Source organism: Rhizobium cerradonense, from assembly GCF_030182455.1.
Classification (GTDB): Bacteria; Pseudomonadota; Alphaproteobacteria; order Rhizobiales; family Rhizobiaceae; genus Rhizobium.
The window spans coordinates 1-54,482 of sequence record NZ_JAQJCK010000001.1 but is presented as its reverse complement, the minus strand read 5'-3'; the positions used below and the strand labels follow the sequence as shown (position 1 = coordinate 54,482).

Sequence of the window (54,482 nt, the reverse complement as noted above, 5' to 3'; positions counted from 1 at the left end):
AACGCCAATACCCTCCAGCCCCTCCTCCCGCAGGCGCTTGGCGGCAAGTGTCACGATGCGCTCATGCGTCTTCTGCTTCTCCAACTGAGAATGACCCATCGAAAAATCTCCTCGATCTACCTTGACGAATGTAGATTATGATCATAATCCTTATAGAGAACGATCATAATCCAGATCGTGATCAAAGCCAATAGGAGCTACGAACATGCGTCTCAAGAACAAGGTTGCCATCATCACAGGTGGGAACAGCGGCATCGGGCTGGCCACCGCCCGCCTCTTCCTCGCCGAAGGCGCCAAGGTCGCCATCACCGGCCGCAATCCACAGACCCTTGCCGCCGCCGTTGAAGAGCTTGGCGGCGATGTGCTGGCACTGCAGGTCGATGTCACCGACGTTGCAGCCACCGAGAAAGCTTTCGCCGACGCGGCTCAGAAGCTCGGCAATTTCGACATCGTCTTCGCCAATGCGGGGATTGCCGGCGAAACCGCCGTTGGAAGGACCACGCTTGAGCAGTTCGAGACGGTGGTGCGCACCAACTTCACCGCCGTCTTCTTTACGGTGCAGGCTGCGTTGCCGCATCTGAACGACGGCGCCTCGGTGATCCTGAACGGTTCCGTGCACGCTGTTCTCGGCATCCCCGGCTACTCCGCCTATGCCGGCACCAAGGGTGCCGTCCGCGCCATGACCCGCAACCTGGCATCCGAACTCGCCCCGCGCGGCATCCGCGTCAACCAGGTCACGCCCGGCGCCACCAAGACGCCGATCTGGAACACACGGGCGATGACGGAAGATGCCAAGGATGCCCTCGAAGCCCGTTTCGGTAGCCTGAGCCCGCTTGGCCGCATGAGCGAAGCCGACGAGATCGCCAACGCTGCCCTCTATTTCGCATCGGACGATTCCCGGAACGTCACGGCGATCGAAATCACCGTCGACGGCGGCGCGACCAGCGCTCCCTCGGGTGCCAAGCTTTTCCGCACGGCGTAAACGGATCGGAGAAAGCAAGGCCTATATTCGGCCACTGGTAATTGCTGTCGCAGAAAATCGGTCGCGGAACTCAAAGTTATGCGACCGACTTTTTTGACAAAAGCCCTTCCGTGCTTCGAGCGTGCGACAGGCACTTCCTCCAACTGAGCCTCGCCCAAGCCTTTGGAACCCCCAACCGGGCGGACTTCAATTTTTATTCGAAGACGGCGCCGTTTTGCTTGAAGTCGCTTTGCCTTTCGGGAGGGAGCGCGGGTTCTCCAAAAGGCGCAAAAGCACATTCGGTCTTCTTGCCCGCTGGACAAGATCGATATCACTCACAAGCTTTGCGCCGCCCTCGCGCCGCTCCAACGTGATCTTGCGGCTATGGAAGACTTCCAGCTCGGCGCGGTGCGCCACGCTGATGATGGTGACCTTCGGCAATTCCTTGATCACCGTCTCCATCATCTTGTCCTGACTCTTCTCATCGAGTGCTGACGTTGCTTCATCCAGCACGATGATATCGGGATTGTGCAGCAGGAGACGCGCAAAGGCGAGCCGCTGCTTTTCGCCGCCCGACAACGTCTGGTCCCATGGCGCTTCTTCCTCGATCTTCTCGTTCAGATAATCGAGTCCCACCTTGTCGAGGGCCGCCTTGATCTCATCCAGCGTCCAGCTATCGGCGGCGCTGGGATAGGCAACGGCGCGGCGAAGTGTCCCGGAAGGGATGTAAGGCCGCTGCGGCAACATGAACAGCCGCCTGTCGGCGTGGAAATCGACGCTGCCGTCACCCCACGGCCAGAGACCTGCGATGGCCCGCACCAGCGTGCTCTTGCCTGAGCCGGATTCTCCGGCCACCAGCACCCGCTCGCCCGGTTCGATCACGACCTGTGTTTCCTTGACCACGGCGGTGCCGTCGTCAAGCGACACGGAGAGATCGTTCAGGCTGACCATCGCATCGCCCTCAGTTTCGCCGTGCTTGATGCGTCCCAAAGCGTCGCTCTGCTCCGCGCGCTCGAGCCCGTCAAGCGACACCATCAGCGAAGCGACGCGCCGTGCGCAGGCGTTCCAATCGGCGAGACGGGGGTAGTTGTCGACCAGCCATCCGAACGCGCTCTGAACAATGGCGAAGGCAGAGGCAGCCTGCATGACCTGCCCAAGGGTCATGCTGCCTTCAAGAAACTTTGGAGCGCAAAGCAAAATCGGCACGACGGGCGCAAACAGGCTCGACCCCTGCGACACAAGCGTCGTACGCATGTGCTGGCGGGCAAGGAGCGCCCATTGCCCGAGCACATTGGCGAAGGTCTTGTCGAGGTCGCTACGCTCCTCCTCCTCACCGCCGAGTAATGCGATGCTCTCGCCGTTTTCCCGCACATGTGTCAGCGTGTAGCGAAATTCGGCTTCCGCCTGATTTTTGACCTCGGAAACGTGGACGAAATGGCGGCCGATGATCGCCATAGAGCTGGACGTGATCGCGGCGTAGAGGACCGCGGTGACGACGAGAAAGCCGGGAATAGTGACCGTCGTAGCGGCGATCGTCAGGGTCAGGGCACCGCCGATCGTCCAAAGCACCACAATGAAGGTCGAGGCCGACAGAAATGCGGAAATGACGCCGGCAATGAAATCGACGGGGGATTCGGTAGCAATCCGCAAGTCCTCCGAAATGCGCGCTTCGGGGTTCTTGTGGTCGCCGCCGATGAGGTTCAGCTGATAGTAGCGGCCGTTTGCGAGCCAGCGCGCGATGACTGCGGTCGTCAGCCAGGAACGCCAGCGGCGCTGAATCGCCATCCGAAGGAAGACTTGCGTAACGACGAGGGTCATGCTTCCCAACGCGAGTGGCAGGAATACGGCGCTCAAAAAATAGACGGTGCTGGCATTGCGTTGCTCTATGGCGTCGAAAATTGCGCGATTCCAGATATTAATTCCATACTGGAAGCCGACATTCATGCCGATCAGGGCCAATAGCACGATCGTGCACGGCCAAGAGAGCCGGTCGCCGCCGCGACCCCAGTAGCCACGCGCGCTGATCCAGAAGCGCCTCAGCAAATACCGCTTGCGCGCCTGCTCGGCCTCCTCAGGCGTGAGCTCTGGATCTGGTTCGATCACATCTGGCGGCGGCGCGACCTCGACGGTCGATCCCTCCCCTTGGCGCGACTTCTCGGCACCGTGCGGTTGAGTGCCGTCGACCGATTTCGGATTGATTTTAGCGTCGGTCATAGCGCAACAACGGCTTAAAAATCGAAAGGTTTCATGGTGCCGGTGTCGAAGACGAATGGCGGTCGCGGGGGGGCTTGTCGAGAAAATCAGTCCGTCGCCACTCGAACGCTTGAGAATGCCGTCAGTCGAATGGAAAAACCGCCCGCAGTGTCTGTGCTGCAAGCGGTTCGACATCAATATCTGCTTTAGTTCCGCATTTCCGATAGGCTAGGCCATCCGGCCTATGTCGTTCGAGCCAGTTCCTGAACTCAGACCTGACGAACCTTTTCGCCGTCGCCGAACAGAGAGGGGCCGTTTTGGTCGATGATCTGCTGCGCCTTGCGGAAGGTCGATTCAAGCGCATCGTCCGACGAGGTGAAAACATCGGCGCGGATGAAATTGCGCACCAGCACCTCGCCGTTCACTTCCTTCTCAATCCGGCCCATCAGGCGGAACTGATTGCCTTCGCGCTGCGGCGTCGCATAGATCGTGCAGCCGTTGTGCTCCTGCGGCTCCGCGGTGACGGAGGGACCGCCGGTCTTTTCGGCGTTCGTCGTCGAAGCGCCGCCGGTGAAGATCGAGAAAATATTCGACAAGATCGAAGCCATGAATCGCCTTTAGCATGAAGGACGTGGGGTGGCAAAGTTAAATAATCAGGTTCGCCAGAATGTCGTTCTCGGTGATGTCCTGATAGCCCATGCCGGCACGCTCGAAATTCTCGACCAGTTGCTTGAAATTGTCGGGATGCTTGGTCTCGATGCCGATCAGGATGGAGCCGAAATTGCGGGCGCTCTTCTTCAGATATTCGAAGCGGGCGATATCGTCGTCCGGACCGAGCAAATTGAGGAAATCGCGCAGCGCGCCGGGGCGCTGAGCCAGCCGCAAGATGAAGTATTTCTTCAGCCCGGCATGGCGCATGGCGCGCTCCTTGACATCGGGCAGGCGCTCGAAATCGAAATTGCCGCCGGAGACGACCGCAACGATCGTCTTGCCGCGGATGCTCTCACGGTCCATTTGCTCAAGCGCGGTGATCGCCAGCGCGCCAGCCGGCTCCAGCACGACGCCTTCGACATTCAGCATATCGGTGATCGTCACGCAGATGGCATTTTCCGCAATCAGCATGACCTGCTCCGGCGCAAAACTTCTCAGGGCCGCGAAATTGAGATCACCGATGCGACCGACCGCTGCGCCGTCGACGAAATTGTCGACCTTCGCCAGCGTCACCACCTGCCCCGCCTCCATGCTGCGCCTGAGGCTCGGTGCTCCCGCCGGCTCGGCAAAGACGAATGCGTCCTTGGCGAGGCGATCGGCAAAAAAGCCGGTGATACCAGCCGCCAATCCACCGCCGCCGACGGGCAGCACGATGCGGTCGGGCAAGACGCCCTCCGGCAATTGCTCGGCGATTTCGGCACCAACCGTCGCCTGCCCCTCGATGATATCGGCATGATCGAACGGCGGCACCATGACGCCGTCAATTTGCTGCACATGCTCGCGCGCCGCCTGGTAGCACTGGTCGAAGAAATCGCCGAACAGCTTGATGGTGATGAATTCACCGCCGAACATACGGGTCTTGTCGATCTTCTGCTGCGGCGTCGTCACCGGCATGTAGACCACGCCCGGCACTCCGAAATGGCGGCAAACGAAGGCAAAACCCTGCGCATGATTGCCGGCCGAAGCGCAGACGAATGTCTTGCCGGTACCACCTTCGGCAATCACCTTACGGAAGAAATTGAAGGCGCCGCGGATCTTGTAGGAGCGCACCGGCGTCAGATCCTCGCGCTTTAGCCAGATCTCCGCACCGTAGCGAGCGGAAAGATGCTCGTTCAGTTGCAGCGGCGTTGCGGAAAAAAGGCCACGCATGGCCTCGGTGGCGTCGAGAACATCCTGCTTGTCCACGGTCTTGGTCCGTTCCTGTTCAATCCACCTTCGCTATGACACAGGAAAGATGAGTAAAGAAAGCCTCTTTGTTGCCCTTTCCGACCTGCCCAAGCGACATTGCGACACCACAAATCGACGGCTACGACCATCCAACGCGCAACTGCTACATTTCGCGCCACCGTGTTACATCCGGTCGCAACGCAAAATCTTCGAATTGACAGGAAGCAAAGGCCCGCCTCCAATGCAAGCCAGCCATCATGATGATGGTCAGAGGCCCGCTCCAATCCGGTTTCCCCGGTGCCGGCGGGCTTCGCTTGTGGGACCAGCCTTCGTTCGCACAAATCGACATGCGCTCATGGGCCTTCTCAGAGGGCGCCGAGCCGAGTCAGGGCCATGCGAACCTAGAGATATGGAAGGTTGGGTGGCTCTTTCCTTCGGCTTGCGTCATGCACTTCAAGCTCAGCGTCTTGATCAAAGAGTATTTTTGCAAGCAGTTTGGTGATTGCGTCTGCATCACCGCCAGATTTAAGTAGTTCATCCCGAAGCTTATTCGCCTTTCGGATGTTGTCTAGCTTTGCTGAAATCTCAGTTTGTCTGGCTTTACCGGCTTCTGCGGCGCGCTTTGCGAATTCCGGCCGGAAATACAACGTGCGATCAAGCACTTTCCTTGCAACATCTACTGGGATGCTCTTAAGGAAAGCCCAAAAACCGTAAGGATTGGAGTACGTTATCTGATCAATGACGACTGAAGTCCCGATATCGTCCATATATGAAATTTGAAGGTTATGGCTCGCCTCGCAGGCGTAATAAAAAAGCTCTAACGCCAGAATATTCAGCTCAATATCTTGAGGGAGCAACGCCCCCGCCGCTGATTTCTTAGTATCCATGCTAATGTGTACAACGGCCATCACTTTCCCCGCAGAGGTAGTTTAGGTGTATTCTTTAGCAACTTACCCCCGCCCGGTCAAAAATCCTCTGTGGTTGGAAAAGAAGGTTTGCCTTCTTCTCCAACCTTGGATCTACCGAATACTGATCCACGTCTGGGACTGCTGAGGTCCGGTGAATACTCCGCGAACCTCACGTTGTTCCTCATCAGTCTTTTCGGTCCTCCCAAGCCAAAACAGGTCGTGTCAGTCCGTTGAAAACATTCCCTTGACTGAATCGCTCAAGTGCTTGAAGGGGAAGAGCACGCGGACGTGGCGAAATTGGTAGACGCAAGGGACTTAAAATCCCTCGGCCTTAGGCTATACGGGTTCGACCCCCGTCGTCCGCACCAAAGGCCAAATTCCAATAGGCCCCGACGAAAAAAGGCGCAGCTCTCGCCGCGCCTCGTTTCCATGCAATGTCGAAAATCAAATCAGGCGACGAGTTTGGCCGCGATCTTGGCGACGTGGGCGCCCTGGTACTTTGCGGCTTCCAGTTCGATTTCCGAAGGCTGGCGGGAGCCGTCGCCATTGGTGATCGTGGAAGCGCCGTAGGGCGAGCCGCCCTTGACTTCTTCCGTGCCCATCTGGCCCTGAAAAGCATAGGGAAGGCCGACGACGGCCATGCCGTGGTGCAGCAGGGTCGGGATGAAGCCGAGGATGGTGGATTCCTGGCCGCCGTGCTGGGTCGCCGAAGAGGTGAACACCGAGCCGACCTTTCCGACGAGCTTGCCGCCGAACCACAGGCTGCCGGTCTGGTCCCAGAAATTGCGCATTTGCGACGTCACCGTGCCGAAGCGGGTGCCGGAGCCGACGATGATGGCGTCGTAGTTGGCCAGTTCTTCCGGCGATGCGATGGGAGCTTCCTGATTGAGCTTGAAGTAGGAAGCCCTGGCCACCTCTTCCGGCACCAGTTCCGGTACGCGCTTGACGGTTACGTCGGCGCCGGCGGACTTTGCGCCTTCGGCGACGGCATAGGCCATCTTCTCGATGTGACCATAGGAGGAATAATAGAGAACCAGAACCTTAGCCATGAACGTCTCCTAGTTGTTGGACGCGTTGATTTTCGGGCTGATTTCTATCAGCGCTAAAACGAAGGCGCAGCCCCAGCAACTGGAACGCACTGTTCACCCGATGAAGACGAAATTTCACTTGCGGTTGCTTTTTCGACCGTCGCCAAGCAAACGAAAACGTCAGTTTGCATTCGCCGCAAACGGCGCTACCTATTTCAAACGTTTTTTCGAACGCGTTACTGCGCAATTCCACGGATATTTCCATGACCAATGAAACCATTGTCACCGCCGCCATGCTGGCTATCGGCGACGAACTGCTCTCGGGCCGGACGAAAGACAAGAATATCGGCCATCTCGCCGATGTCATGCTGCTGTCCGGCATCGATCTGAAGGAAGTCCGTATTGTCGCCGACGACGAAGACGCCATCGTCTCCGCACTGAACGCGTTGCGCGGGCAATATGATTACGTCTTCACCTCCGGCGGGATCGGCCCGACGCATGACGACATCACCGCCGATGCCATTGCAAAGGCTTTCGGCGTGGCCTGCGAACATGAGGCCGAAGCGATGCGGCTGATGGCGGAGATGTATGCGCGGCGCGAGATGGAATTCACCGAGGCCCGCCAGCGGATGGCGCGCATGCCGGTCGGCTCCAAACATATTGCCAATCCGGTTTCGACCGCGCCGGGCTTCAACATCGGCAATGTCTACGTCATGGCCGGCGTGCCGCAGGTCTTTCAGGCGATGCTCGACAACGTCGTCCCGACGCTGCGCACCGGCACCCGCATGCTTTCGACGGCGATTTCTTGCCCTTACGGCGAAGGCGAGATCGGCACGCCGCTCGGCGCCATCCAGAAAGCTCATCCTGATACCAGCATCGGATCCTACCCGCGCTATGTCGGCCAATCCTTCTCGACTGAGATCGTCGTGCGGGGCCGCTCGGCCGAATTGGTTGAAACTGTCGCGGCCGAGGTGCGCGCCATGATCGAAATGATCAGACAGGCAAAAGCAAAGGAAAATCAGTCTGCTGAGGCATGACATTCAGCAAATGCTTTTAACCCGTTGGGGAACCGCGGTCATATCAGCGCATTATTATCGGACGGAACACTGATATAATGGAGCGATAAGGACCTTTCCTCATGGGAGATCACGTCATGCCCTATAAAACCATCCTGGTCATACTCGATACCCCCGACAATACGCGGGTGGCGGTCGATTTCGCCGCCGCGTTCGCTCAGGAGCATGGCGCGCATATCGTGGGTCTGCATGCGGAAATCGTCTCGGCCGTGCCGCTGGTGGCGCCGATGGAGATCCCCGATCCGGTCGCCGTGCAGGCTCTGCAGGACATGGCGCACAGCCAAGCCGTGGAGATCGAGCGGCTGTTCCGCGCGAAAATGGAGCGCGAAGGACTTGCCTATGAATGGCGCAACTTTGCAAGCACCGTCGGCTATGGTTCGGAGCCGCTGATGGAAAGTGCGCGTAGCGCCGATCTGCTGATCGCCGTGCAGCCCGATCCGGCCAAATCTTCGGACTCGCATGTCGATGTCGAAAGCTTCCTGTTCGAAAGCGGCCGTCCCGTGCTGCTCATTCCCTACATCTTTACCGAGCCGAAGCCGATCCATCGCGTGCTGATTGCCTGGAACGGATCGAAGGAAGCCGCCCGTGCGACCTTCGACGCCCTGCCGTTCCTGCGGACTGCCGATTCCGTCGAGGTTTTTTCCGTCGACACCTCTGACAGCTCGACGCATTCGCCGAAGGAGACCGGCGTGGAGATTACGGCCACGCTTGTCCGCCATGGCATTCGCGCCAGATTGGAAACAGCGACTTGCGGCGGCAAGACGCCATCGCAGGTCATCGAAAATCGCCTCGCCGACGATAGCATCGATCTGCTCGTCATGGGTGCCTATACACATTCCTGGCTCTGGCAGTTGATTTTCGGCGGCACGACGCGGACGCTGCTGCAATCGATGACGGCGATGACGCTGCTTGCGCGCTGATGCCCATAAGCCTGCCGGATGTGCGGTGCAGCGGCGCTCTTGCCTTTTGAGCGCAAATCCAGCAGAAAGCAGCGACCGATGAGAGAATTCCCGCCAGGGAACCCATTCGCGCGGTCCACGGAGCGTGATCCCTAAAGTCCAAAATGGTTTGGGTGGGATCATCTTCGATCGGAGAGCCAGCGAATCGCGTTTCAGGATTTGGTCCTTGGTCCGCGCCCGTCGCGGGGTCTGCTCAGGGTCGCCGGCAGCGCCGGTGCGTTGTTATCCTCTGCCTCCCGGAGCCTTAGAGCCATGTCCCTGCCCGATAAAGCCTTTCCCGTATCCTGGGATCAGTTCCATCGCGATGCCCGCGCCCTTGCCTGGCGACTTGCCGGACTCAATCGCGAGTTCAAGGCGATCGTCTGCATCACCCGCGGCGGCCTCGTTCCCGCTGCCATCATCTCGCGCGAACTGAATATCCGCCTGATCGAGACCGTCTGTATCGCCTCCTACCATGATTATTCCAGCCAGGGCGAAATGAACCTGCTCAAGGGTATCGCGCCGGAACTCACCACCAATGGCGGCGAAGGCGTGCTGGTGATCGACGACCTGACCGACACCGGCAAAACGGCTGTGGAAGTGCGCACCATGCTGCCAAATGCGCATTTCGCCTGTGTCTATGCCAAGCCGAAGGGCGTGCCGACCATCGACACCTTCATCACCGAAGTTAGCCAGGACACCTGGATCTATTTCCCCTGGGATATGGGTTTCACCTATCAGGAGCCGATCGCCAAGGGTCATCGCGGCTGACCGTTACGAGACTCACCCGAATCAGTTGTGATTCTGTGCGGTGTGCCAAAATCGGACATAGGCATCAGCAATAGATGTGGGCGCGTTAGCGCCCACTATATTTAGTGGTTATCGAGATACCAGGATTACGTGGGATTCAAGGGCTTCGGCGCGAATCATAAGGGGTTGCTGCATGCTTTTGCCCCTCTGCCAATGGTTTCAAGGCCACGGTCACAATATTGTCGCTTTTAATTCCGCCGTCGGTGGTATTCGGCTCATAAGCGGTCGCGCGGAGAACGAACAATTTCCGCCAAGCGCTTGAATCTTTGGGACTCCTGGCGTTTCCCCAATTTCCACAGGCAAGCCCACAAGATATTGTGGTTAAAAATCCGTCGCAAACCACCCCTTGACGGAATCGGGTCTTTCAAAGTTAATGAATGACGTTGCGGCGGCGACTGGACCGGACGGAATAACGGGGGCTGGTCCTTAACTCGAAATCGGATTTGGATTCACGGCGATCATCATGATCGATGGCGCCAGGGAGGCCTTTTGTGCCGAGATCGGTGCTGCCAAAAAAAGACATGCGGGGACTGGCGGCAATAAGCTGTTAATACTATATTTAGTGTTTGCAGCCACCATCACCACAAGATACGGGAAAGACATCTCCGGATGACACCTCCTGTCAGGAAGCGGATTGAACACTGGCTGCGCGCTGAAACCGCGAAGCCGGATCAGGAATTTTGCGCCTTCGTTTCGAGGACGGGCGCCAACGAATTGAGGTAAGGGATCATGCGCATCGAACGTCGATTTACGAAGGCCGGCCAGTCACCTTATGCGGAGATCGAATTCCGCAAGGCGACGAGCGAGATCAAGAACCCTGACGGTTCGATCGTGTTCCGCCTCGAAAACATCGACGTGCCGGCGCAGTTCTCGCAGGTCGCCGCCGACATTCTGGCGCAGAAATATTTCCGCAAGGCCGGCGTGCCCGCCAAACTGAAGAAGGTCGAGGAAAACGACGTTCCTTCCTTCCTGTGGCGCTCCGTGGCCGATGATGCGGCGCTGAAGGATCTGCCGAAGGAAAGCCAGACCGGCTCCGAAACCGATGCGCGCCAGGTCTTCGACCGCCTCGCCGGCACCTGGACCTATTGGGGCTGGAAGGGCGGCTATTTCTCCTCCGAAGAGGATGCATCGGCATTCCGCGACGAACTCGCCTATATGCTCGCCACCCAGCGCGTCGCACCGAATTCGCCGCAATGGTTCAACACGGGCATGCACTGGGCCTATGGCATCGACGGCCCCGGCCAGGGCCATTTCTATGTCGACCCTTTCACCGGCAAGATCACCAAGTCCAAGTCGGCCTACGAACATCCGCAGCCGCATGCCTGCTTCATCCAGTCGGTCGAGGACGATCTCGTCAACGAAGGCGGCATCATGGACCTCTGGGTTCGTGAAGCGCGTCTCTTCAAGTATGGCTCCGGCACCGGCTCCAACTTCTCGCTGCTGCGCGGCGAAGGCGAAAAGCTCTCCGGCGGTGGTCGCTCCTCCGGCCTGATGAGCTTCCTGAAGATCGGCGACCGTGCTGCCGGCGCCATCAAGTCGGGCGGCACGACCCGCCGCGCCGCCAAGATGGTCGTCGTCGACATCGACCATCCGGATATCGAGGAATACATCAACTGGAAGGTCAAGGAAGAGCAGAAGGTTGCTGCCCTCGTCACCGGTTCGAAGATCGTCGCCAAGCACCTGAAGGCGATCATGAAGGCTGCCGTCAATTGCGAAGGCGACAATGACGATTGCTTCGATCCGGCCAAAAACCCTGCCCTGAAGCGCGAAATCCGCGCCGCCAAGAAGGATCAGGTTCCGGAAAACTACGTCCAGCGCGTCATCCAGTTCGCTCGCCAGGGCTACAAGGACCTTGAGTTCAAGACCTATGACACGGACTGGGATTCGGAAGCCTATCTCACCGTTTCCGGCCAGAACTCCAACAATTCGGTCTCGATCAAGGACGACTTCCTGCGCGCCGTCGAGAACGACGCCGATTGGCATCTGACCGCCCGCAAGGACGGCAAGGTCGTCAAGACGGTAAAGGCGCGCGAGCTGTGGGAATCCATCTCCTATGCCGCCTGGGCATCGGCCGATCCGGGCCTGCACTTCAACACGACGATGAACGACTGGCACACCAGCCCGGCCGCTGGCCCGATCCGTGCGTCCAATCCGTGCTCGGAGTACATGTTCCTCGACGACACGGCCTGCAACCTCGCTTCGCTGAACCTGATGACCTTCAAGGATGCGGCGACGAAGCGCATCAACATCGGCGACTATGAGCATGCCGTACGCCTCTGGACCGTCGTCCTCGAAATCTCGGTCATGATGGCGCAGTTCCCGTCGCGCCGCATTGCCGAACTCTCCTACGAATACCGTACCCTCGGCCTCGGCTATGCCAATATCGGCGGCCTGCTGATGTCGTCCGGCATTCCCTATGACTCGGATGAAGCCCGCGCAATCGCCGGCTCGCTGACCGCGATCATGACCGGTATCGCCTATGCGACCTCGGCCGAAATGGCTTCCGAACTCGGGACCTTCCCGATGTTCAAGCCGAACCGCGAGCATATGCTGCGCGTCATCCGCAACCACCGCCGCGCCGCTTATGGCGAGACCTCGGGCTATGAGGGCCTGTCGGTCAATCCGGTGGCGCTGATCCACGCCGAAAATCCGGACCAGGATCTCGTTGCCCATGCGAAGGCTGCCTGGGACAAGGCCCTGAGCCTCGGTGAACAGCATGGCTACCGTAATGCCCAGGCCACCGTCATCGCGCCGACCGGCACGATCGGCCTCGTCATGGATTGCGACACGACCGGCATCGAGCCTGATTTCGCGCTGGTGAAGTTCAAGAAGCTCGCCGGCGGCGGCTACTTCAAGATCATCAACCGCGCCGTTCCGGAAGCGCTGCGTGCGCTCGGCTACTCCGAAAGCCAGATCGCCGAGATCGAGGCCTATGCCGTCGGCCACGGCAACCTGAACCAGGCGCCGGCCATCAATCCTTCGACGCTGAAGGCCAAGGGCTTCACCAATGAGAAGGTGGAGGCCGTCAACGCCGCGCTTAAGAGCGCCTTCGATATCAAGTTCGTCTTCAACCAGTGGACGCTCGGCGCCGACTTCCTGAAGGGCACGCTGAAGGTTTCCGACGAGCAACTGACCGACATCAGCTTCAACCTGCTCGACCATCTCGGCTTCTCCAAGAAGGACATCGAGGCAGCCAACATCCATGTCTGCGGCGCGATGACGCTGGAAGGCGCGCCGTTCCTGAAGAACGAGCACCTCGCCGTCTTCGATTGCGCCAATCCCTGCGGCAAGATCGGTAAGCGTTACCTTTCGGTCGAAAGCCACATCCGCATGATGGCCGCCGCCCAGCCCTTCATCTCGGGCGCCATTTCCAAGACGATCAACATGGCGAACGAAGCAACCGTCGAGGATTGCAAGAACGCCTACATGCTCTCCTGGAAGCTCGGCCTGAAGGCGAATGCTCTTTATCGCGACGGCTCCAAGCTCAGCCAACCGCTGAACGCCTCGCTGATCGACGACGAGGGCGATGAGGATGCAGTGGAAGAACTGCTGCAGGCCCCGGCTGCCGCCCAGGCCGTCACCGTCACCGAAAAGATCATCGAACGCGTCATCGAAAAGGTTGTCCGCAGCCAGGAAAAGCTTCCCGGTCGCCGCAAGGGCTACACCCAGAAGGCCAAGATCGGCGGACACACCATCTTCCTGCGCACCGGCGAATATGACGACGGTCGTCTCGGCGAAATCTTCCTTGACATGAACAAGGAAGGTTCGGCGCTGCGCGCCTTCATCAACAACTTCGCCATCTCCGTCTCGCTCGGCCTGCAATATGGCGTGCCGCTCGAGGAGTATGTCGATGCCTTCACCTTCACCAAGTTCGAGCCGGCCGGCATCGTCACCGGCAACGACGCGATCAAGAACGCCACGTCGATCCTCGACTACGTGTTCCGTGAACTCGCCATCTCCTATCTCGGCCGTCACGATCTCGCCCACGTCGATACGTCGGACTTCAACAACACGGCGCTCGGACGCGGCGTGTCGGAAGGCAAGGCCGATGTCGTCTCCAAGGGCCTGACCCGCGGCTACAAGCCGACGCTGGTGCCGACATCGGGTGAGCGCCAGGCAGCCGAGGTCAAGGGTTCGTCGACGGCAGCCCCTGCCCGCGCCTCCTCTGGCGCGACGATCACCTCCATCGCTGGCAATACCGCGCGCAAGCTCGAACCGACCAGCGCCGTCTCCACCTCGGAAGTCGTCGCCTTCAAGCGCGATTACGAGGAACGCGCCAAGGAACTGGCTGAAGAGATCGTAGAGGAACTGGCAAACGAAGAAGCCTCCACTGCCCTCTTCACCGACAAGGCAGCGGATGAGGCGGCAACGGCGAAGTCGGACGCCAAGAAACTGGAATCCGAACGCCGCGCCCGCTCCATCATGCAGGGCTACACCGGCAACATGTGCACGGAATGCCAGAACTTCACGATGGTTCGGAATGGAACTTGCGAGAAGTGCGACACGTGCGGCGCGACGAGCGGGTGCAGCTAAGCATTCGCCTGACCGCGATTGAAACTGTAGACATTGGAAAGCCCCGAAGCTCTCGCTTTCGGGGCTTTTAATTCGACTGAATTAGATCCATTCCGAGGGGAAATCGATAATCCAAGAAGAGGAGTTACGGTAACGCTCCCGATCCTTTTGCCGTCCCGTCGATGACCGGGCAAGATGGCGGCATCGGTCGATCGAACAATACCGCGATGCCGCAATCCGATGTGAACATCGCTTCCTCGTCATGTCCGACGCCGGGCACCTCTACGACCTTCTGGTTGAGGTCGGACGGATGCCGCTTTTCCATATAGTCGAAATAGGTCAGCCCGCGTGCAAGCCGGTAAGGGCCTTGCGCCATCGCGGCGCAGGAGCGGTCGATGAAATGGCTGTACGGGTTGGTGTCGGCCTCACCCAGCAGGTAGATAACGTTCCGCGCGGCATATGCGGCCTCCATATCCCTGGGATTTTGCGAGGACACATAAGACGGTGCGGATGTCAGCCCATATCGCCATTGCGTCGCCTTCGGGCATGAAGCCAAACCGCCGGATTGATCCGATGCGGCCGGCCGCTCGTTGTCGAAATACAAATAGCTCGATGGATTGGCGACCAGGTAGCGAACGGAGACGCCGTCGCTCGCCAAGGTTTCCGCCTCCCGTCCGACCACCGCATAGCGCTGTACCAGTTGAGCTCCGGCCGAATGCCCCATCACGACGACAGTCTTCAGTGAAGGGTACAGGCGGCGATCCGCAAAATGCTGAAGCAGGCCGTCGAGCGCAGCAAAGGAGCTAATCGGCGCGGCTTGGCGTGCCGGCTCACCGCTCTTCCAGCCGCTCTGCGTCCAGGCCAGGGTCTGGGCGGACAGCGAGAAAGCTTTGGCATCGGATCTTATCAGGAACTGAGGTGCGACAACCATGGTTCCCTTCGCCAAATCACCTGCTTTTGCGAGCAGCCTCTGGCCGGCGGCATAGTAGGCATCGGCGTTTCGAAGCGTGCCGTGGATCACGATCAGCACTTTCGTCACGTCGGGTGCTGCCGCATCAATCGCATGATCCGCGTAGAGGGGCATTTCCCCTTTCCCCTCCGCTGTATCGATCAGCAGGCGTTGATCCGCGACCTGCTTGACCGGTTCATGGAGCCGCGCATGTTGAGAGGCTGCGTTGGCAGGCCAATGCCTCACTCGATATGCCGGTTGCAAACAATGCTGCCATTGACAGTAGGATACAGGCCCTAGCGCGGGTGCTTCCCAGAATGTCCATTTGCAAAAACTCGGCTGAGGAAATTGCACGATCGACTATCTCGACTTTTCGTCGGCCTGAAGACGGCCGGCCCTTCGATCAAGCACCTGTGAATGGCTGCTCCGGACCTCAGAAATCGCCAGCCATGAACACCGATCTGCAACGGATATCATTCTCCTTCCCAAAAAGCTGCGACAGAGCGCACGACCCGTGGCATAAGGCGCCAAAACTTTCTTCGGGCCTCGCGTAGACATGATTCGTATCGAGAATATCAGCAAGCAGAACAGCCATCGCATCCTCTTCATCGAGGCGTCCGCGGCGCTCAACAGGGGTGAAAGCGTCGGGCTCGTCGGTCCCAATGGGGCCGGCAAGACGACGCTTTTCCGGATGATCACGGGACAGGAGCTGCCCGATGAGGGGCAGGTTTCCGTCGATAAGGGCGTCACCATCGGCTACTTCAATCAGGACGTTGGCGAAATGGCGGGCCGCAGTGCCGTCTCCGAAGTGATGGAAGGCGCAGGCCCCGTCAGTGCGGTTGCCGCCGAGCTGCGCGAGCTGGAAGCCGCCATGGTCGATCCGGACCAGGCCGACAAGATGGACGAGATCATCGAGCGCTATGGCGAAGTGCAGGCACGCTACGAGGAGCTGGACGGCTATGCGCTCGAAGGACGCGCCCGCGAAGTCCTGGCGGGCCTGAGCTTCAGCCAGGAAATGATGGACGGCGACGTCGGCGCGCTGTCGGGTGGCTGGAAGATGCGCGTGGCGCTCGCCCGCATTCTCCTGATGCGCCCCGATGTCATGCTTCTCGACGAGCCGAGCAACCATCTGGATCTGGAAAGCCTCATCTGGCTGGAAGAATTCCTGAAGGGCTACGAGGGCGCTTTGCTGATGACCTCGCACGATCGCGAGTTCATGAACCGCATCGTCACCAAGATCATCGAGATCGACGCCGGCTCACTGAGCAGCTATTCGGGCGACTACGCATTCTACGAACAGCAGCGGGCGCAGAACGAAAAGCAGCAGCAGGCCCAGTTCGAGCGCCAGCAGGCGATGCTTGCCAAGGAAATCAAATTCATCGAACGCTTCAAGGCGCGCGCCTCGCATGCCTCGCAGGTGCAGAGCCGCGTCAAGAAGCTGGAGAAGATCGATCGGGTGGAACCGCCGAAACGGCGTCAGACCGTCGCCTTCGAATTCCAGCCGGCACCGCGCTCTGGCGAAGACGTGGTCAACCTGAAGAGCGTTAACAAGAAGTACGGCAGTCGCGTCATCTATGAAGGACTGGACTTCATGGTGCGGCGCAGGGAGCGCTGGTGCATCATGGGCATCAACGGCGCGGGTAAATCTACCCTACTGAAGCTGGTGGCCGGCTCGACGCAGCCGGACGAAGGCAGCGTCGCGCGGGGTGCCAGTGTGAAGATGGGATATTTCGCCCAGCATGCCATGGACTTGCTGGACGGCGAACGCACCGTCTTCCAACAGCTCGAACACGAGTTCCCGCAGGCGGGACAGGGCTCCTTGCGCGCGCTGGCGGGATGCTTCGGTTTCTCCGGCGATGATGTCGAGAAGAAGTGCCGAGTATTGTCGGGCGGCGAAAAGGCGCGGCTTGTCATGGCCATGATGCTCTTCGACCCGCCGAATTTCCTCGTGCTGGACGAGCCCACGAACCATCTGGACCTCGATACGAAGGAAATGCTGATCCAGGCCCTGTCGCAATATGAAGGCACCATGCTGTTCGTCTCGCACGACCGGCATTTCCTGGCCGCTTTGTCCAACCGCGTGCTGGAATTGACGCCCGAGGGCATTCACCAATATGGCGGCGGCTACACCGAATATGTGGCGCGCACGGGCCATGAGGCTCCGGGCCTGCGGAGTTAAGCCGCGTCTGGCTGGGAAACGTAGCTAGCGTATGCTGATGGGGACCGCCGTTGCGTCATTGATCACAGCAACGGGCGTGGTCCTGCCACGTACCCGGATTTCGATGCGCCGGCGGGATTCCACGGAACCCGCCTGCCCTGCCGTGATCGTATCGCCGGGCAGGATCAGTTGCGCGGCCGACATCGGCAGGATGGTGACGTTCTTCAGCTTCGGATTGGCCTTGAGGACATTGGCCACAGCGATGGCGCGCGCAAGTCCCAGCCCGGCATTGTCCGCCGGCTCGACCGCCGATATCGGCAATTTGCCATCCATCGCCCCGATCAGCGTATCGTCGAGATTCGAGCTTCCCCGCGATACCCGCTGCTCGTCCGTGTGGCCGATCACCTCGACAATGTCGGCGTCATAGAGGCTCAAGTTGCTGGCAATCTCATTCGAGATCGTGGTGTCGAGCATCCGTTCAAAAGTCTTGGTCAATTCGGCGCTGCCCGACTGGAAATAGTTCTTCTTGGCGTCGTCGAGATTGATGATCGGCGGCCAATCATGGGCGCCCTTTCCGGCACGCTCGCCTGCCAAAAGCTTGGCTACCTCGTCGGGCGCCTTGGAAAGATCGACGCCATGCTGCTTCAGCACTTCCGCGAGTTTGGCAAGCTCCTGCAAATCCTCCGGCTTCGTGCCATCAGCGCCCATGCGGTCCAGCGTGTCGCGCGCCACCACCAGTTCGCGCCATTCCTTTTCCAGCGTTGCGCGGTCCGCCGCCGAGAGGTCGCCGGAAATCAGCTTCGATTGCAGTTGCACGATGCGCGCTGCCTGCTCGGATTGCTTCTTTTCCAGGAGTACAAGCCGTTGCTCGGCGTCTTTCAGTTTCCGCTCGGTCTCGTAGCGATGATTCCTCTCCGCCGAAATCATCGCCGCTGCCACCAGAAGCAGGCAGAAGACCAGCAGCAGCATGGATTCGGCCATGGTCAGGCCGAGGATGAGGCCACGATTATAGCCCTTATGTTCCAGCTTCGGCGTGGTGTCCGAGACGCGCATCACCATAGATACCACCGGCGTTTGCGTCGCACCTTATCGGCCGGCGGTTCGTTTTCATTGGCCGAGAGGACCGTGACAGGCTCGGAGAGCACTTCATGGCCCACGGATGCAACCGGGTGATCTGACGGTTTTTCCGCCTGCAGATCGAGCGGTTCGGGCTCAGGCGGCAGCGATCGGCCCGGCATATCCGCCATGCGGCTCAGCGTCTGTTCGATATTCTTCAGTGGCTGCAGTTGCGCCTCGGCCATCTCCTTGATGGCAGCGATCGCCGGCGCCAACTGGGCGCGGACGACATCCTCAGGCGAGTGGATTTCCTCAAGTTTCTTGCCGACGGTTTCGACCGCCGTGCCGAATTTGTCGATGATCTCGGAGAGTTGCGACGTCGTTTCCGTCAGTTGCGCCGCCGCCTCGTTGATGGGTTTGACCGCCTGCTTCGCCAGGACCTCCAGGATCTTCTGAATTTCCTCGCCGTTGCGTTCCGCCTGGCGCGCGATCTCTTCGAAACCTTCCGACAGCATCTGATTGCTGACACGCCGGTAGTGAGAAAATTCACGCGACGACGAATCCAGCTCCGTGCGCACGCGCCGCGTCATTTCGGCCAGTTCGTGGCGGACGCTGCGCTCTATGTCGATCGGATCGCGCCGCATTTGGTTGAAGAGAATACGCAGCGTCACGCCGGCGATGGTCGAGGTGACGGCGATACCGAAATTGCGGACGATCGTCTCGATCGAGGTCTCGCCGGCAAAGAGGTAGAGCGATACGCCGAGGCTCGACAGGGTGAACAGAAATCCCATGTAGTAGAGATTGTCGCCCGCCTGCTCGTTGTGCAGGCGAAATCCGGCGAAAGCCAGCGAGACCACGAAATAGACCGCCATCAACAGCAGCGGCACGCCGGTGACGATCGGCAGCGGCCAGCCCAGAAGCTTGGACGTCCAGATGAAGATCATGCCGCCGACGGTGACCAGCGCGAAGAGGACCATCGGCCCGTAGTCGCGCATGGCTAGCCTCGCCTCAACATCGGCCATCAGCGTATCCCCTCCAATCGGATGAAGCCGTCGAAATCGCCATTATTGCCCTTGATCCACTGCGCCCAGAAATTTGCCAGATCCTCCATACTGAACTTCATGTTCGGCCTTTGAAAGGCGAGGATCTTGATCATGACACCATCCAGTGACGTCCGGAATTTATTCCGCGCGGGGCTCTGCTGGAATTTCTGGTAGGAGGCGCCGTCGCGATAGTTCGAGAAGGCGTCGGTATGCTCGATCATGTCGGAGGCGATGTAGAGATGTTTCGGAATGCCGCCGGCAGCGCTCGCAAAGACCTCCAGATTGATCTTCTGGATGCCGGCCATGATCGGCGATTGCTTGCCGGCCTCGCCGACGCTCAGCTTGCCGGCGATATCGGCAAGCGGCTTTGCGAAGCCTTTTTCCCAACGCGCCTGCGCCAGGCGCGGATTGCTGGTCCACTCGTCGACATTGGCGCCGCTTCCAGGGTTGCAGCCATGGAAGGTCTGGATAAGCTCGCCCTCCTTCTCCGTCAGCGCATAAATGTCGATTGCGCCGCCGACGGGCACATCGGCCACGATCTTCTGGAACTGATTGCGCAGGTCGAGCGCCGTCGTGTCCGAGATCGGATCGGTGACGTCGAGCAGGATCGCCGTTTCCGCCTTCGGTCCATCCACCGGGCAGAGCGAAGCCTGGTCGACCGCGACATTGCCGCTCGCCTTGTAGCGCAGCCAGCCATAGGCGCCGACAATACCGAGGGACAGAACGGCGAGGCAAACCGTCGCCATGATAAGACCGGCCGAGCTGCCACCTCGGCTACGCCGCTTGCGTCGTGCCAATGATGCTCTCCGGGAAAAGATTATCGAGCTTGTGGTATTTCTCGATGGCGCTTTCGAATTCGTCGCCGATTCGCTTGATCTGCTGGGTCAGCTCGGCCTGCGCGCTCTGAATGCGCTCGCCAAGCACTTTGTCGTCCCATTCCTCTCCGGTCTGCAGAACGGGCATCAGGCGCTCAAGCTGATAGCCGGATGAGAAATAGGCCGGCTCCGGCTCCGTGCGCGTGCCTCGGTTGGCCTCGCGATAGACGGTCAGAAGCGTGTTGGCGGTGCGCTCGAGATGATTTTGATGTTCGATGAAGAGGCCGGCCGTTCGGGCGCGATGGGCGATGATGGCGGCGGTCTCCTGCCGGCGCATGCTGAGATCGCGGATGATCTCTTCGATCTTGCCATTGTGTTCATCGCGGATATCCCGAAGATCGTCGATCAGATCGAGCTTGCGGTCGATGTAGTTACTTCTCGCCGCATCGAGGCGTTTCTGCACGCCGGCAAAGCCTGGATAGGGATCTGTCAGGTAACAGCCGTCTATGAAGGCGAAGAGCGAGAACATCAGGCCGACGGCAAACAGCATCCAGGAATTCAGCTCCTGCAGACCCAGCGGCGCGGCCTTCAGCCGTTGCATTACCTCGGCTCCGGCACCGGTCAGAATGGTTGCCGACACTTCGCGGTAATGCGCCAGTGCGATGTTGATCGCGAGCGCTACGGCGACATAGGCGACTAGGCCAAACAGACCGAGCAGCTTCAGGAAAAACGAACGATGCACGAGGAAGCGAACGCAGAAGAAGGAAAACATCAGTGCCGAGCCGATGTTCACAAAGGCGAAGGCGGCCGCTTCCGTGACGCCGCCGACAATCCCCTGCTCGCTTCCCTTGGCGAGGAAGCTGCCGTTCATCACCATCTCGATGAGGACGAGGAAGACGATCAGCGCGACCTTGAAGCCCCAGGCCGCCTTGCTGGAGACCTTCGCCGCGCGCTGCAGCCTGTGCCGGGACTTGAAGTCCACCATCTCGTCCTCGGCAGTCTTCAAATTGCGGCGCAGGCCATGCAGCTCGTCGACGCCGCTTGCGACCTCCGCCTTGAAATCTGAAACGCTGGACGCATTCGCCTGCCGGATCAGTCCGAATTGGCCTTCGAAATCGAGATTGCGCAAGCGGCTGTCGAAGGTCTGGAACTGATCTTCGAGGACCTGATAAGAGCTTTTCTTCTCCGCCTCGACCCAAGCGATGATACGCTGCTCGGTTTCATCGAGGGACTGAGCGCTTTGCCCCGGCCGGTTGAGACTGCCGTTGGCCGCGCCCTGCTCCTTCAGGCTAAGCGTCGTGCCCAGCTTCTCGACATCGACAACGGGAAACACATCGGTAGAGGCCCGAAAATCATGGCTGGTCTCCCGAGCAGTCTCCCAGATGCGGTTTAAGGCTTCGAAACGCAATGATCTTCCTCGGCGACATGATCAACTTTAAAAGGACCACCGACAAACCGATACCGCACTGGTTGTTTCTGGTCCAGCATTCCCGCCGACGTTAAAATGCGATTGTGGTAAAGAATAGCCCGAACAGACAATGCCGGGCTTGAAGACGATATTGGTTTCATCAGGATATGGTATTGGGCTGATCCAGGTTGGCTCTTTGCCGGCTGAGCTGCGGTTCAAGGCCGCAGAATTGCGATTACCTCAATAAACAGCTCGCCAAATCATGGCGGTGACCTAACTTGCTCCGATCGGTATAGCCCCGGAGATCAAGGCCATGGCATCCCCTTCCCTCAAAACTATCTGCGTCTATGGCGCAGGTGCGCTCGGCGGTGCAATTGCGGCGAAACTGGCTTTGGGATTGAGGGGGCAGGCAACTGTTTCTGTCGTGGCGCGCGGCGGGCATTTGGAAGGCATTCGTGCGGATGGCTTGCGGGTCTGGGAGGCCCAGGCAGAGAGCCCGCTCGTGGCACAGGTGACCGCAACCGACGATCCGGCGGAACTGCCGCCACAGGACCTGGTGATAACGGGGCTGAAGGGCCACCAGCTCGGCGCGGCAGCCCCTGGACTTGCCAGGCTCCTGCATGCCGGGACGCGCGTCGTAATGGTCCTGAACGGCATACCCTGGTGGTATTTTCATCGGGATCGGCTAAGCGGTCATGCCGAGCGGCAGATGGAGGAGCTCGATCCGAATGGCGATCTCTGGCGGTTGATCGGGCCTGAGCGCGTTATCGGCTGCGTCGCCTATCAAGGCGCCGAGGTCATCAATCCCGGCGAGATCAAGCTCAGCAACAACGGCCATTTCGTTCTCGGAGAGCCCTCTGGCGAGGCGACTGGCGACATCGAAGCGATCGCAGCTCTCTTGAAGCAAGGCGGGATCAATGCCTCGGTCTCGCCGCGCATTCGCGACGAGATCTGGAGCAAGCTGATGGGCAATGCCGCCTTCAATCCGATCAGCGCCCTGACACGGGCGCTGATGTCCGACATCATGGGCAATCCGGCTCTGTCGGTCATGGTCGGCCAGGTGATGAACGAGGTGCAGGCGGTTGCGGAAGCCCTGGGTGCGCGTCTGGCGATTTCCGTCGAAGAACGTCTCGAACGCTCCCGCCAGATCGGCCCGGTACGCACGTCTATGTTGCAGGATCTACTGGCCGGCAAGGCGCTGGAAATCACGCCGCTGGTCGGCATGGTCGTCTCGCTTGGCAAGCTCACCGGTGTCGCGACGCCGACCTCGGCGACAATCCTGGCGCTGGTGACGGAGTTGGAGCGGCAGAACTTGCGGGCGGCGGGATAAGCCTGCCACTCCCTCCGCGCGGTTCGGTGCATTGCTCCCGCCATTTAGAACGGTGGCGCGGTTCGCACCACGTCAGCGTCTTTATATCTCGCCTATATCTTCGCCTTCTGCCTCGAATGGATTTCCTATGCCGCTCGGCGCTACCCTCGGGATCGAATGCAGAGGTAGACGCTATGCTCGATACACATTCCCCCAATCTCACCGAGGCCATCCGTTCTCTTGTGCGCGACAGCCGCGAAAGACGCCATCCCATCACTGCTTCTGCCCCCGTCGGCAAAGCCCAACCGAAGCGGCGGCTTCGCAACCGGCAGGTTCGCGAAAGGCGCACTTTCTATGCGATGTTCGCCTTCGGGCTATTGCTAAGCGGCCTCGAGCTTTTCATCGTGCTGCATGCTCTCTGAGCGGCCAAAGAGATGATGAGACCGGCCTTGCAAAGGCGCATCGGCGGCGCGATCACGGCACTCGTCACGCCATTTCGCGGCGGTGCGATCGATACCGTCGGCCTGATGGCGCATGTGGAATGGCAATTGCTAAGCGGCATCGACGGTTTGCTTGCCTGCTCTTTGACCGGTGAAGGACCTGCGCTAACCGAAGCAGAGCGGGTGCGGATCATCGAGATCTGCGTCGAGCTGGCGGAGGGCAAGGTCCCCGTCATCGTCGCCACCGGTACCAATGACACGGCGGCGACGATCAAGGAGACGCGGCAAGCCCAGAAACTCGGCGCCGACGCCGCTTTCGTCACTCTTCCCTATTATTCCAAGCCAAGCCAGAAGGGCGTAGTCCATCACTTCGAGCAGTTGGCGGGCAGCACCGATCTGCCGCTGATCATCCATAACCTGCCTGCCCATACCGCCATCGACCTGATGCCGGCGACAATCGCGCGGCTGGCGGAAATCCCGACCATCATCGGCATTGCCGACGGCAGCGGCGACGTCGCCCGCGTCGGCGCATGGCGTGCTTTGCTGCCGGAAAGGATCGCGCTCTATTCGGCCCATGATGCGAGCGCCCTCGCCTTCACCATGGCCGGCGGACGCGGTTCGTTTTCAAGCGCCGCCAACATCGCGCCGCGGCTTTTCCATTCCATGCAGCTATCGGCCGGATGCGACCATATGGCGGCGGCACGGCTGATCGACGATCGGCTTCGGTTGTTGTTCAAGGCGCTTGCGCGCGAACCCGAACCGGCGACGGTAAAGCATGCCCTTTCTCTGATGCGGCACATGAGCCCGGACGTGCGCCTGCCGCTAACCGGCGTCGAGACCGAGACGGATACGGTGATCCAGGCGACGATGGCGTTACTTCAAGCTGGCTGCCATAGACACGCGCCCTCGCCGCTGACTTTCCGCCTGGGATTATAAAAACGCTCTATCCCTATGAGATTTTTATATTTTAGCCTTTCCTGCCAAATGGAAATCATACCCGATCACTCATAGTTTATTTGCATGGCGCTTGCGTCGTTCAAAATCGACCGTAGCGCCAGTGACACTTGGAAAGGAACTATGATGTCACGCTACATGCAATACGGCACTGCTGCCGACCCGCTCCAACGCCCTCGTACCGCTGCCCTCGGAGGCGCCAAGCGTCCGACCCCTTCGCATGCGCTGCTAAACGGCCTGCGCGCCATCGCGCCGCGCCTGGCGTTCGTCTTCTTCGCCGCTGCCATCATCCAGATGCTGGTGCACTGGGCCGGCAATTGAGCACACGAAGCCATCTACGAGGGAAAACACATGGCAGACACACAGCATATTCAACGCCGCTCGGCTCACATCGCAGCCTCGCCGGCCCCCGCCCGCTTCACAGTCGGCCGCGACCGGCGCGGCGCCTGGATCGTCCAGGACCGGCAAGGTCTCGTCGGCGGGCTCTTCACCAACGAAGCGGCCGCAGTGCACTTTGCCGCCGAAGAGTGCAATCATAATCCCGCCGATATCTGCCTCGCACCCGAAGGCTCGGTGCTCGATCTCGACGGCTTCGCAACGCCATTTCCAAACCTGCATTAAGGCGTAGCAATTCGAACAGCCTTCGACCGTCCCAGATGCACCCGGCCCAACGCTTCCTTAACCCACGCTTGGGTAGAATATCGGCCGGGTGTCACCAGAGTAAAAGAGCAATGTCGAAGCCTGCCTTCCGTTACAGCCACTATGATCTCAACGAGCAGCGCGCCGGAACCGTGATCGAAATCACGCTGTCGGCCATCGCCAATGTCCGGTTGATGAACAGCTCGAATTTCGAGCGCTTTACGGAAACTCTGAAGCACCAGTTCCTTGGCGGCGTCGCCAAGAAATCGCCCATCCGGCTGTCCATTCCCGAGTCGGGCCATTGGCATCTGGTGGTCGATATGGAAGGCCATAACGGCATGGCGGAATCGAGCGTCAAGATGATCGACAAGGCCCCCGCGCCGCGCATACAGAAGGCCGCCTCGGAAAACATCACCGCTCGGTGATATCGGATCTACTCTTCACCACGCTCCTTGCGCAGCTTTGCCCACCAATCCAGCCGCTTGCGGATTTCGCGCTCGAAACCACGCTCGGGCGGATCATAGAAGGTCTGACGGCCCATTTTCTCCGGAAAATAATTCTGGCCTGAAAAAGCATCGGGCTCGTCGTGATCATAGCGATAACCGTCGCCGTAACCCTCCGTGCGCATCAGCTTCGTCGGCGCATTGAGGATATGCTTGGGCGGCAGCAGCGAGCCGTTCTGCTTGGCAGCCTGTGTGGCAGCCTTGAAGGCGGTATAGACGGCGTTCGACTTCGGGGCGGTGGCGAGATAGACGCAGGCTTCCGCCAGCGCCAATTCACCTTCCGGCGACCCCAGATAGTCATAGGCGTCCTTGGCAGCGTTGCAGATGACCAGCGCCTGCGGATCGGCAAGGCCGATATCCTCCACCGCCATGCGCACCAGCCGCCTTCCAAGATATAGCGGGTCTTCGCCGGCATCGAACATGCGAGCGAGATAGTAGAGCGCCGCGTCGGGGTCAGAGCCGCGCACCGACTTATGCAGAGCCGAAATCAGATTGTAGTGGCCGTCCTGCGCCTTGTCGTAGACCGGCGCACGGCGCTGCACGATTTTGACCAGCGCATCGGGATCGAAGAGCTCGTCCTTGCGCGCGGCGCGCCAGACTTCTTCGGCGAGCGTCAGCACGGAGCGGCCATCGCCATCGGCCATGCGGATGAGGCTGGCGCGAGCATCCTCGGTCAAGGGCAGCGGCCGGCCCTCCGCCGTCTCGGCGCGGCGCAGCAACTCCTCCAGGCTTTCCTCGTCATGCGGGCGAAATGTCAGGACGCGCGCGCGGGACAGGAGAGCGGCATTCAGCTCGAAAGACGGGTTCTCGGTGGTCGCGCCGACCAGAATGACGGTACCGTCCTCCATGACGGGCAGGAAGCTATCCTGCTGGGCGCGGTTGAAGCGATGGATCTCGTCGACGAAGAGCAGCGTCTGGCGGCCATCCATGCGGCGCAGACGCGCGGTTTCGAACACCTTCTTCAGATCGGCAACGCCGGAGAAGATTGCCGATATCTGCTCGAAGGCAAGGCCCGCCTCGCCCGATAGCAGCCGCGCCACCGTCGTCTTGCCGGTGCCGGGCGGCCCCCAGAAGATCATCGAGCCGAGCGAGCCGGAGTCGATCATCCGCCGCAGCGCGCCGTCCTCGCCCGTCAGATGTGGCTGGCCGGTGACATCGGCCAAGGTTTGCGGCCGCAGACGATCGGCAAGAGGCCGCCTCTTGGCGACCTCCTCCGGTATCCTTGGTGCAAACAGATCGTCACTCATCGGAAGAACTGCCGGATGCGTTGGCCGTCACGCTCGATTTCGACGCGCCAGAAGCTCGGACTGCCAGTAACGGCCTGCTGCAGCACGTCCGTCGAGGTGATCGCGACGCCATTGACGGAAACGACGATATCCTTCGGCGCAAAGCCAAGGCGCTCGGCCGGCGAATCCGCCTTCAGGTTCTCGACGACGACACCGTTCGTATCCGCCGGCAGGTGCAGTTCATCGGCGACGCGCGGCGAGAGGTTGGCGACGGTCGCACCCGAGAAGGGATTGTTGCCCTGGATCAGCTTCTCGTTCCGCGGCGTGGATTCCGGTGCCGCGGCAAGCGTCATGCTCTCCTGATGCTCTTTGCCATTGTCGAGAACGGTCAAAGCAACGGTGGCGCCGAGGCCGGCCGTCGTCAGGCGATAGCCAAGCGCGTCCGGATGCTCGACCGGGATATTGTTGATGGCCGTGACGACCTCGCCGGCCTTCAGGCCAGCCTTCGCTGCAGGCCCACCATCGACCACCTTGGTCACCAGCGCACCGCGCACCTTGTCCAGCCCGAGCGCTTCGGCAACGTCTGACGTCACCGGTTCGAAGGAAGCGCCGATATAGGGGCGATCGAAGGTCTTGTCGCCACGATCGGCGGCTGCGAGGAAAACCTTGACCAGGTTGGCGGGGATGGCAAAGCCGATGCCATTCGAGCCGCCGCCCTGGGAAAAGATGGCCGTGTTGAGGCCGATCAGCTCGCCCGTCATGTTCGTCAAAGCGCCGCCGGAATTGCCGGGATTGATCGAGGCATCAGTCTGGATAAAGAACCCGACTTCGTTCTTTACCTGATTGCGGGCGAGCGCCGACACGATGCCGCTCGTCACCGTCTGGCCAACGCCGAAGGGATTGCCGATCGCCAGCACGAGATCGCCCACTTCGACGGCATCGGAATTGCCGATCGGCAGGACGGGGAAGTTCTGGTTCTTGGATTTGATCTTCAGAACGGCGAGATCGACCCGATCATCCTTCAGCACGACGTCGCAGGGAAATTCGCGGCCGTCCGACAGCGCGATCTTGATATCGTCAGCGCCGTCGACGACGTGATTGTTGGTGATGACCGTGCCATTCGCCTCGACGATCACGCCGGACCCGAGCGAAGACTGCTTCTCGGTGCGATTCGGCATGCGCTGGCCGAAGAACTGTTCGAAGAAGGGATCGCCGGCAAAGGGCGACTGCCGCTGCACCATCCGCTCGGCATAGACATTGACCACGGCGCCGGCCGTCTGCTTGACAAGCGGCGCAAACGAAAGCTGCATTTGCATCTGGCTCTGCGGCACAGACTTCGCAGTCTGCGCCTGGGCGGAAAGCGGCATCGTCATGATGAGGGCGATCATCGAAACGGCGGTGCGCTTCAGCAGGACCTGCATGGAATTTTCCTTCTTTAATGCTCTTGAAACAACGTTGTAGCGTCCGACGCTAGAAAGGAAAGAGGGCGGAAGCATGAAGTATAATTGGTCGCTTGCGCGCATGAAGAACAGGCGTTGTGAACAAAAACGCGTGATCGCGCATTTCGTTTCGGAAACCGGCAGATGGAGCAAAAGCATGCGATCAACCAGCCTTGCGGCAATCTTTCTCGTTACCTCTCTCACCGCGGCCAACACATCCCAGACCGCGAGCTTCAATTGCGAGTCGCAGAACCTTCAGCCGGACGAGAAGACGATCTGCGATAACAGGGCGCTCAACGATGCCGACGTGAAGATGGTGACGACCTTCGACCTGCTCTCCGGCCTGCTGGCCATGGGCTCGCGCGGCACATTGCAGGACGAGCAGACAGCCTGGCTGAAGAAGCGGCAGGCCTGTGGCGCGGATGCCGCCTGCATCAAGGGCGCTTATGACGAGCGGCTGAAAGCGCTGGATGAGACGTATAAGCGGATCAATCGGCCGCTATAAAGCATATGCCGATGAGCGTGGCGATGCGGGATCTATCTTACCCGCCAAGGGCGAGATAGATCCCGCGCTACAACCACCTTCTCTCCATCCCTTCGACAAGCTCAGGACCGGGCGACGGGGTTTGATTACTTCCCGCCGAGATCTCTAACAGCACCCCGGTCAGCACTCGTTGCGAAAGCAGCATAGGCCTTCAGCGCCGTGGTGACATTGCGCTTGCGTGCTTCGACCGGATGCCAACCGCTGGCGTTCTGAGCTTCGCGGCGAGCGGCAAGTTCCTTGTCGTCGACGCGCAGGCTGATGGTACGGCTCGGGATGTCGATATCGATCATGTCGCCTTCGCGCACCAGGCCGATCATGCCGCCGTTTGCCGCTTCAGGCGAAACGTGGCCGATGGAGAGGCCAGAGGTGCCGCCGGAGAAGCGGCCGTCGGTGATCAACGCGCAGGCTTTGCCCAGGCCCTTCGACTTCAGATAGCTCGTCGGATAGAGCATTTCCTGCATGCCGGGGCCGCCCTTCGGGCCTTCATAGCGGATGACGACAACGTCGCCGGCCTTGATCTCGTTGCTGAGGATGGCCTTGACGGATGCGTCCTGGCTTTCGAAGACCCTGGCCGGACCGGAGAATTTCAAGATCGATTCATCGACGCCGGCCGTCTTCACGATGCAGCCGTCCAGCGCCAGATTGCCCTTGAGAACGGCGAGACCGCCATCCTTGGAGAAGGGATGCTCAACGGAGCGGATAACACCGTTCTGACGATCGGTGTCGAGTTCTTCCCAACGGGCGTTTTGGCTGAAGGCAACCTGGGTCGGAATGCCGCCCGGTGCGGCGCGGAAGAATTCACGCACGCTTTCGCTGTTGGTGCGGGTGATGTCCCAGCGGTCGATGGCGTCCCCGAGAGTTTCGGCGTGAACGGTCGGGCAATCGCGGTTGATGAGGCCGCCCTTGTCGAGTTCGCCGAGGATCGACATGATGCCGCCGGCTCGGTGCACATCTTCCATGTGAACGTCGCTCTTGGCCGGCGCAACCTTCGACAGACAAGGCACGCGTCGAGACAGAGCATCGATGTCGGCCATGGTGAAATCGACTTCGCCTTCATGCGCAGCCGCGAGAATATGCAGAACCGTGTTGGTGGAGCCGCCCATGGCGATATCGAGCGCCATGGCGTTCTCGAAGGCCTGCTTCGAAGCGACGGTGCGCGGCAGGACGGAAGCATCCTCCTGCTCGTAATAGCGGCGGGCGAGATCGACGATCAAATGGCCGGCTTCGACGAAGAGGCGCTTGCGGTCGGCATGGGTGGCGAGCGTCGAGCCGTTGCCGGGCAGCGACAAACCAAGCGCTTCCGTCAGGCAGTTCATCGAATTGGCGGTAAACATGCCCGAGCAGGAGCCGCAGGTCGGACAGGCCGAGCGTTCGATAACCTGCACATCCTCGTCGCTGATCTTGTCATCGGCAGCGGCAACCATGGCGTCGACCAGATCGAGCGCATGCTTCTTGCCGTGCAGGACCACCTTGCCGGCTTCCATCGGGCCGCCGGAGACGAAAACAGTCGGGATGTTGAGGCGCAGCGAGGCCATCAGCATGCCGGGGGTGATCTTATCGCAATTGGAGATGCAGACCATGGCGTCGGCGCAATGGGCATTGACCATATATTCGACGCTGTCGGCGATCAGCTCGCGCGAGGGCAGCGAATAGAGCATGCCGTCATGGCCCATGGCGATACCGTCATCGACGGCGATCGTGTTGAATTCCTTGGCGACACCGCCGGCAGCTTCGATTTCGCGCGCGACGAGCTGGCCGAGATCCTTGAGGTGAACATGGCCCGGCACGAACTGGGTGAAGGAGTTCACCACCGCAATGATGGGCTTGCCGAAATCGCTGTCCTTCATACCCGTCGCGCGCCAAAGGCCGCGCGCACCCGCCATATTGCGGCCATGGGTCGTGGTTCTGGAACGATAAGCTGGCATGGTGTCTTCCTCGTCGTCTTGGAAATGTGAGGCGTCGGCCGGCCTGGGCTTTGCGCCGAAGGGAGCGCCGACATTCCTGCTTTTTGGAATTGTCCTAATCCAATCGCACTGGACTGTCACTATCAACTCGATCGAATCCGGTACGCCGGAGGGCGAACATAGCCTCCAGCTCAATCATCAGCCAGATGATACTGACAACGCAGAAGGCCGTTTATTCCATCACGAACCAACACAAAAAGTTGGTTTCCGTTCAAAAGAAATAACGTCGTAAGACGGTAACAAACCGTGCTTCTCCCGCGTAGAGATCGTATCATCTCTACGATCGTAGAAAGGAATATCGTAATGCCTTCCTATCGCCCGCCGAAGATCGCCTCTTCCGAGATCACGCCGCGCTCGGTGTATCTCAAGCGCCGCGAATTCCTGACGGCAGCGGCCGCCGGTATCGGCATGGCGGCCATCGGCAGCAAGACCGCAATGGCCGAGGCGCTGACAGCGACCAAAAGCAACTATACGGTCGACGAGAAGCTGACTCCAATCAAGGATGTCACCACCTACAACAATTTTTACGAATTCGGTCTCGACAAGTCCGACCCGGCCAACCTCTCCGGCAAGTTCAAGCCGCGGCCCTGGACCGTCAAGGTCGATGGCATGGTCGGCAAGCCCGGCACTTTCGATATCGACGCGCTGATCAAGGAATTTCCGCCGGAAGAACGTGTCTACCGCATGCGCTGCGTCGAGGCCTGGTCGATGGTCATTCCCTGGGACGGCTTTCCTCTTTCCGCACTGCTCGACAAAGTCGAGCCGCTCGGCAGCGCCAAATTCGTCGCCTTCGAGACTGTTGTGCGGCCGGAAGAGATGCCGGGGCAGTCAGGCGTTTTCCAGTCCCTCAGCTGGCCCTATGTCGAAGGCCTGCGGCTCGATGAAGCGCGTAATCCGCTGACGCTGCTCGCCGTAGGTCTCTATGGCGAGACACTGCCGAACCAGAACGGCGCTCCGATCCGTTTGGTCGTGCCATGGAAATACGGCTTCAAGGGCATCAAGTCGATTGTGCGCATCACGCTCACCGACAAGCAGCCGCTGAACACCTGGCAGGCGACCAACAGCCAGGAATATGGCTTCTATGCCAACGTCAATCCGGCGGTCGATCATCCGCGCTGGAGCCAGGCGACCGAACGCCGCATCGGCGAAGGCGGCTTCTTCGGCGCCAACCGCCACCCCACCCTGCCCTTCAACGGCTATGCCGATCAGGTCGCAAGCCTTTATGCCGGCATGGACTTGAGGGCGAATTTCTGATGGCTCTTTCCCTCGCCTTGCCCAAACGCTGGCAACCTGCTTCCGTCTGGGCGCTTTACGTCGTCGGCCTGATACCGGCCGCATGGGAATTCTATCTCGGCGCCACGGACCAGCTCGGCGCCGACGCGGTCAAGACTTTCGAGCTCTTCCTTGGACTCTGGGCAATCCGCTTCCTGCTCTTGACACTCGCCGTCACCCCGGCGCGCGATCTGTTCGGCTGGAACTACCTGCGCTACCGCCGGGCGCTCGGCCTGCTCTGTTTCTACTACGTGCTGATGCATCTGGCGGTCTACATGGTCCTCGACCAGGCGCTCGACGTGCAGGCTGTCATCAACGACGTGCTGAAGCGGCCTTTCATCATGTTCGGCATGGCCGGGCTGGTGATGCTGCTGGCACTGGCCGTGACCTCCAACAATTTTTCCATCAAGCGTTTGGGCAAGAAATGGATCTGGCTGCATCGGCTGGTCTATATCATCGCCGCCTGCGGCGCGCTGCATTTCGCGCTGTCGACCAAGGTGCTCTTGCTGGAGCAATATATCTATATCGGCCTGCTGATGGCGATGATCCTCTATCGGTCGTATCGCCCGATCATGATGGAGAAGCGCAGAGCGGCGCGGACACCGGCCGCGCTTTCCCGCTCCAAAGCAGCTTAAGATTGGAGTTGAAGCCGGATGGTGAGCGGCAGCCATCCGGGGCATCCATTCGTTATTCGATGGCCGACCCGAGGGCGACCTTGCTTTGCTGCTGCGAAACCTCCACCGTCGCCGTCAGGCCAGCGATCAGCTTCGTGCCGTCAGGCACCTTGTCGAGAGCGATGCGCACGGGTACGCGCTGTGCCAAGCGGACCCAACTAAAGGTCGGGGTAATATTGGCGAGCAAGCTGCCCGAGGTGCGTTCGCGATCCTCGATTCCATAGGCGATGCTGTCGACATGGCCTGTCAGCTTCTCGACCTGCCCCATCAGATGAATGGAAACTTCGTCGCCGACATGGATGCGCGGCAGCTTGGTTTCTTCGAAATAGCCTTCGACGCGCAGGGAATCGGTGTCGATCAACGCTACCTTGGCGGTGCCGGCAGAGACATAGTCACCTGGGCGCAGGGTGAGGTTCGAGATCGTACCATTGACAGTAGCGCGGACCTCGGAACGGTCGAGGTTTAACTGAGCGAGTTCGCGATTTGCGGTTGCCTGCCGGAGAGAGGCTTCGGCCTGCTGCTCGGTGGTCTGCGCCTGCTCCTTCTGCTGCAGGGAAGCGGCATCGCCGAGGCGTTCCTGGCGCTGGCTTTCGCGGCGGGCCTGATCGAGAGCCGCTTTGCTGCTGGCGAGCGCAGCATCCGCCTGCTCGAGAGCGATAGCGAAACGATCGCGATCGACACGGAAAAGGACATCGCCCTTCTTGACGGTCTGGTTGTCCTTGACGAGCACATCGCTCACCAAGCCGGAAACATCGGGCGCAATACCGACGACATCAGCCCTCAGGCGCGCATCGCGCGTCCAGGGTTCGTCCATGTAATGGCCCCAGAGCTGGCGGCCGACATAGACGGCGGCAACGACGAAGATGAGAGTGACGGCCACACGGCCGATGAGTTTGAACGCGTTCATGTAAAATACCAACGAGAGACAGAGGAGACGGCGCCGAGCAGCAAGACGTAAAGCGCGAGATCGAAAAGACCGCGATGCCAGACCAGAGTGTAGGCTCCGATCCATGCGAGCAGGCGTCGAAGAATGATGACGGCAAACAGCGTCACGAGCATGAGAACGAGAAGGCGTGGGATGTAGACGCCATAGAGATCGAATTCTGCGGGCATGATATTACTCGGCGGCAATGGGAAGAGGTTGAGTTGTATCCGATAGGGGCGGCCGCCAGCTCGCCGGCGGCTCGGCATGGGGGAAAAGCGCCCTGCGAAGGCCGACGAGCGCATCGAGGCTCGCCCGGCCGGAATGCCGCTTTTCCTGCGCGACCGCTTCGAGACTATGGTCGATCGACACGCGCAATTCGTTGGAGGGATCCACCGCACGCTTGGCCTTTAGCCTCGAGCGATAGAAATCCGAAACGCCGATCAGGACTTCACTGACGGATGCGGCGGCAGCAGCGCTCAGTTGCCCACGCTCCTTCTGCAGCATCAGCACGTTGAAGCCGAGGCGGACATCGGCGTAACCGTCGACCTTCTTCAATTCGCGATCTTCGATGCCTGCAAGGCGCGGCACAAGTTGCCCGAGGCGATCCAGAATGCGGCCGGAAAGTCGCTCGTGATCCGCGCGGCGGATGCCAGCCGCGGTTTCGGCGAGATCGGTCCAGCCGGCTCTAACCAACCGCCAGGCGGCAAGTTCTGCGCCGAAGGGACGGGTGAGCAAGGTCCAGACCAGGGCAAAGCCGACACCCGCCAGAGCCGCGATCGCGCTGTTGGCGAAGCTGGCGAAATCGGCCGTATAGCGGTCCTGCAGCGCTATGAAGGTCGCGCCATTCACCGCCAGCAGCATGGCGAGCATGTTGGTTTGCGGGCGCGGGATCAACAGGCCCATCACCAGGAAAGGCGGCGCGAAGACCAGTACCAACATTTCGAAACCGGAGATCGACGGCAAGATGCCGAAGATATAGACGCAGGCGATGAGCAGGCTCATGGCGCACCAGATGAACATCGAGGTGATGAAGGGTGCAGGCCGATCAAGCGAGGCGAAAAACGAACAGGCGACGGCCGCCATGGTGACGAAGCCGGCGCCGTCTTGCCATCCGGAATAGATCCAGAAGAAGCAGGCGACGGCGATACCGACGACGACTGCACCGGCCGAGAAAGCAAGCAAGGCATAGTCATAGTGCCGGCTGCGCCCAACGACATTGCGGTGACGAAAGGCGGGCCGCCATGTGCCCACCTGCCGGCCGGACACGATCTGGTCGCGCAGCGTCAGGCAATCCTGCCAGAGATCGACGATTTCTTTGAGGCGATCGAGCGCACTCGACCGGACGAGATCGTCCCAACTGAGATTCAGATCATCCTGTTGCAAGTCGCCAATCTTTTTGAGCAAGCTATCGGCGGTATCGTCGGCCTTGCCGCGACCGCCCTGCCCTAGCCAATCGGCCACTTCATTGAGCACCGTGACCAGTTCCTGCGGCAGCGGCTTTCCACCGGCTTTCAGCGCATGCAGGCGATCGGCAAGAGACGAGAAGAGCGGCAACAGCATCAACAGACGGCCGCGCAGCTCGCGCGAATGCCTGACGATATCGCGGCTGCCTGCATCATAGCGCAACTGGCTGATGACGAGATCAAGGCCGGAGACGTCAGCGGCGAGCTTCTGCCGCTTCAGGGGCGTTGCGGGAGAAGCCCCTTCGCCGCGCAGAATCTCGTCCGCCCAGATGCCGGCATCATCCAACCAGGAGCTGATGCGCTGGCCAAGTGCCGGACCGACACTGCTCGGAAAGACGATAGCGCTGACAACGCTCGCGCAGACGATGCCAATGATGATCTCCTCGGAGCGGGCAAGCGCCACATCGAAGACGGTTTCGGGCGCGCCGACGGTCGGCAGCGCGATCAGCGGCAGCGAATAGCCGGCCAGCATGAAGACATAGCTGCGCGAGGTGCGATCGAGCATGGAGATGAACAGCAAGGTGCCGGTCCAGAGCGCGACGACGACGGACAGCAATTCCGGCGCATTGACGAAGAGCGGGACAAGGATCACCGACGCGGTGGCGCCGAGGAGCGTACCCAAGGCACGATAGAGCCCCTTGGAGCTGGTTGCCCCGGCAAGGGGATTGGCGACGACATAAACGGCGGCCATCGCCCAATAGGGGCGCGGCAAATCCAGCGACAGCGCTATGAACAGCGCCATGATTGCCGCAATGAAGGCTTTGACCGAAAACAGCCAGTCACGCCAGGAGGGAATGCTCATAAGACCTTCTCCCGTTCCTGCTCGGCGTCAGCCGCCTTCGGCGGCTCGAATTCCTCAAAAGCCTTCAGGACGCGAATGGCAGCTTCGATATCGGCCGGGTCCACATTGGCCAGAATGTTGCCGCGCAGCTCGTCGAGCGCATCTTCCATACGGGAAGCCAGCTTTTCGCCCTCCGGCGTCAGCCACAGACTTTTAGCACGCCGATCTGTCGGATCATCCTTGCGGATGACGAGATCCATGCTTTCGAGCTGATCGAGCAACCGGACGAGAGACGGGCCTTCGATGCCGACATAGGTGGCGAGAGCCACCTGCCGCACGCCTCCCCCCAGACGGCCGATCCAAAGCAGCGGCGCGGCCGCGGCCTCCGATATGCCATAGGAGCTCAGCGCAAGATCGACGACCCGGCGCCATTGGCGGCCGGTCGTCAGCAGATTGGCGGTGAATATGCGTTGCAGAGCGTTTAGCGATTTCATGAAATTCCATTAGCACTAAACTAATTAGAATTCAAATTATTATGATCCGAAGTGGTATTTGAAATGCGAAATGCAGCCATGCGAATAGCGAGGAGAGACTGTATTCCCGCTAGGTAGCGGGGCCGCCTCGTCGCTCGAATCACTTCCTATCGATCGACGCCGCCAAGATAAGTGCAGATCATCTTGATTAGTTCCTGCTTCAACTCCGGCGAATCCAATGTGCCCTTTCTGGCTCCATTATGGATCACGCCTTCGACGACGCCGGATAGAAGCTGTGCAAGGACATCGTTGGAAGGCCCGGCATCGGCACTTCGATGTGCTGCAACAAAAGCCCTGTAATGATTTTGATAATCTGCCAGGAAGGCATCATGGGCCGACCTCGACCCCTCAAGCCCCGGCACCTCATCCAGCAACACCCTATGAAGGTCGGGATTGACGCTATGCGCAGCGATCATCCCCTGGACAAGAGCTTCGACACTCTGCCGCAGCGGCAAATCGCTGGCGACCGCCTGGCGCAGGAAGGCCAGGACCTCGTCGAAATGGCGGCGCCTTATGGCTTCGACCAAAGAGAGCTTGTCCGGAAAATACTGATAGAGCGAACCGATGCTGATGCCGGCGACGGCCGCGACGGTATTCGTCGTGAACCCGACCCATCCGCGATCACCCAAAATGCGAGCACCCGACTCGATAATCGCATCGACCGTTGCCCGCGAACGCGCCTGGCTCGGCTCTTTGCGCATCGGTAAACGCGACTTTTGAATGCGAGTAGACACGCGCTCCCCACTCCATAAAATGTGAACATTCTACTCGCATTTTTCCGCCGACGAAAAGGGCAACGTCATTATGAGCGAATCGTCATTACTGCAGACTCTTTTCCGCTATCAGGCCTGGGCGAATGAGGAACTGCTCGATAGCATCGGCCACCTCGACCCTGCCGAGCATGGCAACGAACGCCATGTCTCTATGCGCTTGATGAATCATTCGCTGGTAGTCGCGCGGATAGCCGCAGCCGCCGAATAAGACGCTAGGATTCAAACCGAAGCTGGCCTCGACAGCGCGTAATCAAGCACCAGTGCCGCCGCGATACCGGCGGCATAGGCCAGGATATTCCAGAGCGAAAAGACTCGTCCCAGCAACAGGGCTCCGGCGGTGGTCAGCCGAAATGCATCCAGCGTCGGCGTGTGCCAAAGCCTGAAAAGCTCGACAAGGACAGCAACGATCAGCGCCGCTGCGGCGATCCTGAAACGCCCTGTCGCAACGAAAAGGGTAGCCAAAAGCCAGTAGACCATCGCTCCCCACAATAATGAGCCACCATATTTGACTGCGACGAAAGGCAGATGCATCGCATAACCATAGCGCCGGAGCGCGAGGCCGCTGGCTAATGTCAGCAACAAGGCTGAGCACAGCAGGATCCTTTTCCCTCTATATGGTGTCAAAGCTTTCAATGCGGCTCCATCCCGCGAAAACGGACATGAGTTTCAGGGCACGTTTGCCGCGGCAGCCGGGAAAAGCAATGCCCTTCGCCGATTTTCAACGGAAGAGATAGATCGCGCCAATACAAGGTTAAGCTGTAATTTTGCCATGCTCCTCGTGTCAGCAATCAGTCCGGCGATTCACCGGCGCCGCGGGGGAGCATTTGATGGCCAAAGTCGTTTCATGGGAAAATCGCACGCCGGACGGCGATAGCTGCCTTGATCCAAATCCGCGCCCTTCCGACCTGACAGGCCTTCATCGTTTTGCAATCGAATTCCTTTTCTTCGGGCTGAAAGAGGCCCGCGCCTGTCTCTTCGCGGGATTGTTCTTTCTGGCGGTCTTCACAGTTCCCCGCGCCGGGCTTCTTCATATTCCGCGCTACGATGTGTTGCTGATCATTGCGCTGGCCATCCAGATTTGGATGGTTTGGGCAAAGCTTGAAAGCTTTGATGAGCTAAAAGCCGTTTGTCTCTTTCATGTCGTTGGCTTTGCACTCGAAGTCTTCAAAACCTCCGGCAACATACAATCCTGGGCCTATCCGGATCATGCCTACACGAAGCTGCTTGGTGTTCCGTTGTTCTCGGGCTTCATGTACGCCGCGGTTGGCAGCTACATCATTCAGGCTTGGCGGCTTTTCGATCTTCGCATCAAACATCACCCGCCCTATTGGATGGCCGGTGCATCAGCCTTGGTGATCTACGCCAATTTCTTCACGCATCACTATATTGGTGACTATCGCTGGTATATTGCCGCTTGCCTCATGGGCCTTTATGCGCGCTCGACGGTGATATTCCGCCCTTATGATCGTGACCGGCGGATGCCGCTCTTACTGTCATTCGTCCTGATCGGCTTCTTCATTTGGCTGGCGGAAAATATCAGCACCTTTCTCGGCATATGGAAATATCCAAATCAGCTCGGTGCTTGGTCGATGGTACACATCGGCAAGTGGAGTTCATGGTGCCTTCTCGTCATCATGACCTTCACCATTGTCGCCAATCTGAAGCACATCAAACAGCACGTCCATATTCCGGAGTAAGGGCGCGCATCAAAGCTGGCATTTCAAAGTCGTAAACGACAAAAGGCCGGATGATCGCTCATCCGGCCTTTTAATCTTGTATGCGAAGCTGGCCTTAAGCGGCGGCAGCTTCTTCTTCAGCAGCAACGCGAGCCTTGTCGGCTGCGCCCTTGGCATTGATATCGCGATCAACGAATTCGACAACTGCGAGGGCGGCATTGTCGCCTTGGCGGAAGCCTGCCTTCATGATGCGCAGGTAGCCGCCGTTGCGGGTGGCGTAACGCGTTGCAATCGCATCGAAGAGCTTCGAGACGACAGCGGCGTCGCGGATCTGCGAGATGGCCTGACGACGAGCGTGCAGGTCGCCGCGCTTGCCGAGGGTAACCAGCTTCTCGACGATCGGACGAATTTCCTTCGCCTTCGGGAGCGTGGTGACGATCTGCTCATGGGTGATGAGCGAAGCCGCCATGTTGGCGAACATCGCCTTACGGTGGCTAGCGGTTCTATTCAGCTTGCGGCCGGCTTTACCGTGGCGCATGGCTATTCTCCTTCACTTGCAGGCATCGCTCGCCTGCAGTTTGTTGGTTAGTATTGGTCTTCGTAACGCTTAGCGAGATCTTCGATGTTCTCGGGCGGCCATGCCGGCACTTCCATGCCGAGGTGCAGGCCCATGGAAGCGAGAACTTCCTTGATTTCGTTCAGCGACTTGCGACCAAAATTCGGCGTGCGGAGCATTTCTGCTTCGGTCTTCTGAATGAGGTCGCCGATATAGACGATGTTGTCGTTCTTCAGGCAGTTTGCCGAGCGAACAGACAGTTCCAGTTCGTCCACCTTCTTGAGGAGCGCCGGGTTGAAAGCAAGTTCGGTGACTGCTTCTTCTTCGGCTTCCTTCTGCGGCTCGTCGAAGTTGACGAAGACGCCAAGCTGATCCTGGAGGATACGAGCCGCGAAAGCGACGGCATCTTCGCCGGTGATCGAGCCATCGGTTTCGATCGACATGCTCAGCTTGTCGTAGTCGAGAACCTGTCCTTCGCGGGTGTTTTCAACCTTGTAGGACACCTTCTTGACCGGCGAATAAAGGCTGTCGACCGGGATGAGGCCGATCGGAGCATCTTCCGCACGATTGCGCTCGGCCGGGACGTAGCCCTTGCCGTTGTTGACGGTGAATTCCATGCGGATTTCGGCGCCCTCGTCGAGCGTGCAGATGACATGCTCGGGATTGAGGATTTCGATGTCGCCGACCGTCTGGATGTCGCCAGCCGTTACTACGCCTGGGCCCTGCTTGCGGACGACCATGCGCTTGCTGTCATCGCCATCCATCTTGATGGCGATTTCCTTGATGTTCAGCACGATGTCCGTCACGTCTTCCCGAACACCCGGGATAGAGGAGAACTCATGCAGCACGCCGTCGATCTGCACGGCCGTCACAGCGGCGCCGCGCAGAGAGGACAGCAGAACGCGGCGCAGCGCGTTGCCGAGGGTGAGACCGAAGCCACGCTCCAGCGGTTCTGCCACGAGCGTAGCCTTGGTGCGGCCGCTCGAGGAAAACTCGACCTTGTTTGGCTTGATCAGTTCCTGCCAGTTTTTCTGAATCATGTTCTTGCCTTCCGTTCGTTGCCACCATCCAATCGTGACAACCGAGCTTGAGAAGCACCAAGCCGGACGCATATGCGCCGGCCGGTGTCGTGAGTGGCGATGATCAGACGCGGCGCTTCTTGCGCGGGCGGCAACCATTGTGCGGGATCGGGGTCACGTCGCGAATGGACGTGATCATGAAACCGGCAGCCTGGAGCGCGCGCAGAGCGGATTCACGGCCGGAGCCCGGGCCGCAAACTTCGACTTCCAGCGACTTCATGCCATGTTCCTGGGCCTTCTTGGCGCAGTCTTCAGCAGCGATCTGAGCAGCGAACGGGGTCGACTTGCGCGAACCCTTGAAGCCCTTGGCACCAGCGGACGACCAGGCAATCGCGTTGCCCTGTGCATCGGTGATGGTGATCATCGTGTTGTTGAAGGTCGAATTGACGTGCGCAACGCCCGACGTGATATTCTTGCGCTCGCGACGGCGAACGCGGACGGCTTCCTTGGCCATGGTAGTCCTTTCTTGGATCTCTTCACCGCCGTAATGCCAGCGGCTACACCGGAACGGCACCTACATGGTCCCGCTCCAAACTCAAAAGAGGCCGGCGCAGACCGCCAGCCTCCCAAATCCGGTTTCCCGGAAATTACTTCTTCTTACCAGCAATAGCCTTTGCCGGACCCTTGCGGGTGCGGGCATTGGTATGGGTGCGCTGGCCGCGAACCGGGAGGCCGCGACGATGACGCAGGCCGCGGTAGCTGCCAAGGTCCATCAGACGCTTGATGTTCATCGCGGTTTCGCGACGAAGGTCGCCTTCGACCTGATAGTCGCGGTCGATGGTTTCGCGGATCTGCAGAACTTCAGCATCCGTCAACTGGTTGACGCGACGCTCGGCCGGGATACCGACCTTCTCGCAGATTTCCTGTGCAAACTTAGGTCCGATCCCGTGAATGTAGCGAAGCGCAATTACAACGCGCTTTGCAGTCGGGATGTTGACGCCAGCGATACGAGCCACGCCTGTTCTCCTTGCATTCCCTCTGCCTGAGCAAAAGGTTTTGTTATGCAGCCCTGGAGCTGCTTGTTCAAACTTGGGTCCGTAACACGTCAAAACGACCGTACCCGGACCTCCCTACGGAAATCCGCGCCGATCGCATGGCATGTCGCGAGTTGGCGCGGTGTTTAGCGGAATCAGCGCAAAAAAGCAACCGCCCCGGCAAGTTTATTTTAGGCCATCCAAAGCTTGGACAGGATGGCATCGATATCGGTGGTCACATGCTCGATATCGGCCATTCCGTCGACCGACTGAAGCTTGCCCTTGGCGTAGTAGTAACCGATGAGCGGCGAGGTTTCCTTGTAGTAGACCTGCAGGCGCTCGACCACCGTTTCCCTGTTGTCGTCGGCACGGCGCTTGAAGTGCGTGGAACCGCAACGGTCACATACGCCTTCCACCTTCGGCTTCAGGTTTTCGTCGTGATAGCCGGCGCCGCAGTTGGCGCAGGTATAACGGCCCGAAATACGATCGGCGAGCACGGCGTCATCAACCTTGATCTCGATCACGACGGACAAGTTGAGGCCTTTCGCCTTCAACATTTCCTCGGTCGCGTCGGCCTGAATGAGCGTGCGCGGATAACCGTCAAGAATGAAGCCCTTGGCGCAATCCGGTTGATCGATGCGCTCGGACACGATGGCATTGACGATTTCGTCTGAAACAAGCTTGCCGGCATCCATGACGGCCTTGGCGCGCTTGCCCACTTCAGTCCCGGCCGCCACCGCAGCCCTCAGCATATCGCCCGTGGAAAGCTGCGGAATGCCGTACTTTTCCACGATACGCTGGGCCTGGGTCCCCTTACCTGCGCCCGGCGGCCCCAAAAGTATTAATCTCATCGCCCCCTCTTTCCTCCACGCAGCTTCGATTTCTTGATCAGGCCTTCATATTGCTGTGCAATCAGGTGACCCTGAATCTGCGCCACCGTATCCAGCGTTACGCTAACCACGATCAGAAGCGAAGTGCCACCCAGAGACAGCGGAATACCGGTCTGGGACACGAGAATTTCGGGCAGAATGCAGACGAAGACAAGATAGATCGCGCCAATCACCGTGATTCGGGTCAGCACATAATCGATATATTCGGCAGTGCGCTCACCCGGGCGGATGCCCGGAATGAAGCCGCCATGCTTCTTCAGATTGTCGGCCGTATCTTTCGGATTGAAGACCAGCGCCGTGTAGAAGAAAGCGAAGAAGGCGATCAAGGCACCGTAGAGCACCATGTAGATCGGCTGACCATGGCCAAGGGCCGCGACGATGGAGGTAACCCAGGTCGGCAGGGCCGTGTTGTTGCCGAGACCGGCGACGGTCGCAGGCAGCAGCAGCAGCGAAGATGCGAAGATCGCCGGAATAACGCCTGATGTGTTGAGCTTCAGCGGCAGGTGCGAGGTATCGCCCTGGAACATGCGGGTGCCAACCTGGCGCTTCGGATACTGGATCAAGAGGCGGCGCTGGGCGCGCTCAACGAAGACGATAAGCCCGATGACCAGGACAGCAACGACAAGCACAGCCAGAATGAGGCCGGTCGACAGAGCGCCCGTGCGGCCGAGTTCCAGCGTACCGGCAAGCGCGGTCGGCAGACCGGCTGCGATGCCTGCGAAGATGATCAGCGAAATACCGTTGCCGATGCCGCGCGAGGTAACCTGTTCACCAAGCCACATCAGGAACATCGTGCCGCCGAGCAGCGTGACGACCGTCGAAAGGCGGAAAAACCAGCCTGGGTCGAGAACCACGCCATTACCGTGCTCAAGGCCGATCGCAATGCCATAGGCCTGCAAGGCGCCGAGCAACACCGTGCCGTAACGGGTGTACTGGTTGATGATCTTGCGCCCCTGCTCGCCTTCCTTCTTCAGGTTTTCGAGCGCCGGCACGACCGAGGTCATGAGCTGCACGATGATCGAAGCGGAAATATAGGGCATGATGCCGAGCGCGAAAATCGCCATGCGCTGCACGGCGCCGCCGGAAAACATATTGAAAAGGCCGAGGATGCCGCCGGACTGATTCTGAAAGGCCTGGGCATAGGCCGCCGGATTGAGGCCCGGAAGCGGGATGTGGGTACCCAGACGGTAGACGAGGAGAGCGCCGAGCGTGAACCACAGTCGCTTCTTGAGATCCTCGGCTTTGGCAAAGGTCGAAAAATTGAGATTGGATGCCAATTGTTCCGCTGCAGAAGCCATGCAAATCTCCGCATTACCAATTCCGGCATAATCGGCCGGGTCCGGAATCAGTCTTTAATTGTTCAAAAGCCGGGTTTTGGACGGATTGCACTGCAATCGGATGCCTCACCCTTGATTCCCGTTATTCCCTGAAAAGACACTGCTGCATCGCTCAGGTTCGTGAGGCTCACATATGGGAGCAAAATCGCCCGGTGTGAAGCACCCCGGGCGATTTATTGATAAGATTATTCTGCGACAGAAGCGAGCAGCTTGATGGAACCGCCAGCCTTTTCGATCTTTTCGACCGCCGGCTTGGAGGCGCCTGCAACTTCCAGCGAAAGCTTCGCCTTCAGTTCGCCGTCCGAGAGAACACGAACGCCGTCCTTGACGCGGCGAATCACGCCCGCAGCCTTCAGGGCTGCTGCGTCGACGGTTGCCTTGGCATCGAGCTTGCCGGCATCGACGGCAGCCTGGATGCGAGCCAGCGACACAACGACGTAGTCGGCAGCGAAGATGTTGGTGAAGCCGCGCTTCGGCAGGCGACGGTAGATGGGCATCTGACCGCCTTCGAAGCCGTTGATGGCAACGCCCGAACGGGACTTCTGACCCTTCACACCACGGCCGCCGGTCTTGCCGGAGCCGGAGCCGATGCCGCGGCCGAGGCGCTTGCGGCTATGGGTCGAGCCTTCGTTATCCTTGATCTCATTCAGTTTCATAGCGAATACCTCCGGCTCACTTCTCGTCGACAACGCGAACGAGATGCTGGACAGCACGGATCATGCCACGAACAGCCGGAGTGTCTTCCAGCGTGCGGCGACGGTGCATCTTGTTCAGTCCGAGACCGATCAGCGTCTTCTGCTGAACATCCGGACGGCGGATCGGGCTGCCAATCTGCTCGACCGTAACGGTCGCCTTGGCTTCAGCCTTCTTGGTCGTCTTGGCCATAGGTCAAACTCCCTTATTCTTCGGAGGCGTTGCCCGAGGACGCGCGGCGAGCCTGCAGAGTGGCATACTTGATGCCGCGCTGAGCTGCGATGTCCTTCGGGTGAACCTGGTGCTTCAGGGCGTCGAACGTGGCGCGAACCATGTTGTACGGGTTCGACGAACCGGTCGACTTGGCAACGACGTCGTGAACGCCGAGCGTTTCGAAAACGGCGCGCATCGGGCCGCCGGCGATGATACCGGTACCGACCTTGGCCGAGCGCAGCAGAACCTTGCCGGCGCCATGGCGGCCATGAACGTCGTGATGCAGCGTACGGCCGTCACGCAGCGGTACGAAGATCATGTCGCGCTTGGCGCTTTCGGTTGCCTTGCGGATCGCTTCCGGCACTTCGCGTGCCTTGCCATGACCAAAGCCTACGCGGCCCTTCTGGTCACCGACGACGACGAGAGCGGCGAAACCGAAACGGCGGCCACCCTTTACAACCTTGGCGACGCGGTTGATCGCGACCAGCTTGTCGACGAATTCGCTATCGCGCTCTTCACGGCTCTGGCGGTCTTCCCGCGGAGCCCTCTTTTCCTGTGCCATTGTCCTCTTCCTTTTTCTTTTCCGGGTGCAATCGGCAAACAAAACGAAGACCGCATCGACCTCCCGAAGGAGATCAGCGGTCCGGTGATATCCGGCCGGCGCTCGAAAGCTGCCGGCCGGAAACTTGATCAGAAGGTCAGGCCGCCTTCGCGGGCTGCATCGGCCAGGGCCTTAATGCGGCCGTGGTAGATGAAGGCGCCGCGGTCGAACACGACTTCCTTAACGCCGGCCTTGGAGGCACGCTCGGCGACGAGCTTACCTACAAGAGCAGCGGCTGCGGTGTCGGCACCGGTCTTCAGAGAACCGCGAAGATCCTTGTCGAGGGTGGAGGCAGACGCAAGCGTCTTACCAGCCACATCATCGATGATCTGGGCGTAGATGTTCTTCGACGAGCGATGAACCGACAGGCGCGGACGGCCATTGGCCACCGACTTGAGTTGACGGCGCACGCGGTTGGCACGACGTGCAAGTGCTTCTTTCCTGCTAGCCATTTCGCGTGATCCTTACTTCTTCTTGCCTTCTTTGCGGACGATCCGCTCGTCGGCATACTTGACGCCCTTGCCCTTGTAGGGCTCAGGACCGCGATATTCGCGGATTTCAGCGGCAACCTGGCCGACCTGTTGCTTGTTGATGCCGGAGACGACGATTTCCGTCGGCTTCGGCACAGCAATCGTGATGCCGACCGGCGGCTCATAAACCACGTCGTGGCTGAAGCCGAGCGCGAGCTGCAGGTTCTTGCCCTGCATGGAGGCACGGTAGCCGACGCCGTTGATTTCGAGCTTGCGCTCGTAGCCGTCCTTAACACCCTTCAGGATGTTCTCGATCATCGTGCGGGACATGCCCCACTTTGCGCGAGCATCCTTGGAGTCGTTGAGCGGCGTCACGACAATTGCATTATCTTCCAGCTTGAGACCGATTTCGTCGTTAGCGACGAAAACCAGTTCGCCCTTGGGGCCCTTAGCAGTCACCTTCTGGCCATCAACCGAGGCCGTGATTCCTGCAGGCACCTGAACGGGCTTCTTACCGATACGAGACATTTTTTCAAACCTGTCTGTTTCGAGGGAGATCTCTGTTCGATCTTAGAAGACCGAGCAGAGAACCTCGCCACCAACATTCTGTTCGCGAGCCTGGTGATCGGCCATCACACCCTTCGGAGTCGAAAGGATGGTGATGCCGAGGCCGTTCGCGACCTGCGGAATGGACTTGACCGAGACATAAACTCGGCGGCCCGGCTTGGACACACGGCCGATCTCACGGATCACCGAAGAGCCTTCATAGTACTTGAGCTCGATGTTGAGCTCAGACTTGCCGTTGCCGAAATCGACGACGGAGTAGCCACGGATGTAGCCTTCAGCCTGCAGAACATCGAGAACACGCGCACGAAGCTTGGACGCAGGCGTCGAAACCGACGACTTGCGGCGGGAAGCGCCGTTGCGGATGCGGGTGAGCATATCACCCAAAGGATCAGTCATAGTCATCTAATCTGCTCCTTACCAGCTCGACTTGACAATACCCGGCACCTTGCCGAGATTGCCGAGTTCACGCAGCGCGATACGCGACATGCGCAGTTTGCGGTAATAGGCGCGCGGGCGACCAGATACTTCGCAACGGTTGCGAATGCGGGTCTTCGATCCATCGCGCGGGAGCGATGCCAGCTTCAGAGTGGCCTTGAACCGGTCTTCGATCGGAAGAGACTGGTTCATGATGATTGCCTTCAGGGCAGCCCGCTTCGCGGACTGGTTGGCAACCGTATTGCGGCGGCGCTTGTTCTTTTCGACTGCGCTTGTCTTCGCCATATCAGGGTTCCTTTTCTACGCTCGTCGTTACGGTTATTGACGGAACGGGAAGTTGAACTCTTTCAGAAGAGCCCGTGCTTCGTCGTCGGTCGTCGCCGTCGTGCAAACGATGATGTCCATGCCCCACATCTGATCAACCTTGTCGTAGTTGATCTCAGGGAACACAATGTGCTCCTTGATGCCCATGGCGAAGTTGCCACGACCGTCAAAGCTTTTCGGGTTCAGGCCGCGGAAGTCGCGAACGCGCGGGAGCGCGATGTTGACCAGACGATCCAGGAACTCATACATGCGGGCGCCGCGCAGCGTCACCTTGGCGCCGATCGGCATGTTTTCGCGGACCTTGAAGCCAGCGATGGAGTTGCGCGCGCGGGTGATAACCGGCTTCTGGCCGGCGATCGCTGCGAGGTCGGCAGCAGCAACGGTCGGCTTCTTCGAATCAGCCGTTGCTTCGCCAACGCCCATGTTGATCACGATCTTGTCCAGCTTCGGGATCTGCATTTCGTTGGCGTAGGAGAACTTCTCCTGCATCGCTGCGCGAATGCGGGCGACATATTCCTTCTTGAGCCGCGGCTCGTACTTTGCCTCAGCCATCGATCACTTCTCCCGAGGTCTTGGCCACACGGACCTTCTTGCCATCTACAACCTTGAAACCGACGCGGGTCGGCTTGCCGTCCTTGTCGACGATCGCAATGTTGGACAGGTGAAGCGGGGCTTCCTTGCTGATGATGCCGGCTTCCTGGGTCTGCGTCTGGCGCTGATGGCGCTTGATGACGTTGACGCCACGGACGACCGCGCGGTCTTCCTTCGGCAGCACTTGAATGACTTCGCCGGTACGGCCCTTGTCCTTGCCGGCCAATACGACAACCTTGTCGCCTTTACGGATCTTTTGCATCGCTCCGCTCCTTACAGTACTTCTGGAGCCAGCGAGATGATCTTCATGTGGTTCTTGGCGCGAAGTTCGCGCGGAACCGGTCCGAAGATACGGGTGCCGATCGGCTCTTTCTTGTTGTCGATGAGGACTGCTGCGTTGGTATCGAAGCGGATGACGCTGCCATCCGGACGACGGATGTCCTTGGCGGTGCGAACGACAACCGCCTTCATCACGTCACCCTTCTTCACGCGGCCGCGCGGAATGGCTTCCTTGATCGAAACGACGATGACGTCGCCGATCGAGGCATACTTGCGCTTCGAGCCGCCCAGCACCTTGATGCACATGACACGACGTGCGCCGGAATTATCCGCCACGTCGAGGTTTGTTTGCATCTGAATCATGTCAGGTCGCCTTCTTGTTGTTACCGGAATGGTTGGGCTAAACAGCCCCCTACCCCGGCTTATGGACTAGTGTCTTGTCTGATTTCTCCGGCACTCAGGACCACCTGGGTCACCTTCGCCGGCCATCAATAAAGCAAAAGAACGCCCGTTCTCGAGCGTCCTGCTTCCAAGCTCGTGCTTCATACAGATATTTCGCCCAAGCGCAAGGGCCTGAGCGAAATTCTGTTACTTGGCCTGGGCGGAAACGACCGTCCAGGTCTTGTCCTTGGAGATCGGCGCGCATTCCTCGATGGAAACGACGTCGCCGACCTTGTACTGATTGTTTTCGTCGTGAGCCTTGTACTTCTTGGAACGACGAACGGTCTTCTGGAGCAGCGGGTGAGCGAAACGACGCTCCACGCGGACAACTACCGTCTTCTCGTTCTTGTCGCTGACCACGACGCCCTGCAGAATGCGCTTCGGCATGTTATTCTTCCTTTAGGCCTTTGCTTCTGCCGCCTTCTGGCGGGCAATGGTTTTCACGCGGGCGATGTCCTTACGGACTTCGTTGATGCGCGAGGACTTCTCAAGCTGGCCGGTCGCCTTCTGAAAGCGCAGGTTGAACTGCTCCTTCTTCAGCTTGGCAAGCTCGTCCTTGAGTTGGTCGGCGCTCAGGGCGCGAACATCTGCGGCTTTCATGAGCTTCTTCCTTACTCTGCAATGCGCTGCACGAAGCGCGTCTTGACCGAGAGCTTGGCGGCGCCGAGGCGCAGAGCCTCACGAGCGATTTCCTCGCTCACACCATCGATCTCGAACATCATACGGCCGGGCTTGACCTTGCATGCCCAGTATTCGACAGAGCCTTTACCTTTACCCATGCGGACTTCGGTCGGCTTTGCGGTTACCGGAACATCCGGGAACACGCGGATCCATACACGGCCGGCACGCTTCATATAGCGCGTGATCGCGCGGCGAGCCGCTTCGATCTCACGAGCGTTGACGCGGTTGGGCTCCTGCGACTTCAGACCGAATTCGCCGAATGCGAGGTCAGAACCACCCTTGGCAACGCCCTTGATGCGGCCCTTAAATTGCTTGCGGTACTTCGTACGCTTTGGCTGCAACATTTTCTTATTCTCCGAACTTATCTGCCACGAACGCTATCAAGCGTTTTCGCGGCGGCGGTCTCTATCGCGATCGCGGCTAGCCGGACCCTGGGCGTCGCCTTCCAGCGCGCGGCGTTCGGAGGCCATCGGATCGTGCTCGAGGATTTCGCCCTTGAAGATCCAGACCTTGATGCCGCAGATGCCGAAAGCGGTTTCTGCTTCAGCCGTACCGTAGTCGATGTCGGCGCGCAGCGTATGCAGCGGCACGCGACCTTCACGGTACCATTCCGTACGAGCGATTTCTGCACCGCCGAGACGGCCGGCGCAGGTGATCTTGATGCCTTCGGCGCCAAGACGCATCGCGGACTGAACGGCGCGCTTCATGGCGCGACGGAAAGCTACACGGCGCTCGAGCTGCTGAGCGATCGACTGGGCAACCAGCGTCGCGTCGATTTCCGGCTTGCGAACTTCAACAATGTTGAGGTGCGTTTCGGAATTCGTCATATCCGACAGCTTCTTGCGAAGCTTGTCGATATCAGCGCCCTTCTTGCCGATGATCAGGCCCGGACGAGCCGAGTGGATCGTGACGCGGCACTTCTTGTGCGGGCGCTCGATGACCACCTTGGAGATACCGGCTTGCTTCAGTTCGTTCATGACGAACTTGCGCATCTTCAGGTCTTCGTGGAGGAGCTGGCCATACTCGGCATTGTCCGCAAACCAGCGGCTATCCCAAGTACGGTTGATGCCAAGACGAAAACCGATTGGATTGATTTTCTGACCCATTATGCGGCCTCCCCTTGAGCTTCCACTTCACGAACGACGATCGTCAGGTGCGCAAACGGGCGCTCGATACGAGACGCGCGGCCACGGCCACGAGCGTGGAAACGCTTCATGACGATCGACTTGCCGACGTAGGCTTCCGCCACGACCAGCGAGTCAACGTCGAGATCATGGTTGTTCTCAGCGTTGGCGATCGCAGATTCGAGCGTCTTCTTCACGGCGCCAGCAATACGCTTACGCGAGAATTCCAGCTCTGCGAGCGCGCGGTCAACCTTCTTGCCGCGGATCGAAGCCGCGACCAGGTTGAGCTTCTGCGGGCTGACACGGAGCGTGCGCGCAACTGCCTGCGCCTCATTGTCCTTCAGCCGGCGTTCGGTTTTTGCCTTGCCCATTGTTACTTCCTCTTCGCCTTCTTGTCCGCACCGTGACCATAATAGGTACGGGTCGGGGCGAACTCGCCGAACTTGTGACCGACCATGTCTTCGTTGACGCTGACCGGAATGTGCTTGCTGCCGTTGTAAACACCAAAGGTGAGACCAACGAACTGCGGCATGATCGTGGAGCGACGGCTCCACATCTTGATTACTTCGCTACGTCCGCCTTCGCGCACCTTCTCAGCCTTCTTGAGAAGATAGCCGTCAACAAACGGACCTTTCCATACTGAACGAGCCACTTGAGACTTCCTCTCTTACTTCTTGCGCTGATGGCGCGAGCGCATGATCATCTTGTCGGTCGACTTGTTCGACCGCGTACGCTTGCCCTTGGTCGGCTTACCCCATGGGGTCACCGGATGGCGACCACCGGAGGTGCGGCCTTCACCACCGCCGTGCGGATGGTCAACCGGGTTCATGACAACGCCGCGGTTATGCGGCTTCTTGCCACGCCAACGCGAACGACCGGCCTTACCGTCGTTGATGTTGGCATGATCCGGGTTCGAAACCGCACCGATCGTTGCAAGGCAATTGCCATGTACGAGGCGCTGTTCGCCCGAATTCAGGCGAAGGATCGCCATGCCCTGGTCACGACCAACGAGCTGAGCGTAGGAGCCAGCAGAACGAGCGATCTGACCGCCCTTGCCTGGCTTCATTTCCACGTTATGGATGATGGAGCCGACCGGGATGAACTGAAGCGGCATGGTGTTGCCCGGCTTCACGTCCACTGCCTTTTCCGAAGCGACGACCTTGTCGCCAGCAGCGAGGCGCTGCGGAGCGAGGATGTAGGCCAGTTCGCCGTCCGTGTATTTCACCAAAGCGATGTAAGCGGTACGGTTCGGGTCGTATTCGATGCGCTCGACCGATGCTTCAACGTCGAACTTGCGACGCTTGAAGTCGACCAGACGATAGCTGCGCTTGTGACCGCCACCCTGGAAACGCACGGTGATGCGGCCGGTGTTGTTGCGGCCACCCTTGGAGGTCAGGCCTTCCGTCAGCGTCTTGACCGGCTTGCCCTTGTAGAGCGAGGAGCGATCGACGATGACCAGCTGACGCTGGCTCGGGGTCGTCGGATTGAATGTTTTCAATGCCATTTTCTTATTCCTCAGAGACCGGTGGAGACGTCGATCGACTGGCCTTCGGCGAGCGTCACAACAGCCTTCTTCACGTCCTTCTGCTTGCCGACGAGACCCTTGAACCGCTTGGTCTTGCCGAGGCGCAGCAGAGTGTTAACGGCCGTCACCTTGACGCCGAAGAGCGCTTCGACGGCAGCCTTGATTTCAGGCTTCGTCGCGGTCTTGGCAACGTTGAAAACAACCTGGTTATTGTCCGAAAGCAGCGTGGACTTTTCGGTGATCGCAGGAGACACGATCACATCATAATGGCGAAGATCCGTCACTTGAATCGCTCCTCTAGAGCTTCAACTGCAGCCTTGGACAGCACGAGCTTGCCGCGGCGCAGGATGTCGTAAACGTTGATGCCCTGGATCGGCAGAACATCGATGTTCGGGATGTTCTGAGCCGCGAGCTTGAAGTTGCTGTCGAGCTCAGCGCCACCGATGAAGAGTGCATTGGTCAGGCCGAGCGTCTCGAAAGTGCTGGCCAGAGCCTTGGTCTTTGCATCGGCTGCAACCAGGCTGTCGATGACGATGACGTCTTCGGACTTCAGCTTGGCGGACAGAGCATGACGCAGGCCGAGGGCGCGAACCTTCTTCGGCAGATCGTGCTCATGGCTGCGAGCGACCGGGCCGTGAGCCTTACCACCGCCGCGGAACTGCGGAGCGCGAGCTGAATGGTGACGAGCGCGGCCCGTACCCTTCTGCTTGTACATCTTGGCACCGGTGCGCGCTACGTCTGCGCGGCCCTTTGCCTGATGCGTGCCCTGCTGCTTCTTGGCGAGCTGCCAGCGAATGACGCGTGCTAGGATGTCCTCACGCGGCTCGAGGCCGAAAATCGCATCAGAAAGGGAAACCTTCCCAGCGTCTTTTCCCTCGAGGGTCTTGACGTTCAATTCCATTGGTTTGGCTCCCCTTACTTCGCAGCCGACTTGACGGCATCGCGTACGATGATCCAGGCACCCTTGGAGCCGGGAACCGCACCCTTGACGAGGATCAGACCGCGATCTTCATCGGTCGATACCACTTCGAGGTTCTGCGTCGTGACGCGGGTCTGGCCCATGTGACCAGCCATCTTCTTGTTCTTGAACACCTTGCCCGGATCCTGGCGCGAGCCGGTCGAACCGTGCGAGCGGTGCGAAACCGACACACCATGCGTGGCGCGCAGACCGCCGAAGCCGTGGCGCTTGATGGCGCCGGCAAAGCCCTTACCGATCGTCGTGCCGGTCACGTCGACGAGCTGGCCCGCCGTGAAGTGAGCGGCCTTGAGCTCGGTACCAACTTCGAGCAGGTTGTCGTCCGTAACACGGAATTCAACGAGCTTGGCCTTCGGCTCAACGCTGGCAACGGCGAAATGACCGCGCAGGGCCTTCGTCGTGTTCTTAACTTTTGCCTGGCCAGCACCGAGCTGAACTGCGGTGTAGCCATTCTTTTCTACTGTGCGCTGGGCCACGACCTGGCAGCCATCCAAACGCAATACCGTTACCGGGACGTGCTCGCCGGCGTCGTTATAGACGCGGGTCATTCCCACCTTCTGTGCAATCACACCTGAACGCATCGGTTCAATCCTTCTCACTCAGCTCGAGGACCAGAGGTCTCAGAGCTTGATCTCAACATCGACACCGGCGGCGAGATCGAGCTTCATCAGCGCGTCTACCGTCTGCGGGGTCGGGTCAACGATGTCGAGAAGGCGCTTATGCGTGCGCATCTCGAACTGCTCGCGGCTCTTCTTGTCGATGTGCGGGGACCGGTTCACCGTGAACTTCTCGATACGAGTCGGAAGCGGAACGGGGCCCCGGACGCTAGCACCGGTGCGCTTCGCCGTCGACACGATCTCGCGCGTGGAAGCATCGAGAATCCGGTGATCGAACGCCTTCAGGCGAATGCGGATATTTTGGCCGTTCATTCGACGTTATCCTTGTGTTTTGTTATCTCGCGTGCCGCTCAAAAAGGGCACGGACTTTTCTTTTTCCTAAGGCGGACCACCGGTTTCAAAGATCGAGAGGGACGCCGGCGACGGCATCCCCATCCACTTTTTTAGACCTTTCGGCCCACCTTATCGTTAATCTCATTGGCCGCTTCGTTATCCGAAGCAGGGCGCAAATCGCGCTCGCGCGCCATTTGCAACATTTCCATGTCATAAGCAAGCGGCTACTGCCGCTTGCATCATATTATTGTCATCGAATCGGCCACTCGGATGGAGTGGCCGACTTCGAATTACTCGACGATGGAGGCGACGATGCCGGCGCCGACGGTACGGCCGCCTTCGCGGATAGCGAAGCGCAGCTTTTCTTCCATCGCGATCGGAACGATCAGCTCAACGGCAACCGTGACGTTGTCGCCAGGCATAACCATTTCCGTGCCTTCCGGAAGCGTCACGATGCCCGTCACGTCCGTCGTGCGGAAGTAGAACTGCGGACGGTAGTTCGTGAAGAACGGCGTATGACGGCCACCCTCTTCCTTCGTCAGGATGTAGGCTTCGGCCATGAACTTCTTGTGCGGCTTCACAGAACCCGGCTTGCACAGGATCTGGCCACGCTCGACGCCGTCACGGTTAACACCGCGGACCAGCGCGCCGATGTTGTCGCCGGCCTGGCCCTGGTCGAGCAGCTTGCGGAACATTTCAACGCCGGTAACCGTCGTCTTCGACGTCGGACGAATGCCGACGATTTCGACTTCTTCACCAACCTTGACGATACCACGCTCGACGCGGCCCGTCACAACCGTACCACGGCCGGAGATCGAGAACACGTCTTCGATCGGCATCAGGAACGGCTGGTCGATCGGACGCTCTGGCGTCGGGATGTAGGCGTCAACCTGGGCCATCAGCTCGCGGATCGCGTTTTCGCCGATTT

65 protein-coding genes and 1 tRNA gene (1 of these 66 running past the window's edge) are annotated in these 54,482 nt (G+C 59.5%); 18 read left to right on the top strand and 48 right to left on the bottom strand.

Annotated elements, in window-relative coordinates:
- A protein-coding gene (locus PH547_RS00330) for a TetR/AcrR family transcriptional regulator (protein WP_104822895.1) crosses the window boundary here: on the bottom strand, positions 1-99 show its start. It extends 489 nt beyond the left edge of the window; 99 of the gene's 588 nt are visible here — the first part of the coding sequence; the start codon lies at positions 97-99; its stop codon lies off the left edge, out of view.
- A gap of 106 nt (positions 100-205) precedes the next feature.
- Here PH547_RS00330 and PH547_RS00325 point away from each other — a divergent pair, with 106 nt between their 5' ends.
- The gene (locus PH547_RS00325; protein WP_104822894.1) at positions 206-982 is read left to right on the top strand and encodes an SDR family NAD(P)-dependent oxidoreductase; all 777 of its coding nucleotides are present in this window, start codon (positions 206-208) and stop codon (positions 980-982) included.
- 186 nt (positions 983-1,168) lie between these two features.
- Here the strand turns inward: PH547_RS00325 and PH547_RS00320 are convergent, their stop codons facing one another.
- The 4 genes from PH547_RS00320 to PH547_RS00305 all read right to left on the bottom strand — a co-directional run bounded on the left by PH547_RS00320 (position 1,169) and on the right by PH547_RS00305 (position 5,940).
- Positions 1,169-3,175: an ABC transporter ATP-binding protein/permease gene (locus PH547_RS00320; RefSeq protein WP_104822893.1), complete on the bottom strand. Its 2,007-nt coding sequence runs from the start codon at positions 3,173-3,175 to the stop codon at positions 1,169-1,171.
- A 248-nt stretch (positions 3,176-3,423) separates the two neighbouring features.
- Positions 3,424-3,762, bottom strand: coding sequence for an HlyU family transcriptional regulator (locus PH547_RS00315; protein ID WP_285167092.1), 339 nt, complete (start codon positions 3,760-3,762; stop codon positions 3,424-3,426).
- 37 nt (positions 3,763-3,799) lie between these two features.
- Positions 3,800-5,050: a threonine ammonia-lyase gene (gene ilvA, locus PH547_RS00310; RefSeq protein WP_104822890.1), complete on the bottom strand. Its 1,251-nt coding sequence runs from the start codon at positions 5,048-5,050 to the stop codon at positions 3,800-3,802.
- A gap of 383 nt (positions 5,051-5,433) precedes the next feature.
- Positions 5,434-5,940, bottom strand: a complete 507-nt coding sequence (locus PH547_RS00305; protein WP_285167091.1) for a hypothetical protein — start codon at positions 5,938-5,940, stop codon at positions 5,434-5,436.
- Between the two features lie 282 nt (positions 5,941-6,222).
- Between PH547_RS00305 and PH547_RS00300 the strand changes: the two genes are divergently transcribed.
- Positions 6,223-6,308, top strand: a tRNA-Leu gene (locus tag PH547_RS00300).
- 81 nt (positions 6,309-6,389) lie between these two features.
- Here the strand turns inward: PH547_RS00300 and wrbA are convergent.
- The gene (gene wrbA, locus PH547_RS00295) at positions 6,390-6,989 is read right to left on the bottom strand and encodes an NAD(P)H:quinone oxidoreductase type IV (protein WP_285167090.1); all 600 of its coding nucleotides are present in this window, start codon (positions 6,987-6,989) and stop codon (positions 6,390-6,392) included.
- 242 nt (positions 6,990-7,231) lie between these two features.
- Here wrbA and PH547_RS00290 point away from each other — a divergent pair, with 242 nt between their 5' ends.
- The 4 genes from PH547_RS00290 to PH547_RS00275 all read left to right on the top strand — a co-directional run bounded on the left by PH547_RS00290 (position 7,232) and on the right by PH547_RS00275 (position 14,325).
- Positions 7,232-8,005 (top strand): competence/damage-inducible protein A, encoded by a 774-nt coding sequence (locus PH547_RS00290; protein WP_260303849.1) that lies wholly within the window; start codon positions 7,232-7,234, stop codon positions 8,003-8,005.
- A 116-nt stretch (positions 8,006-8,121) separates the two neighbouring features.
- On the top strand, positions 8,122-8,964 hold the full coding sequence (locus PH547_RS00285) for a universal stress protein (protein WP_104822884.1): 843 nt from the start codon (positions 8,122-8,124) through the stop codon (positions 8,962-8,964).
- A 291-nt stretch (positions 8,965-9,255) separates the two neighbouring features.
- Entirely contained in the window at positions 9,256-9,753 is a 498-nt protein-coding gene (gpt, locus tag PH547_RS00280; protein ID WP_104822883.1) for a xanthine phosphoribosyltransferase, read from the top strand.
- 768 nt (positions 9,754-10,521) lie between these two features.
- Positions 10,522-14,325 carry a vitamin B12-dependent ribonucleotide reductase gene (locus PH547_RS00275; protein WP_104822882.1) on the top strand — a complete coding sequence of 1,268 codons (3,804 nt, stop codon included), beginning with the start codon at positions 10,522-10,524 and terminating at the stop codon, positions 14,323-14,325.
- 124 nt (positions 14,326-14,449) lie between these two features.
- On the opposite strand, the gene PH547_RS00270 is transcribed toward PH547_RS00275, so the two are convergent.
- A complete protein-coding gene (locus PH547_RS00270; RefSeq protein WP_285167087.1) occupies positions 14,450-15,388 on the bottom strand; it encodes an alpha/beta fold hydrolase in 939 nt (312 codons plus the stop codon).
- 421 nt (positions 15,389-15,809) lie between these two features.
- Here PH547_RS00270 and PH547_RS00265 point away from each other — a divergent pair, with 421 nt between their 5' ends.
- Complete coding sequence (locus PH547_RS00265; RefSeq protein WP_285167086.1) at positions 15,810-17,432, top strand: ABC-F family ATP-binding cassette domain-containing protein; 1,623 nt, start codon at positions 15,810-15,812, stop codon at positions 17,430-17,432.
- A gap of 24 nt (positions 17,433-17,456) precedes the next feature.
- Here the strand turns inward: PH547_RS00265 and PH547_RS00260 are convergent, their stop codons facing one another.
- Genes PH547_RS00260 through PH547_RS00245 form a run of 4 tightly spaced genes read right to left on the bottom strand, consistent with a single transcriptional unit; the run spans position 17,457 to position 21,733 of the window.
- On the bottom strand, positions 17,457-18,470 hold the full coding sequence (locus PH547_RS00260) for an OmpA family protein (protein WP_285167085.1): 1,014 nt from the start codon (positions 18,468-18,470) through the stop codon (positions 17,457-17,459).
- Entirely contained in the window at positions 18,464-19,489 is a 1,026-nt protein-coding gene (locus PH547_RS00255) for an SNARE domain-containing protein (RefSeq protein ID WP_283050121.1), read from the bottom strand. Before PH547_RS00255 ends, PH547_RS00260 begins: the two co-directional genes overlap by 7 nt.
- The gene (locus PH547_RS00250; protein ID WP_104822811.1) at positions 19,489-20,307 is read right to left on the bottom strand and encodes a hypothetical protein; all 819 of its coding nucleotides are present in this window, start codon (positions 20,305-20,307) and stop codon (positions 19,489-19,491) included. Before PH547_RS00250 ends, PH547_RS00255 begins: the two co-directional genes overlap by 1 nt.
- Positions 20,285-21,733, bottom strand: coding sequence for a hypothetical protein (locus PH547_RS00245; protein ID WP_104822810.1), 1,449 nt, complete (start codon positions 21,731-21,733; stop codon positions 20,285-20,287). Before PH547_RS00245 ends, PH547_RS00250 begins: the two co-directional genes overlap by 23 nt.
- A 313-nt stretch (positions 21,734-22,046) precedes the next feature.
- Between PH547_RS00245 and PH547_RS00240 the strand changes: the two genes are divergently transcribed.
- The 6 genes from PH547_RS00240 (at position 22,047) to PH547_RS00215 (ending at position 25,500) form a co-directional block, all read left to right on the top strand.
- Positions 22,047-23,063 carry a ketopantoate reductase family protein gene (locus PH547_RS00240; RefSeq protein WP_104822809.1) on the top strand — a complete coding sequence of 339 codons (1,017 nt, stop codon included), beginning with the start codon at positions 22,047-22,049 and terminating at the stop codon, positions 23,061-23,063.
- Between the two features lie 173 nt (positions 23,064-23,236).
- A complete protein-coding gene (locus tag PH547_RS00235) occupies positions 23,237-23,464 on the top strand; it encodes a hypothetical protein (RefSeq protein ID WP_104822808.1) in 228 nt (75 codons plus the stop codon).
- Positions 23,465-23,476: 12 nt separating this feature from the next.
- A complete protein-coding gene (gene dapA, locus PH547_RS00230) occupies positions 23,477-24,418 on the top strand; it encodes a 4-hydroxy-tetrahydrodipicolinate synthase (protein ID WP_104822807.1) in 942 nt (313 codons plus the stop codon).
- A 141-nt stretch (positions 24,419-24,559) separates the two neighbouring features.
- Positions 24,560-24,757 carry a hypothetical protein gene (locus PH547_RS00225; protein WP_104822806.1) on the top strand — a complete coding sequence of 66 codons (198 nt, stop codon included), beginning with the start codon at positions 24,560-24,562 and terminating at the stop codon, positions 24,755-24,757.
- A gap of 30 nt (positions 24,758-24,787) precedes the next feature.
- Complete coding sequence (locus tag PH547_RS00220; protein WP_260303844.1) at positions 24,788-25,057, top strand: hypothetical protein; 270 nt, start codon at positions 24,788-24,790, stop codon at positions 25,055-25,057.
- A 110-nt stretch (positions 25,058-25,167) separates the two neighbouring features.
- A complete protein-coding gene (locus PH547_RS00215) occupies positions 25,168-25,500 on the top strand; it encodes a DUF1883 domain-containing protein (protein WP_104822805.1) in 333 nt (110 codons plus the stop codon).
- Between the two features lie 8 nt (positions 25,501-25,508).
- Here PH547_RS00215 and PH547_RS00210 read toward each other — a convergent pair whose 3' ends face one another.
- The gene (locus PH547_RS00210) at positions 25,509-26,825 is read right to left on the bottom strand and encodes a replication-associated recombination protein A (RefSeq protein ID WP_104822804.1); all 1,317 of its coding nucleotides are present in this window, start codon (positions 26,823-26,825) and stop codon (positions 25,509-25,511) included.
- Positions 26,822-28,225, bottom strand: coding sequence for a DegQ family serine endoprotease (locus tag PH547_RS00205; RefSeq protein WP_285167082.1), 1,404 nt, complete (start codon positions 28,223-28,225; stop codon positions 26,822-26,824). Before PH547_RS00205 ends, PH547_RS00210 begins: the two co-directional genes overlap by 4 nt.
- Before the next feature lie 175 nt (positions 28,226-28,400).
- On the opposite strand from PH547_RS00205, the gene PH547_RS00200 reads away from it, so the two are divergent.
- A complete protein-coding gene (locus PH547_RS00200) occupies positions 28,401-28,748 on the top strand; it encodes a lysozyme inhibitor LprI family protein (RefSeq protein WP_285167081.1) in 348 nt (115 codons plus the stop codon).
- Between the two features lie 125 nt (positions 28,749-28,873).
- Here PH547_RS00200 and ilvD read toward each other — a convergent pair whose 3' ends face one another.
- Positions 28,874-30,712 (bottom strand): dihydroxy-acid dehydratase, encoded by a 1,839-nt coding sequence (gene ilvD / locus PH547_RS00195; protein ID WP_104822802.1) that lies wholly within the window; start codon positions 30,710-30,712, stop codon positions 28,874-28,876.
- Positions 30,713-31,054: 342 nt separating this feature from the next.
- Here ilvD and msrP point away from each other — a divergent pair, with 342 nt between their 5' ends.
- On the top strand, positions 31,055-32,005 hold the full coding sequence (gene msrP / locus PH547_RS00190; RefSeq protein ID WP_285167080.1) for a protein-methionine-sulfoxide reductase catalytic subunit MsrP: 951 nt from the start codon (positions 31,055-31,057) through the stop codon (positions 32,003-32,005).
- Positions 32,005-32,658 carry a protein-methionine-sulfoxide reductase heme-binding subunit MsrQ gene (msrQ, locus tag PH547_RS00185; protein WP_483315526.1) on the top strand — a complete coding sequence of 218 codons (654 nt, stop codon included), beginning with the start codon at positions 32,005-32,007 and terminating at the stop codon, positions 32,656-32,658. Before msrP ends, msrQ begins: the two co-directional genes overlap by 1 nt.
- Before the next feature lie 52 nt (positions 32,659-32,710).
- On the opposite strand, the gene PH547_RS00180 is transcribed toward msrQ, so the two are convergent.
- The 5 genes from PH547_RS00180 to PH547_RS00160 form a co-directional block, all read right to left on the bottom strand.
- Entirely contained in the window at positions 32,711-33,604 is an 894-nt protein-coding gene (locus PH547_RS00180) for an efflux RND transporter periplasmic adaptor subunit (protein WP_260303842.1), read from the bottom strand.
- Positions 33,601-33,810, bottom strand: coding sequence for a DUF1656 domain-containing protein (locus tag PH547_RS00175; protein ID WP_092844950.1), 210 nt, complete (start codon positions 33,808-33,810; stop codon positions 33,601-33,603). Before PH547_RS00175 ends, PH547_RS00180 begins: the two co-directional genes overlap by 4 nt.
- A 4-nt stretch (positions 33,811-33,814) precedes the next feature.
- On the bottom strand, positions 33,815-35,887 hold the full coding sequence (locus tag PH547_RS00170; RefSeq protein WP_104822799.1) for an FUSC family protein: 2,073 nt from the start codon (positions 35,885-35,887) through the stop codon (positions 33,815-33,817).
- On the bottom strand, positions 35,884-36,360 hold the full coding sequence (locus tag PH547_RS00165; RefSeq protein WP_104822798.1) for a MarR family winged helix-turn-helix transcriptional regulator: 477 nt from the start codon (positions 36,358-36,360) through the stop codon (positions 35,884-35,886). The genes PH547_RS00170 and PH547_RS00165 overlap by 4 nt, the downstream gene beginning before the upstream one ends.
- A gap of 146 nt (positions 36,361-36,506) precedes the next feature.
- The gene (locus PH547_RS00160) at positions 36,507-37,133 is read right to left on the bottom strand and encodes a TetR/AcrR family transcriptional regulator (protein ID WP_245463946.1); all 627 of its coding nucleotides are present in this window, start codon (positions 37,131-37,133) and stop codon (positions 36,507-36,509) included.
- Between the two features lie 70 nt (positions 37,134-37,203).
- Between PH547_RS00160 and PH547_RS00155 the strand changes: the two genes are divergently transcribed.
- Positions 37,204-37,380 (top strand): hypothetical protein, encoded by a 177-nt coding sequence (locus PH547_RS00155; RefSeq protein ID WP_158704434.1) that lies wholly within the window; start codon positions 37,204-37,206, stop codon positions 37,378-37,380.
- An 11-nt stretch (positions 37,381-37,391) separates the two neighbouring features.
- Here PH547_RS00155 and PH547_RS00150 read toward each other — a convergent pair whose 3' ends face one another.
- A complete protein-coding gene (locus PH547_RS00150) occupies positions 37,392-37,805 on the bottom strand; it encodes a ribosomal maturation YjgA family protein (protein WP_245463945.1) in 414 nt (137 codons plus the stop codon).
- 194 nt (positions 37,806-37,999) lie between these two features.
- Between PH547_RS00150 and PH547_RS00145 the strand changes: the two genes are divergently transcribed.
- Positions 38,000-38,869 (top strand): DUF817 domain-containing protein, encoded by an 870-nt coding sequence (locus PH547_RS00145; RefSeq protein WP_104822796.1) that lies wholly within the window; start codon positions 38,000-38,002, stop codon positions 38,867-38,869.
- 94 nt (positions 38,870-38,963) lie between these two features.
- Here PH547_RS00145 and rplQ read toward each other — a convergent pair whose 3' ends face one another.
- From rplQ to PH547_RS00005, 28 genes are all read right to left on the bottom strand, one after another.
- Positions 38,964-39,386: a 50S ribosomal protein L17 gene (gene rplQ / locus PH547_RS00140; RefSeq protein WP_104822795.1), complete on the bottom strand. Its 423-nt coding sequence runs from the start codon at positions 39,384-39,386 to the stop codon at positions 38,964-38,966.
- A gap of 47 nt (positions 39,387-39,433) precedes the next feature.
- Positions 39,434-40,444 carry a DNA-directed RNA polymerase subunit alpha gene (locus PH547_RS00135; RefSeq protein WP_028753958.1) on the bottom strand — a complete coding sequence of 337 codons (1,011 nt, stop codon included), beginning with the start codon at positions 40,442-40,444 and terminating at the stop codon, positions 39,434-39,436.
- A 103-nt stretch (positions 40,445-40,547) separates the two neighbouring features.
- Complete coding sequence (rpsK, locus tag PH547_RS00130) at positions 40,548-40,937, bottom strand: 30S ribosomal protein S11 (RefSeq protein WP_004118426.1); 390 nt, start codon at positions 40,935-40,937, stop codon at positions 40,548-40,550.
- A 133-nt stretch (positions 40,938-41,070) separates the two neighbouring features.
- Complete coding sequence (gene rpsM, locus PH547_RS00125; RefSeq protein WP_004118424.1) at positions 41,071-41,439, bottom strand: 30S ribosomal protein S13; 369 nt, start codon at positions 41,437-41,439, stop codon at positions 41,071-41,073.
- Positions 41,440-41,648: 209 nt separating this feature from the next.
- The gene (locus tag PH547_RS00120) at positions 41,649-42,308 is read right to left on the bottom strand and encodes an adenylate kinase (protein WP_104822794.1); all 660 of its coding nucleotides are present in this window, start codon (positions 42,306-42,308) and stop codon (positions 41,649-41,651) included.
- Positions 42,305-43,645: a preprotein translocase subunit SecY gene (secY, locus tag PH547_RS00115; RefSeq protein ID WP_104822793.1), complete on the bottom strand. Its 1,341-nt coding sequence runs from the start codon at positions 43,643-43,645 to the stop codon at positions 42,305-42,307. Before secY ends, PH547_RS00120 begins: the two co-directional genes overlap by 4 nt.
- 224 nt (positions 43,646-43,869) lie before the next feature.
- Positions 43,870-44,340 (bottom strand): 50S ribosomal protein L15, encoded by a 471-nt coding sequence (gene rplO / locus PH547_RS00110; RefSeq protein WP_104822792.1) that lies wholly within the window; start codon positions 44,338-44,340, stop codon positions 43,870-43,872.
- A 16-nt stretch (positions 44,341-44,356) separates the two neighbouring features.
- Complete coding sequence (gene rpmD / locus PH547_RS00105) at positions 44,357-44,569, bottom strand: 50S ribosomal protein L30 (protein WP_007690786.1); 213 nt, start codon at positions 44,567-44,569, stop codon at positions 44,357-44,359.
- A 13-nt stretch (positions 44,570-44,582) separates the two neighbouring features.
- Positions 44,583-45,152, bottom strand: a complete 570-nt coding sequence (gene rpsE / locus PH547_RS00100; protein WP_104822791.1) for a 30S ribosomal protein S5 — start codon at positions 45,150-45,152, stop codon at positions 44,583-44,585.
- 128 nt (positions 45,153-45,280) lie between these two features.
- A complete protein-coding gene (gene rplR, locus PH547_RS00095) occupies positions 45,281-45,643 on the bottom strand; it encodes a 50S ribosomal protein L18 (protein ID WP_104822790.1) in 363 nt (120 codons plus the stop codon).
- 12 nt (positions 45,644-45,655) lie between these two features.
- Positions 45,656-46,189 carry a 50S ribosomal protein L6 gene (rplF, locus tag PH547_RS00090; RefSeq protein ID WP_104822789.1) on the bottom strand — a complete coding sequence of 178 codons (534 nt, stop codon included), beginning with the start codon at positions 46,187-46,189 and terminating at the stop codon, positions 45,656-45,658.
- A gap of 42 nt (positions 46,190-46,231) precedes the next feature.
- A complete protein-coding gene (gene rpsH, locus PH547_RS00085; RefSeq protein WP_104822788.1) occupies positions 46,232-46,630 on the bottom strand; it encodes a 30S ribosomal protein S8 in 399 nt (132 codons plus the stop codon).
- Between the two features lie 12 nt (positions 46,631-46,642).
- A complete protein-coding gene (gene rpsN / locus PH547_RS00080; RefSeq protein WP_028753966.1) occupies positions 46,643-46,948 on the bottom strand; it encodes a 30S ribosomal protein S14 in 306 nt (101 codons plus the stop codon).
- A 33-nt stretch (positions 46,949-46,981) separates the two neighbouring features.
- Positions 46,982-47,539: a 50S ribosomal protein L5 gene (gene rplE, locus PH547_RS00075; RefSeq protein WP_004118404.1), complete on the bottom strand. Its 558-nt coding sequence runs from the start codon at positions 47,537-47,539 to the stop codon at positions 46,982-46,984.
- Complete coding sequence (gene rplX / locus PH547_RS00070; protein ID WP_104822787.1) at positions 47,532-47,840, bottom strand: 50S ribosomal protein L24; 309 nt, start codon at positions 47,838-47,840, stop codon at positions 47,532-47,534. Before rplX ends, rplE begins: the two co-directional genes overlap by 8 nt.
- Positions 47,841-47,851: 11 nt before the next feature.
- Entirely contained in the window at positions 47,852-48,220 is a 369-nt protein-coding gene (rplN, locus tag PH547_RS00065; RefSeq protein ID WP_003573790.1) for a 50S ribosomal protein L14, read from the bottom strand.
- 225 nt (positions 48,221-48,445) lie between these two features.
- Positions 48,446-48,685 (bottom strand): 30S ribosomal protein S17, encoded by a 240-nt coding sequence (rpsQ, locus tag PH547_RS00060; RefSeq protein ID WP_028753969.1) that lies wholly within the window; start codon positions 48,683-48,685, stop codon positions 48,446-48,448.
- Positions 48,686-48,697: 12 nt separating this feature from the next.
- On the bottom strand, positions 48,698-48,898 hold the full coding sequence (gene rpmC / locus PH547_RS00055; protein ID WP_007690763.1) for a 50S ribosomal protein L29: 201 nt from the start codon (positions 48,896-48,898) through the stop codon (positions 48,698-48,700).
- Between the two features lie 11 nt (positions 48,899-48,909).
- Positions 48,910-49,323: a 50S ribosomal protein L16 gene (gene rplP, locus PH547_RS00050; RefSeq protein WP_004118395.1), complete on the bottom strand. Its 414-nt coding sequence runs from the start codon at positions 49,321-49,323 to the stop codon at positions 48,910-48,912.
- A 36-nt stretch (positions 49,324-49,359) separates the two neighbouring features.
- A complete protein-coding gene (gene rpsC / locus PH547_RS00045) occupies positions 49,360-50,085 on the bottom strand; it encodes a 30S ribosomal protein S3 (RefSeq protein WP_104822786.1) in 726 nt (241 codons plus the stop codon).
- Positions 50,085-50,474: a 50S ribosomal protein L22 gene (gene rplV / locus PH547_RS00040; protein WP_004118391.1), complete on the bottom strand. Its 390-nt coding sequence runs from the start codon at positions 50,472-50,474 to the stop codon at positions 50,085-50,087. The genes rpsC and rplV overlap by 1 nt, the downstream gene beginning before the upstream one ends.
- Positions 50,475-50,476: 2 nt before the next feature.
- A complete protein-coding gene (gene rpsS / locus PH547_RS00035) occupies positions 50,477-50,755 on the bottom strand; it encodes a 30S ribosomal protein S19 (RefSeq protein ID WP_004118389.1) in 279 nt (92 codons plus the stop codon).
- Between the two features lie 15 nt (positions 50,756-50,770).
- Entirely contained in the window at positions 50,771-51,607 is an 837-nt protein-coding gene (gene rplB / locus PH547_RS00030; protein ID WP_104822785.1) for a 50S ribosomal protein L2, read from the bottom strand.
- A gap of 11 nt (positions 51,608-51,618) precedes the next feature.
- Positions 51,619-51,912: a 50S ribosomal protein L23 gene (locus PH547_RS00025; protein ID WP_015339600.1), complete on the bottom strand. Its 294-nt coding sequence runs from the start codon at positions 51,910-51,912 to the stop codon at positions 51,619-51,621.
- On the bottom strand, positions 51,909-52,529 hold the full coding sequence (gene rplD, locus PH547_RS00020; RefSeq protein WP_104822784.1) for a 50S ribosomal protein L4: 621 nt from the start codon (positions 52,527-52,529) through the stop codon (positions 51,909-51,911). The genes PH547_RS00025 and rplD overlap by 4 nt, the downstream gene beginning before the upstream one ends.
- A gap of 14 nt (positions 52,530-52,543) precedes the next feature.
- Positions 52,544-53,185 (bottom strand): 50S ribosomal protein L3, encoded by a 642-nt coding sequence (rplC, locus tag PH547_RS00015; protein ID WP_028753974.1) that lies wholly within the window; start codon positions 53,183-53,185, stop codon positions 52,544-52,546.
- A 39-nt stretch (positions 53,186-53,224) separates the two neighbouring features.
- The gene (rpsJ, locus tag PH547_RS00010) at positions 53,225-53,533 is read right to left on the bottom strand and encodes a 30S ribosomal protein S10 (protein WP_003547547.1); all 309 of its coding nucleotides are present in this window, start codon (positions 53,531-53,533) and stop codon (positions 53,225-53,227) included.
- Positions 53,534-53,844: 311 nt separating this feature from the next.
- A partial coding sequence (locus PH547_RS00005) for an EF-Tu C-terminal domain-related protein (protein WP_285167069.1) occupies positions 53,845-54,482 on the bottom strand: 638 nt, incomplete at its 5' end.

Excerpts from the sequence above, each read along its gene's own strand:
- PH547_RS00225 (WP_104822806.1), top strand. The coding sequence starts at position 24,560 with ATGATGTCACGCTACATGCAATACGGCACTGCTGCCGACCCGCTCCAA.
- PH547_RS00210 (WP_104822804.1), bottom strand. The coding sequence starts at position 26,825 with ATGAGTGACGATCTGTTTGCACCAAGGATACCGGAGGAGGTCGCCAAG.
- rpsH (WP_104822788.1), bottom strand. The coding sequence starts at position 46,630 with ATGACTATGACTGATCCTTTGGGTGATATGCTCACCCGCATCCGCAAC.
- dapA (WP_104822807.1), top strand. The coding sequence starts at position 23,477 with ATGATGAGACCGGCCTTGCAAAGGCGCATCGGCGGCGCGATCACGGCA.
- PH547_RS00155 (WP_158704434.1), top strand. The coding sequence starts at position 37,204 with ATGAGCGAATCGTCATTACTGCAGACTCTTTTCCGCTATCAGGCCTGG.
- PH547_RS00200 (WP_285167081.1), top strand. The coding sequence starts at position 28,401 with ATGCGATCAACCAGCCTTGCGGCAATCTTTCTCGTTACCTCTCTCACC.
- rplR (WP_104822790.1), bottom strand. The coding sequence starts at position 45,643 with ATGGCTAGCAGGAAAGAAGCACTTGCACGTCGTGCCAACCGCGTGCGC.
- PH547_RS00220 (WP_260303844.1), top strand. The coding sequence starts at position 24,788 with ATGGCAGACACACAGCATATTCAACGCCGCTCGGCTCACATCGCAGCC.
- PH547_RS00205 (WP_285167082.1), bottom strand. The coding sequence starts at position 28,225 with ATGCAGGTCCTGCTGAAGCGCACCGCCGTTTCGATGATCGCCCTCATC.
- rpsE (WP_104822791.1), bottom strand. The coding sequence starts at position 45,152 with ATGGCACAGGAAAAGAGGGCTCCGCGGGAAGACCGCCAGAGCCGTGAA.
- ilvD (WP_104822802.1), bottom strand. The coding sequence starts at position 30,712 with ATGCCAGCTTATCGTTCCAGAACCACGACCCATGGCCGCAATATGGCG.
- wrbA (WP_285167090.1), bottom strand. The coding sequence starts at position 6,989 with ATGGCTAAGGTTCTGGTTCTCTATTATTCCTCCTATGGTCACATCGAG.
- rplC (WP_028753974.1), bottom strand. The coding sequence starts at position 53,185 with ATGCGTTCAGGTGTGATTGCACAGAAGGTGGGAATGACCCGCGTCTAT.
- PH547_RS00165 (WP_104822798.1), bottom strand. The coding sequence starts at position 36,360 with ATGAAATCGCTAAACGCTCTGCAACGCATATTCACCGCCAATCTGCTG.
- rpsK (WP_004118426.1), bottom strand. The coding sequence starts at position 40,937 with ATGGCCAAGGAAGCCGTCCGCGTTCGCCGTCGCGAGCGCAAGAATATC.
- rplX (WP_104822787.1), bottom strand. The coding sequence starts at position 47,840 with ATGCAAAAGATCCGTAAAGGCGACAAGGTTGTCGTATTGGCCGGCAAG.
- PH547_RS00240 (WP_104822809.1), top strand. The coding sequence starts at position 22,047 with ATGGCATCCCCTTCCCTCAAAACTATCTGCGTCTATGGCGCAGGTGCG.
- rplV (WP_004118391.1), bottom strand. The coding sequence starts at position 50,474 with ATGGGCAAGGCAAAAACCGAACGCCGGCTGAAGGACAATGAGGCGCAG.
- secY (WP_104822793.1), bottom strand. The coding sequence starts at position 43,645 with ATGGCTTCTGCAGCGGAACAATTGGCATCCAATCTCAATTTTTCGACC.
- rplB (WP_104822785.1), bottom strand. The coding sequence starts at position 51,607 with ATGGCATTGAAAACATTCAATCCGACGACCCCGAGCCAGCGTCAGCTG.
- rplN (WP_003573790.1), bottom strand. The coding sequence starts at position 48,220 with ATGATTCAGATGCAAACAAACCTCGACGTGGCGGATAATTCCGGCGCA.
- PH547_RS00320 (WP_104822893.1), bottom strand. The coding sequence starts at position 3,175 with ATGACCGACGCTAAAATCAATCCGAAATCGGTCGACGGCACTCAACCG.
- PH547_RS00285 (WP_104822884.1), top strand. The coding sequence starts at position 8,122 with ATGCCCTATAAAACCATCCTGGTCATACTCGATACCCCCGACAATACG.
- rplQ (WP_104822795.1), bottom strand. The coding sequence starts at position 39,386 with ATGCGCCACGGTAAAGCCGGCCGCAAGCTGAATAGAACCGCTAGCCAC.
- gpt (WP_104822883.1), top strand. The coding sequence starts at position 9,256 with ATGTCCCTGCCCGATAAAGCCTTTCCCGTATCCTGGGATCAGTTCCAT.
- PH547_RS00290 (WP_260303849.1), top strand. The coding sequence starts at position 7,232 with ATGACCAATGAAACCATTGTCACCGCCGCCATGCTGGCTATCGGCGAC.
- PH547_RS00135 (WP_028753958.1), bottom strand. The coding sequence starts at position 40,444 with ATGATTCAGAAAAACTGGCAGGAACTGATCAAGCCAAACAAGGTCGAG.
- PH547_RS00315 (WP_285167092.1), bottom strand. The coding sequence starts at position 3,762 with ATGGCTTCGATCTTGTCGAATATTTTCTCGATCTTCACCGGCGGCGCT.
- PH547_RS00270 (WP_285167087.1), bottom strand. The coding sequence starts at position 15,388 with ATGCCCCTCTACGCGGATCATGCGATTGATGCGGCAGCACCCGACGTG.
- PH547_RS00170 (WP_104822799.1), bottom strand. The coding sequence starts at position 35,887 with ATGAGCATTCCCTCCTGGCGTGACTGGCTGTTTTCGGTCAAAGCCTTC.
- msrP (WP_285167080.1), top strand. The coding sequence starts at position 31,055 with ATGCCTTCCTATCGCCCGCCGAAGATCGCCTCTTCCGAGATCACGCCG.
- rpsQ (WP_028753969.1), bottom strand. The coding sequence starts at position 48,685 with ATGCCGAAGCGCATTCTGCAGGGCGTCGTGGTCAGCGACAAGAACGAG.
- PH547_RS00235 (WP_104822808.1), top strand. The coding sequence starts at position 23,237 with ATGCTCGATACACATTCCCCCAATCTCACCGAGGCCATCCGTTCTCTT.
- PH547_RS00215 (WP_104822805.1), top strand. The coding sequence starts at position 25,168 with ATGTCGAAGCCTGCCTTCCGTTACAGCCACTATGATCTCAACGAGCAG.
- msrQ (WP_483315526.1), top strand. The coding sequence starts at position 32,005 with ATGGCTCTTTCCCTCGCCTTGCCCAAACGCTGGCAACCTGCTTCCGTC.
- rpmD (WP_007690786.1), bottom strand. The coding sequence starts at position 44,569 with ATGGCCAAGACGACCAAGAAGGCTGAAGCCAAGGCGACCGTTACGGTC.
- PH547_RS00120 (WP_104822794.1), bottom strand. The coding sequence starts at position 42,308 with ATGAGATTAATACTTTTGGGGCCGCCGGGCGCAGGTAAGGGGACCCAG.
- rplF (WP_104822789.1), bottom strand. The coding sequence starts at position 46,189 with ATGTCTCGTATCGGTAAGAAGCCCGTTCAGGTGCCTGCAGGAATCACG.
- rplP (WP_004118395.1), bottom strand. The coding sequence starts at position 49,323 with ATGTTGCAGCCAAAGCGTACGAAGTACCGCAAGCAATTTAAGGGCCGC.
- PH547_RS00145 (WP_104822796.1), top strand. The coding sequence starts at position 38,000 with ATGGCCAAAGTCGTTTCATGGGAAAATCGCACGCCGGACGGCGATAGC.
- rpsJ (WP_003547547.1), bottom strand. The coding sequence starts at position 53,533 with ATGAACGGCCAAAATATCCGCATTCGCCTGAAGGCGTTCGATCACCGG.
- PH547_RS00260 (WP_285167085.1), bottom strand. The coding sequence starts at position 18,470 with ATGGTGATGCGCGTCTCGGACACCACGCCGAAGCTGGAACATAAGGGC.
- PH547_RS00175 (WP_092844950.1), bottom strand. The coding sequence starts at position 33,810 with ATGCCCGCAGAATTCGATCTCTATGGCGTCTACATCCCACGCCTTCTC.
- PH547_RS00305 (WP_285167091.1), bottom strand. The coding sequence starts at position 5,940 with ATGGCCGTTGTACACATTAGCATGGATACTAAGAAATCAGCGGCGGGG.
- rpsN (WP_028753966.1), bottom strand. The coding sequence starts at position 46,948 with ATGGCGAAGACAAGCGCAGTCGAAAAGAACAAGCGCCGCCGCAATACG.
- PH547_RS00325 (WP_104822894.1), top strand. The coding sequence starts at position 206 with ATGCGTCTCAAGAACAAGGTTGCCATCATCACAGGTGGGAACAGCGGC.
- PH547_RS00275 (WP_104822882.1), top strand. The coding sequence starts at position 10,522 with ATGCGCATCGAACGTCGATTTACGAAGGCCGGCCAGTCACCTTATGCG.
- rplO (WP_104822792.1), bottom strand. The coding sequence starts at position 44,340 with ATGAAACTGAATGAGATCAAGGATAACGAAGGCTCGACCCATAGCCGC.
- rplE (WP_004118404.1), bottom strand. The coding sequence starts at position 47,539 with ATGGCTGAGGCAAAGTACGAGCCGCGGCTCAAGAAGGAATATGTCGCC.
- rpsC (WP_104822786.1), bottom strand. The coding sequence starts at position 50,085 with ATGGGTCAGAAAATCAATCCAATCGGTTTTCGTCTTGGCATCAACCGT.
- rplD (WP_104822784.1), bottom strand. The coding sequence starts at position 52,529 with ATGGAATTGAACGTCAAGACCCTCGAGGGAAAAGACGCTGGGAAGGTT.
- PH547_RS00265 (WP_285167086.1), top strand. The coding sequence starts at position 15,810 with ATGATTCGTATCGAGAATATCAGCAAGCAGAACAGCCATCGCATCCTC.
- rpmC (WP_007690763.1), bottom strand. The coding sequence starts at position 48,898 with ATGAAAGCCGCAGATGTTCGCGCCCTGAGCGCCGACCAACTCAAGGAC.
- PH547_RS00255 (WP_283050121.1), bottom strand. The coding sequence starts at position 19,489 with ATGGCCGATGTTGAGGCGAGGCTAGCCATGCGCGACTACGGGCCGATG.
- PH547_RS00180 (WP_260303842.1), bottom strand. The coding sequence starts at position 33,604 with ATGAACGCGTTCAAACTCATCGGCCGTGTGGCCGTCACTCTCATCTTC.